Source organism: Nocardia sp. NPDC050406, assembly GCF_044459025.1.
In the GTDB taxonomy this organism is placed as follows: Bacteria; Actinomycetota; Actinomycetes; order Mycobacteriales; family Mycobacteriaceae; genus Nocardia.
On the sequence record NZ_JBITIM010000002.1, the window covers coordinates 1,543,429 to 1,599,019 of the forward strand.

Sequence of the window (55,591 nt, forward strand, 5' to 3'; positions counted from 1 at the left end):
ACCCTGGTTGCAGGATCCGCGCCTGGTGAAGGAGTCGAAACCCAAGTCCATCAATACATTCGATCCCACACGTCCGCGTGACAACGGACCAATCTGGTGGCGACACACGTGGACTGAGCGGGTGCCCGCGCTCAGCGCCGCCGAGGCGCTGCAATGGTTGCTGACCCACTACTGGTATGGATCTGGTGGTACCGGTGGCACTCGTCGAGTGGGTGATATCAACAGCCAGCACATGTCGGCTGGCCCACTACGCGGCACGGTGAGCTTCTATCCTTTGGGGCGCAATCTATTTCAGACGATTATCGCCGGGATTCCCTCACCTTCGACAGCTCCTGGTGCAGGCATTGATTTTGCCCCTTGGGAGGCGCAGGAGTGTCCGGACCCACTCAGTGCACCCGACGAGGCGACCTGGCCCGCAGGGCTGTTGACCGGGCAATCGCGTCACGCGATGCTACTGGTCCCCGACAGCTCGGGGACGAGCGTTCATAGTTGTTATCTGACCTGGGCATACAAGACGCGTCATCCTCCGCTCGCGGATCCGTACACGATCCAAGACCGACGAAACGACGTGTGGCAGCCGCGCTTAGCGGATGCTGCGCGTGCGGTCTGGCGCGACGTGGATGCGCTGCTCGCAGACCAAGTCGATCGCCATCGCCCGCAAGTGTGGACCGATACCCAGAGCATGCCCGACTCGTGGCAAGCCGACCTGCGAGTGCGGGTGTACGGGTGGGAGCAGGATCGTAAAAGCACCGACCGAATGATGTTCACTGCCACCACCCCCCAGCTGTTGCAATGGGCGTACGAGAACGATCCGGAGGCTGCCGTCGGTGCCGCTGGACTGCACGCTGCCGCTGAGGACATGCATGGCGTGATGTGCACGGCATTGCGTACCGCGTATCGCAATCTGGGCGGCGGCTCGTCGCGGAAGCCCGCCCGAGATGCTCCGTGGATCGCACTCGCCGACGCGTTGTATTGGCCAGCGGCCGAAAAGCTATTCTGGGAGTTGCTGCCGCAGCGAGGTTTCGACCGGAGCTATCGCAGCTTTCTCCCTCTGGCAATAGACGCCGTGGATGCCGCCACGCGACACGTCGCCCACCACCCTCAGGTCGCGCGCGAAACAGCAAATGCAGTCCGGCACCTGCGCCGGTTCGCCGCAAAGAAGAACCCACCGAAAGAAGGACGCGACTGATGCCCAATGAGGCCGACGCTCGGTTCGTCGGATACATCACCGAGTTGGCGCAGGACGCCGGTATTCGCGCGGCCCTTCGTTCTGGGCTGGGCCGTCCTGTGAACCGATCCGACAGGATGCACGCCTATCTCGCGCGGTGGACCGACAGCGACAAGCCTCACCAGGAAGCGGTGCGCTACACCGTGGCCGCATTGATCGCACACAATCCGATCGAAGTGGTTTCGGCCTCCAGGAGCGGTACCGGAAACATCGGGGCAAGCATTGCTCGCTACGGTGCCCTCGCCGCCAGAACGCGGGAGGCGTCGGTTCATCTGCTCACCCGTCAGCCTGCCAGTCAGCTCTGCCGAATGCTGACCCGTGTCATTGTGCCGCTCCGAACCGCCGACGTGGCCGTCGATTTCGTTGTGCTGCTCGACGACGCATCTCGATGGCCGTGGCGACGCACCGAGATCGCGCGTCGCTGGCTACAGGCTTACTACCGCATCGACGCTATCGAAACAGACGACGGCATCGCTTGAGTACCGCGCGAATATGCCTGCGTCGCTGGGCGATACGTGGTTCGGCCCGAACGACTCGAAATTGAGGAAGGAATCGCGTGTTTCTCGACATTCATGCCCTGCACACATTGCCGTACTCCAACGTCAACCGCGACGGGCTCGGCAGCCCCAAGAGCTGCATATATGGTGGCGCACAACGGATTCGAGTATCGAGCCAAAGCTGGAAACGAGCTGCCCGGCTCGCGGTGGAAAACCAAATCGGTGCGCCGACTCTGCGGACCCGGCAGATCGCGGTTCGGCTGAGCGAGAAGCTTCGGGAACAGTCGTGGGGTGCCGACGATGCTCGGCGTGCTGGCCGCGCAGTCGTCCACGCCTATGGATTATCCCCGGAGGACGACAACGACATCACCAACGTACTGCTCTGGTTGCCCGCGAACGTTCTTACCGACCTTGCTGACGTCGCCAACGAACATCGAGAACTGATAACAAAGCTCCCGCTTCCGGTCCTCGGCGAGGACGGGAAGGCAAAGAAACTGACCAAAGGACAAAAAGCCGCGCGGGACACAGCGATCGCCGATGCAGTGTTAGAGCTGCGTGAGCCAGTCACCGCAATCCTGAACGGCAGCAACCCGACCATCGCGCTGCTCGGCCGGATGCTGGCCGACGCCCCAGACCACACCGTCGATGGTGCAACGCAAGTGGCCCACGCCTTCACTGTGCACGAAGCAGCACCGGACTTCGACTACTTCACTGCTGTCGATGATCTCGCGCCGAACTCCGGCGCGGGCCATCTAGCCACCGCGGAGTTCGCGGCGGGGACGTTCTACCGCTACTGCACCATCAATATCACTCAGTTCTACGGCCAGGTCGGTGATCTCGAGACAGCGTTAGCCGTCGTCAGCGCGTGGGCCCGAACTTTCTTAACCGTGGTGCCGTCGGGCAAACAGAACTCGACTGCCGCACGTACCGTCCCCGATCTCGCCTATCTGGCGATACGTGAAGCTCCGCTGTCCTTGGCCGGTGGCTTCGAACGCCCTATCGTGACCAGCAGCAACGGATACGTCGACCAAGCAGTCGAGACCCTGAACAAATACACCCAGCGTTTGCATCAGTTTCTCAGCGACAGCGGGAAATGGTCCGGCCACGCAGGAACGACCACGGCGCAGACCCCCGCACTGGGCACCACGTTCTCCTCATTGAATGACCTGATCAAGCAGTCGGCTGAAAAATCGCGCGAAAGCATGCTTTTCGAGGCGAAGTCATGAGCGGGCTCCTCCTGCATCTGTCGGGGCCACTGCAGTCGTGGGGTACCCGATCCCACTGGAACTTTCGTGACACCCTGATCTATCCGACGCGATCCGGTTTGGTCGGTCTGGTGGCTGCCGCGATGGGGCACCCGCGACACGAACCGCTGACTCGATACACGAGTTTGGAGTTCACGATCAGAATCGACCGCCCAGGCCAGGTGCTCGTCGACTACCACACGGTGGGCGGCGGCCGCCCCCGCGAGCAGACACCGGCGCGCGCAGGCGGAGGGCATCGCGCTGAAGGCGCGGGCACCATCGTGTCACACCGTCACTACCTCACAGACGCCGCGTTCACCGTCGCGATCACCAGCCCCGACGAGGAACTGATCACCGACATCGAAAGCGCGCTCAGTGCACCGACGTTCGGGCCGCATCTGGGTCGTCGCTCCTGCCCGCCAGCGGGTCCGCTTGTCCTGGGGCGCGTCGATGATCCGGCCACCGACCTCTGTCGAAGCGTGCCGATCGCGCGCGAGAGACCGCGAGACACGGACTCGGTACTCGTCGAGATCGTGGCAGAGAATCCGCGAGGCACCGACGAGGCGGCGCGCTCACACACCAATACAACACAGCCAATCAGCTTCGGAGAATCGCGCGCCTACCACCCCCACACCACTTGGCACACAAGGCATTCGATGCCAGCCGCGCTGTGTTCAGGGATCGGATCGACCTACCTGGACGCGCTCATCGACTTCCAAGCGACCGCATCGTGACCACAGTGCTGCCACCACCCACGCGGACACACCGGGACACCAACTGCACTCGGGGAGAGCATCGTTGACTTCCTTCACGCCCATCGTGACGCTGACCAAGATCGTCGCGAACCCAGCGGATTCACGCGTGCGCCACGACCTCCGCGACGTGCAGAGAATGCATCAAGTCCTGATGTCCTTAGCGTGCCCGCCAGATTTCGGACCGTCCAGCCGATCCGCGGCCGGTCTGCTCTACCGCATCGAACATACTGCGGTCGGCGTGCATATCTTGATGCAGTCTGCCACCCAGCCAGACCCCGCGCGGCTGAGTCCGGGATACGGCATGGCGGGTTCTCGTGACCTGACACCCCTGCTAGACCAACTCGAGACCGACGTGGTTGTCCGCTACCGCATCGTCGTCAACCCAACCAAGAGCAGCCACCAAGGGGCTGACCAGCGAGGCAAACGACAGGGCCTGGCGGGAGACGAGGCGATGGCATGGTGGGCTCGCAGAGCCAACCAATGCGGACTTGCGCTCCGTGACACGCAAATGAGCGGCGGTGGCACTATCACTGGCTTCCGTCGTGGGCAGCAACAGAGATCACGCATCGCGATCGCCACAGCTAAGTTCGAGGGTGTAGCTTCTGTCAAAGATGCAGCCGCAGTACGGGATTCGATTCTCACCGGTATCGGGCGCGGACGAGCCTACGGCTGTGGGCTGCTCTCCGTTGCGGTGTTGAGGTGAGAAGAAGTCCGGCTACGGCGAGACCGTCCGCAGGCTCCCTGAAATGCCCCGCCGAGTACCGAATCTATCGCGATCATAGTGCGCGACAACAATATTCCGATCTGGGACTGCTCATTTCTTCCGCCGACGAGGGGCTGCAGGGTTGTTGGGAATGGAGTCTGACTCGATTCCATCCGCATCGGCGGCTGGCCGTGATTGCCGCCAACCACAGTCGAATGCGTCCGTGCGACCTCCGGGTGCCACCCCCGACGGGTCAAGTCTGTTCCAGCGCGACCTGCCCAGCCAGGCTGTGCGGCAAGGCTTTCCGGTTCACCGGGGATGTCGTAGATCCAAACCCTTGTCGTGCATCCGCTCGGCCAGATCAGAAACTTGGCACGCGAACGCGGGAGACAACTTCCCGATGTCATGAACCCCGGCCAGCCACCGCAACAAGACCCGTCCATCCGGAACCCCGCGAGGCAGCTCGGCCGAAATCAGCTGCTTCGTGCTTTCCGGCAACCCACCGGTCCCATACCAGTCCCGCTACCGCGGCAGAATCCGCGAGATGTTGTACGAGCGACAGACTTCCACCATCGCGATCGCTCTTGGCCCACGCGGATAACGTTGCAGCAGAGATCATTTAACCACCGATGTGAATTGAACACTCGCCGAGACCAGGCGGCCGCCAGCATATCGGTGCCTACCGACAAGCAGTAGAAGGCAGCTTGAAGTGCACGTTCGATCGAACAATTGAGACCTGAACCTGTGGGGCCCTGGTGCGATGTGCCGCAGCGGAGCGTTGCACGAGCAGGTGCTACCGCACCTGCTTGGCCTAGTCATGCCTGCGGGCGCGAGGCGACTTGGGGCTACTGTACGAATGTGCCTGTCTTCATTCGCGTTTCGCATCTGGCCTCTTCGACGTGGGCACCCGGGGGTGTCGATAGAGGCGGTGCTCGCACGCTCATCCTGCGGGGGACGACCCGTCCGACTGCACCAGGATCGACATGTGGCGGTCAGGGTTCGGTGGCCAAATACCCCACGACGCCATCACGCGCGGGGGACAGGAGTGAATGAAAACCTGTGCATCTGCGTGAAAACGTGCAGGTGAAGAAGTAGGCTCCCCGCGCGTGCGGGGATGAACCCTACTACCGCGCCAACTACGGCAACGACCTCACAGGCTCCCCGCGCGTGCGGGGATGAACCCCGACCCGACTTCACCGCGGCTGAGGCGAAAAAAGGCTCCCCGCGCGTGCGGGGATGAACCAGTTCCGCGATCTCGGCGGCGCGTTCGCGCAGAGGCTCCCCGCGCGTGCGGGGATGAACCCGCGGGCACCGTGGTCGGGCGCGGATGCGGCAGAGGCTCCCCGCGCGTGCGGGGATGAACCCGCGAGTGGGTCGTGGTCTGGTGGACCGAGACCAGGCTCCCCGCGCGTGCGGGGATGAACCCCCCTCGTCGGAACTGCGGCGCACCGTGCCTACAGGCTCCCCGCGCGTGCGGGGGATGACCCACCATCGCGCGAGCGGCCAGTACATCATCCGACGCTCCCCGCGCGTGCGGGGATGAGGAATCAAATGCTCGTCTCCCCGGGGGGCGTAGGGGCGTCGCGCGTTAGTCCTGCGTTTCAGGTCTCCGGTTGGTTCTGCTGGGGCTCAGTGGCTACCTGTCCTGGTTGTTCGCGATGGGCTTCCCGAGGAATGGCCGATCTTAACCGCGTCGCGTCCGCAAGGACGCGACTGACGGTGGAGCGGCTGCGGTGAACGTGGTCGGCGATTTGTGTGGCGTTCCAGCCGTCGTCGAAGTGTCGGGTGAGGATCAGGGCCACTTCGTCGGGGTGGCGGCCTGCGGTGTCGCGGGCGCAGATGCTTGCCGCCAGTTTCGACCATTGGGCAGTGGAAGGCACGGTCGTATCGGATCGGTGTTTCGTGCGCACGGGTTTGTCGAGGTTCGTCGCGAGTGTTGGTGGGACGACGGGACTTTCGGCATCAATACCGTGCACTTCGGGATCGGCGGGTACGGGATCTACCTCGGCGTGCGCACGGTGGTGGTACCGGGTGGTCGCCAGCAGCGCTGCGGTCGCCTGTGCCATCGAGCCTTCGATGATGAGGGGACACAGCCATGCCTCGTCGGTTGCGACGCCAGCGGTGAGTGCGAGGGAGCGCAGCGCCGTGAATGACAGGCGGAACGCGCCGACTGCGATCAGCAGGGTCATGGTGATCGCGAGGACGTGGGTGGTGCGCGCGTGAGAGGCGGCGTTCGAGACGTTGAGGAGCGCGGGACCTAGTGTTGGTCAGTGTGGGTCGCCGTCGCCGACGAGCGATCGGTGAGGTGTCCTGAACCTGAGATTTAACTAGGGCTGCCTCAAGTTTCTGCAGGTCAGCCCGGTTCGAATAAGACCCCGCTAGGTCCACAATTGAAAATGCAGTTCAGGTACCACGTTCCGTGGGGCAGTTTCTATCCGGAACTAATTCCGTGGGGCAAACGTGGGGCACGAACCGTCAGCCCAGCAGTTGCCGCACATAGGGGCACCCAGCGCGCACGAGGCGGCCCGCATACGTGTGTCGGAGTTCGTGGGGGACGTACATTGCCCAAGCGGCGTCTGTCGGAATCCTCCGGCTCGAAGCGGCCACAATATTGCGCGGCCGAAAATCGCTGCGCCGACAAGGTCGCGGAAGCAATCGCTCGGCGTTTCTGGTGAGATGTGCCCGACCGCTTGTTGGAAAGGTGCACGATGCGATTCTGGAAGGCGCGGTCGGTGCGACCGGGACTGTTCGGGCAGGATGTACCTTCGTTCGTGAAGCGCGTGAGTGGTCTTGAACTGCTCGAGCTCGGCGAGGCAGCTCGCTCCCAGGGCTTCGCCGCCTGTGGCAGACCCGTGTGGACCAAAGCTTCTCTGGCGGAGATGGTTTCGGTTCTGTTGATCCCGATCTGCCGCAAGACCAATGACACGGGTCGGTTGCGGGCGTGGCGGTGTTATGCCGGAGTGACCTTGGACGGGCAGGGAACGTTCAGTTTCACCATCGACATCTCTCCTGGGGATTTCGACAGTTTGCCCACGGTGAACGACCCCTGGGATGTGGCCGAGGCGCTGCTGTATCACTCGCCCCACCTGCCGATCGAGGAATGAGCGCACACGAGGGCGACCACAACCCCGCGAACTGCCAGGCCCCACGGTATCGCTGTCACGCGTTGAGGGCCCGGGTGGGCGTCGGTGCAGTCGGTTTGGTCGGAAGCTTCGCGGAATGCTCTGTGGCGCAGTGCTTCTCGTAGCGGGTGTGTTCATGACTTTTGTCATCGTTCGGGTATGAGGAACTCGGTGTGGATCGGTGACTGGGCTTACTACTGACGTCGCGCCGGATTGGCGAGGGTAGGAGGCATGAACAGGACTTATCGAAATATCCGGGCTGGCGAATCGCTGGTGGGTGGGGATGTCATTACCGCGCGGGGGCTGCGGCGGACGTATGGGCGGGGTGACGCGGCGTTCGAGGCGGTGAAGGGGGTGGATCTGCGGGTTGCGGAGGGGGAGGTTTTCGCCTTGTTGGGGACTAATGGGGCGGGGAAGACTTCTACGTTGGACATGTTGGAGGGGTTGGTTGCTCCTTCCGGCGGGGTGGTGGAGGTGTTTGGGCTTGATCCGGTGGGGGATCGGGGGCAGGTGCGGGCGCAGGTGGGGATTATGTTGCAGGCCGGGGGATTACCGGCGGAACTGACTGTGCGGGAGACGTTGGAGATGTGGCGGGGGACTTGTAGTAATCCCACTACTGCCGATGTTGTTCTCGCGCAGGTTGATTTGGTTGATCGGGGGGATGTTCGGGTTGGGGCGTTGTCGGGTGGGGAGCAGCGGCGGGTGGATTTGGCTTGTGCTCTGTTGGGGCAGCCTCGCCTTCTGTTCTTGGATGAGCCGACTACGGGGTTGGATCCGGAAAGTCGTCGGGGGACTTGGCAATTGCTGGCTGAGCTCAAGGCATCCGGGGTAACGATGGTGCTGACTACGCACTATCTGGATGAGGCGGAGGCGCTGGCGGATCGGATCGCGATCATGCACAAGGGGGAGATCGCGCGGGAGGGGACGTTGCGGGAGATTGTCGATGGGCATCCTGCGCGGATTGTGTTCGACCACCCTGGGTTGCCGTTGCCGCCGCTGCGCGGTGCGCGGGTCGATGCGCGGGCCCGGGTCACGGTGAGTACCTATGACCTCCAAGGGCATTTGGTCGAATTGCTCGGTTGGGCGGGGGATCACGGGGTGCGGTTGGGGGGTCTCGAGGCTCGTGCCGCCTCGCTCGAGGCTGTGTTCCTGGAGATCGCCAATGAATCGACGACGCCTGAATTGATTGGAGCAGCACGATGATCGGCACCATGACCACGACGGGCTTTCGCCGTCGTCCGCTCGCGGCGCTCGCGAAGGCGGAGTATCTCCAGTTCCGGCGGAACAAGACGCTGGTGTGGATGGCGTTGTTCTTTCCGGTCGGAATTTCGCTGGCCATGTACTCCATCGCGACGAGGGAAGAGGAACCCACGACGGCCACGGCGGCGATGACATTCGAGCTGATCGCTTTGGTCGCATTGCTTTTCGTGCAGTACTACTCGGTGCTGTCCATGGTCACGACGCGCCGTAGCGAGGGCGTGTTGAAGCGATTGCGTACCGGGGAGGCCGCCGATTGGCAGATCCAGACTGCGCCGACGGTGCCGGGCGCACTCGTGACCATCGCCTCCACGGTCGTGGTGGCCGCGGTGGTCTACGGGACGGGCACGCCCGCGCCGGTGAACCCGCTCGCCATCGTGCTCGCGATCCTCGGCGGGATCGTGCTGTTCTCACTGTTGGCCCTGGCGACCAGCGCCGTGACGAAGAACGCCGAGGCCGCGCAGATCACCTCGCTGCCGGTCATGACGGTCGCGATGCTCGGTCTCGCGTCCATCCGCAAGATCCTCCCGGATCGCTTGGCCGAGCTGGCCGACTGGACGCCGTTCGCCGCCATCTCCGACCTCGTCTCCCTCGGCGCGTCCGGCAGGCTGGCGAAGTCGAGCGCCACCGATGCGGCGCTCGACTTCGCGGGCACCTGCGGCCAACTCGGTCGCCCGTTTGCCACACTGGCGATATGGACAGTCCTGGCGTTCGCGCTGACCCGCAAGGCCTTCCGCTGGGACGACCGCGGTTGAGCGGCGTGACGTCGTGGTGGCACGGGCTGTCGGGCAGCGCCAAGTTCAGGCTCTACAGCCGTGCCACCCTCGATATGGCTCTTGTCGTGGTGGTCGCCGCAATGGCGATCACCACAGGCGGATGGTGGTCGATCGCGCTCGTGGTCGCCGGTATCGCGGCCGTCGGCGCGGTGGAGGCGCGGCCCGAGTTCGCCTTGTCGTCGCGGCCCGAGCCGCGGGAGTGGGTGCTGCCCGCCGCGACAGTGACCCTGACCGGAGTGTGGCTCGCCGCCGTCGTCGTCGGCAGGCTGGCCGGGAGCGAGTCGACCGTCGCGCAAGCGCGCCTGACCGGCACCTATGTGGCGGTACTCGCCATGTTCTCCATCGTGGCCTTCCTTCCGCACAGATGGTGGACGGTCCTCGGCCTGAGCCTCGCCACCGGACTCGCGTTCTGGAAGTCACCCGCATCCGGTCTGATCACCGCCACGGTGACCTTCGTCTTCGGCGGTTTCGTCGTCGGCACGACGCTGCTGACCCTCTGGGGCCTTCGAGTCGTCGAAGAACTGGACCGTGCGAAGGCGATCGAGGCGGACCTCCAGGTGGCCGAGGAGCGGCTGCGCTTCGCGCGGGATCTGCACGATATCGTCGGCCGCGGCTTCTCGGCGATCGCGGTGAAAAGCGAACTCGCGGCGGCGCTTTCACGATCCGGCGACACCGATCGCGCGGTCACAGAGATGGACGAGGTCAAAACCCTCGCCGTCGAATCGATGAGCCGGATGCGCGAACTGGTGCGCGGCTACCGCGGCATCGATCTTCGGGGCGAGGTGGCGGGTGCGCGGTCGCTGCTGTCGGCGGTGGACTGTCGGCTCGTCGTCGAGGGCGATCCCGCGCATATCCCGGCGCGGTATCACGAGGTCGCCGCCTGGGTCGTGCGTGAGGGCACGACAAATATCGTCGAGCACTCGTCGGCGACGTCGGCGGTGCTCGCGCTCGGGGGTGCGGGCATGTCCCTGCGCAATGACCGCCCGCACGGCCCGCCGGGCGAGCGCTCGGGGCTGCGCGGCCTCGCCGAACGGCTCGCACCGCTCGGGGCGACGCTCGCCACCACCGCGTCGGACGATGAGTTCGTGCTCGAAATCCACTGGGAGAAAAAATGATTCCGGTATTTCTGGCCGACGATGAAACACTCGTGCGCGCCGCGTTGGCGACCATGCTCGGACTCGAAGCCGATATCGAGGTCGTCGACCATGTGGGCTCCGGCGAGGAGCTCATCGCCGCGTGGCGTCGCCGCGACGGCGATCCGGTCGCGGTGGCCGTCATCGATCTGCAGATGCCCGGCATGGACGGCATCGAGACCGCCGTCGAACTGCAGCGCCTCACCCCGGGCGCGGGCACCTTGATCGTCACCAGCCACGGCAGACCCGGCTACCTCAAACGAGCCCTCGCCGCCGGTGTGCGCGGATTCCTGCCCAAGACGACCTCGGCGGCGACCCTGGCCGAGGTGATCCGCACCGTCCACCGCGGCGGCCGATACGTCGACCCCGAATTGGCCGCGGAAGCCATCAGCGCGGGCGACACCCTCCTGACGGCCCGCGAGGCCGACGTCCTCGAGTACGCCATCGACGGCGCGCCGGTCGAGGACATCGCCCGCCGCGCGCACCTCTCACCCGGCACCACGCGGAACTACCTGTCCTCGGCCATGGCCAAGCTCGGTGTCTCCAACCGCTACGAGGCCGCACTCAAGGCCCGCGAAAAGGGCTGGATCTGACCGTCGCCCCCGAAACAACGGGCTGTCGCCATGATCGACCCTGTGGTTACGGTCCAGGCACCAGCCACATGGACGGTGTGGTGTCGATCGAGAGCGAGTGCACATGCGAATTCGAGCAGCGGTTGTCGCGGCCTTGGCGGCCGGAACGGTTCTGATCACCCCGGTCGCGGCGCAGGCCGTGCCCGCACCGGCCCGTGACGTCTCCACCTCGTCGGCCGAGTGTGCGATGGGTCTGCTCGCAGGTTTGATCGCGGCGCTGACGACCGGTTCGTCGGCTGCGGTGGGGTGTCCGACCTCGGCCTGATCGCGAGAGGTTCGGAAACCCAGGGCGGGCCTGGGTTTCCGTGTCGGCTTCGGCGTGCCATCGGTTGATGGGCGATACATTGGAGACGGCCCCGTCGAGCGAGTTCGGGCTGGTTCGGCGATGTTTCCGGTATCGGACCATGGACGAGAGGGCTCGGTCATGTGGGTGGTGCGGTCGGTCGGCAGGTTCGTAGCGCTGGGTGTCGTGGTGGCGCTTTTCTTGGTTGTCGGGTGTGCCGGTGGGGGCGGGGATTCGGGGTTTCGGTTTCAGGTGCGGGAGGGGGCCAATCTCAATTACTTTCTGCGGGACGGGGAGAGTGCGGCGCATGTGGTGCTGAGGTCGGGGCGGGATCTTCGGGTTGTCGTGGCGTTTCCGGCGGGCAACAGCGGGGTGGGGGTGTGGTTCGAACCGATTGCGGCGGCGGGGGAGTGGGAGCTCGAGTCGGCTCCGAAGGCCAAGGCGGATACGGATTCTCGGGGGCGGGTGCGGCATGGGGTGGAGTTCGAGGCGTCTGTGGCGGCGCCGGGGCTGAAGGTTCGGCAGGCTGTGCTGTCGAATGTGCGGGTGTTGCGCGACTACAACCAGAAGGGGGTCGTACCGGCTGAAGTTGTTGTCGGGCCGACGCTTTCGGGAGACGTCATTACTTGGGATCGGGATCGGCTCGACGGTGGGCCGGGGTATCGCTTGAGTTTGGAGGTCGTGCACGGTACCGCGGCGTCCGGTCAGGAGATCACGGCGGGGGATGACGGCCGGATCAGGTTGCGGATGACGGCTACGACCGGGGATACACCGCTCGAACCTTTGGCGGGGGATGCGTTGTTGAACGGGTCCGAGGCCGAGATCGACAGCGCGAAGAACACTCTCACCTTCTTGAGCTATCGGGAGAAGTTTCTCGGCGGATCGTGGCAGTACAACACTTATTTCGGGCGGGACACCCTGATCTCGACGATGATGCTGATGCCCGTGCTGGCCCCGGATGCCACGGAGGCCGCGTTGCGGGCTGTGCTGACACGGTTGGGGCCGGAAGGGGCCGTGGCGCATGAGGAGTCGTTGTCGGAGTTCGCGATGCTCACTCGAAAACAGGAGAACGCGGCAATGACCGATGCGCCGATTCTCGACTACAACATGGTGGACGAAAACTATTTGCTCGCACCGGTTGTCGCCGCCTATCTGCTCGACGACCCAACAGGTGCGGAACGCGCGGCCGGGTACTTGCAAGGCGACAATGGGCACGCGCTGGTTCGCAATCTGCGGTTGGTGGTGTCGAGTGCGGCGGCATTCGCCGACGATCCGCGATTCGGCAATTTGATCGCGCTGCAAGCGGGTAAGGATTCAGGGCAGTGGCGCGACAGTGATATCGGGATCGCTGGCGGTCGCTATCCCTACGACGTCAACGCGATCCTGGTCCCCGCCGCACTCGAGGCGACCGCTCGTCTCCTCGACAGCGGCGTACTCGCGCCGTTCCTCGATGACACCGCGCGCCTGGAGCTATCGCCCGCCGCCGCCCGAGCGAAGGTCTGGCGCGCAGAGGCGCCACGCCTGTTCACGGTGACCATCGACCCGCAGCAAGCCCAACAGGCGATCGACACCTACGCCACCAGCATCGGCGTCCCCACACAGCAGGTCGGCCCGAATCCGCCGACCTTCCCGGCTGTTTCGCTCGCCGAGGACGGGAAGCCGATACCGATACTCCACTCCGACGATGTCTTCGATCTACTGTTCGGCACTCCGACACCCGATGACCTGAATGCGAAGGTGGCCAACCTGGTTCGGCCCTTCCCGCTCGGCTTGATTACAGGCGCGGGAATGGTCGTCGCCAACCCCGCCTTCGCACCGCCGGAGCTTCAGGCCCAGTTCACCACGCACGACTACCACGGCACAGTGGTGTGGTCCTGGGTCCAAGCGGCCTTCGCCAGCGGCCTGGAACGCCAACTGCGGCGCAGCGACCTACCGTCGCCGGTACGGGACCGTCTTGTGGCAGCGCAGGATTCACTGTGGGCGGCGATCGACGCCACACGGAATATGCAGAGCTCCGAACTCTGGGGTTGGCGATTCGACAACAGCTTCCAGGCCACCCCGTTCGGCGCGAACACCGCCGACGTCACTGAATCCAATGCGGCACAACTGTGGAGCAGTGTGTACCTCGCCGTGCGCCGACCCGTCCGGTGACGTCAATAGTCCAGCGCGTGCTCCGGCTGGCAGACGTCCAAGGGTGACGGTAGGTACCTGGCGATGGCGTCGAGGAGTGGGGCGATGTCGTCGGCGGTGGGGGGTGGGGCGCAGAGGGTGGGGACGATGTCGCCGAGGCGGGTGCGGTAGCGGATGTGGGGGAGAGGGCCCGGCTGTAGGTCTGTGACACCTTCGAAGGTGGGGCCGAGGCCGACGGGGCTTTGTAGGAGAAGTGGTGCCGCGCCACGGGTTTCGGCGATGGTGCGGACGGCGCGGTCGAAGTCGGCGGCGGGGTGGTCGAGGGCGGTGACGAGGCAGAGGCGGGCTACCTGGTGGTCGTCGGCTATGCGCAGGACCGTCTCGAGTCGGGACGTGCGTGCGGCGGCGTTCACCACGGCGATCAGCCCGTCGGCCACCCGGATGGAGCGTTCCAGGTGTGCGATGGGGGCATGGGTCGACAGCTCGACGACGCGGATGGTGTGCTCGACACTGTCGGCGATACAGTGCACCGTGGTCTCCGCGCCGGAGGTCGTGGTGCCGAAGCAGCGCCGCAGGCGGCGGATCACGGGCGTCGTGTCGTCGGGGTGGCCGATGAGGGTGACATTGCGGATCGACTGCGGGTCAATGGCTTTGGTGCCCATTGTGCTGTGGTACTCCAGATCGACGCGAGGAGGTCGGGGCGTCCTCAGTCCGCCCTCACCGTACCTCCGGCGGCGGATCGGCGGATCGGAATTCGGCCACAAAATAGAACGTGTTCCTATACGGTCGGGCTGTGCAGAAAGAACAACGCCCGGCGGTGGCCGACTGGTTCACCGCGGAGGACGGCGCGGTGCGTCTGAAGGGAAGCCGCTGCAGTGCTTGCGGCACACCGTATTTCCCCCGGAACACCCTCGCCTGTCGCAATCCGCGGTGCGCGGCGCCGAAGGATGGGTCCGAGCTCGACGAGTACCTGTTCTCCACGCGTGGCCGTATCTGGTCGTACGCCGATGCCCGCTACAAACCGCCCGCGCCCTACGTCTCGGGTGATCCGTTCGAGCCGTATGTCGTCGCGGCCGTCGAGCTCGAGGTCGAGCAGATGGTGATTCTCGGGCAGGTCGTGCGCGAGTTCACCGTCGAGGACCTGGCCGTCGGCATGCCGGTCGAATTGACCGTGGGCACGCTGTACGAGGACGAGGACGCCGAGCACACGGTGTGGATGTGGAGGCCGGTCAATGACTGACGATCGCGATATCGCCGTCCTCGGTGCGGGTATGCACCAATGGGGCAAGTGGGGCCGCAATTTCGTGGAGTACGGCCTGGTCGCGGCGCGCGCGGCGCTGGCCGACGCGGGGGTGAACCATCTCGACGTCGGTTACATCGCGGGCGCGGACACCATCCGCAACGGCTATCCCGGATTCGTCGCGGGCGCGACCTTCGCCCAGGCGCTGGGCTGGTCGGGTGCGCGGATCTCGAGCAGCTACGCCGCCTGCGCCTCCGGCGCTCAGGCCATCGCCAATGCCCGCGCGCAGATTCTGGCGGGCCTGTGCGACGTGGCGCTGGTGGTCGGCGCGGACGCCACCCCGAAGGGCTTCTTCCAGCCGGTCGGCGGAGACCGCCGCGACGATCCGGACTGGCTGCGCTTCCATCTGCTCGGCGCGACGAATCCCATCTACTTCGCGCTCTACGCCCGCCGCCGGATGGCGATCCACGGCGCGACCCTCGAGGATTTCGCCGCGGTCAAGGTGAAGAACGCCCGGCACGGCCTGAACAACCCCTATGCCCGCTACCGCAAGGAGGTGTCGGCCGAGGAGGTCGCCGCCTCGGCGATCGTCTCGGATCCCTTGCGGCTGCTCGATATCTGCGCCACCAGCGACGGCGGCGCGGCCCTGGTCCTCACGTCGATGGAGTACGCGCGCCGCCGCGGCATCACCGACCCGGTCCGCATCCGCGCCCTCTCCACGGTCACCCCGACCTTCCCGAAAACCGTTCTCGACCTACCGGATTTCGCGACCGACTCCGCCGTCGCCGTCGAGCCCCCACCGCACACCTTCCGCTCCGCCATCGCCCACGCCGCCTACGAGGAAGCCGGACTCGGCCCCGCCGACCTCTCCTTCGCCGAGGTCTACGACCTCTCCACCGCCCTGGAACTGGACTGGTACGAGGACATCGGCCTCTGTGAAACAGGCGGCGCGGAAGAGCTGTTGCGCAGCGGCGCAACAACATTGGGCGGCCGCATCCCGGTGAACCCCAGTGGTGGCCTGGCCTGCTTCGGCGAGGCCATCCCGGCCCAGGCCATCGCCCAGATCTGCGAACTCACCTGGCAGCTGCGCGGCCAAGCCGACGGCCGCCAGGTCGAGAACGCCAGCGCGGGCATAGCCGTGAACCAGGGCCTCTTCGGCCACGGCTCGGCCATCATCGCCACCCGCTGAACTCGGCCCGTCACACTCGCGCCGCGACGCGAGTGTGACGGGCCAGCAGGTAGGCGGCCACTGCGGCGGGGAGGTTCATGAGGACGCCGTAGACCGCGCCGGGGACCGCCATGGTGTCGTTGTGCAGGACCGAGGCGGCCACGGCGATGGCGATGGCTCCGTTGTGGATGCCGATCTCCATGGCCGAGGCGATGGCCTGGTCGGTGTCGACGTTCAGCAGCTTCGGGGCGAAATAGCCTACGGTCAGGCTGATTACGGCGAAGAGCAGGCAGATCGAGGCCAGGGTGCCGATGTTCTCGGTCAGCGTGTCGAAGTTCTTGGCCACGGCGGCGGTCACCACCAGGACCAGGACGACGATCGAGAGGATCTTCACCTTGCCGCGCATGCGTTCGGACCAGGCGGGGAAGCGCCGGTGGAGGTACATGCCGAGGGCGACGGGGATCAACACGATCGCGAAGACCTGGGCGAACTTGTCCGGACGCAGGCCGATGGACTCCGAATCCTCCAGGAACAGGGCGAACGACAGCGCCACCACCAGGGGCATCGTGAAGACCGCCAACACCGAATTCACCGCTGTCAGAGTGATATTGAGCGCGACATTGCCGCCAGCGATATGGCTGAACAGATTGGCCGACGGCCCACCGGGGGAGGCCGCGAGCAGCATCATGCCCGCCGCCAGCGCACCGTCGAGTCCGAACAGGTAGATGAGCCCGAGGCAGACGCCCGGGAGCACGAGCATCTGGCACACCAGCGCGATCACCGCCGCCTTGGGATAGCGCAGCACTCGCGCGAAGTCGTCGACGGTCAAGGTCAGGCCGAGCCCGAGCATGATCAAAGCCAGGGCGATCGGCAGCAGCACCGCGAAAACCGTTGAACCCATGTGGATCTCCTCTCACCGTCCCCCGTAGCACCGGGTGACGACGTTAGCCACCGGTACCGACGAACGCGAGCCGGGCGAGCGGACCGCCCGATGGATCCCTGACAATCGCAGCGTGTCGCCGATACTCGGCGGCGCTGTTCCATTACTGTGCGCGAAATGCGTCGAGTGCTGCTCGTCCTGTCCGCCGCGATTCTCTTCGCCGGTTCCGTCGAAACTTCCGCCACCGCCGATCCCGGCAATTGGCAGCGGGCGTTGGACGATATTGTCGCGAGGGGAGCGGCGGGCGTACAGGCGCATGTGCACACACCCGCCGGGATTTGGGAAGGTTCGGCCGGGGTCGTCGAATTGGGGCGGCCCGATCCGATTCCCGCGGGTGCGCGGTTTCGGATCGGGAGTATTACCAAGACCATTACCGCCACGGCGCTGTTGCAGCTGGTAGGCGAGGGGCGGATCGGGCTGGATGATTCCGTGGCGGGGTGGCTGCCCGAATTCGGGATCGATCCTCGAATCACCGTGCGAATGGTGCTCGGGCAGACGAGTGGGCTGCTCGACTATCTCAATGGCGGCGGGGGATATCCGCCGATGGTGGGGGATACGCTCGCCGATATTCGGCGCACGTGGCAACCGCCGGATTTCGTGCGGTGGGCGGCGGAGAAACCCTTGCAGTTCGCGCCCGGGAGCGGGTGGGCGTACTCGAATACGAATTACATTGTCGCGGGCATGCTCATCGAGAAGGCGTCGTGGCTGCCCTATCACGTGAATGTCTACACCCGCATCACGCTGCCGCTGCTCATGCTCAGCACCGGTGTGCCGCAGACCTTCGACGGCATTCTCGGGCCGCACGCGCACGGCTACTACGACTACGGCGGCGGCCTGATGGATGTCACCGACCAGAACCCCTCGTATGTGTGGGCGGCGGGCGGCATCGTCTCCTCGACTCGGGACCTGCACACCTTCCTCGCGGCCCTGCTGGACGGTCGCCTGCTGCCGCCGCATCTGCTCGCCGAGATGCGCGCCTTCCGGCATGTGCACGGCTCCTACGGGTACGGCCTGGGCCTCTACGAATCCCACCTCGACGCGAACGGCTGCCTCGGGCAGGGGCACAACGGCTATGTCAACGGCTTCGGCTCGCTCGCCCTGCGCAGCCCGGACGGGCGCTACGGCGTCACGCTGTCGATCACCGATGCCACCGGCCACGACTTCACCGCGGCCGTCGACCGGCTCGTCGAGGCCGCCATGTGCGCACCCTGACCCCCGGCCGTCCTCACAAGGGGGTAGCGGGGCTCTGTGATAGTTCGGCCCTGGTTAGCATCGGTCGTACATATCGAGGAAACCCCGAGGACGTGTGTTGACTAACGACCATCTTGACCGCTGGAACGCTCATGAGGCATCCGCGGAGGCGATGATTCCGATCATTGGAAAGCTGTATCGCGAGAAGGGGGTGACAATCCTCCTGCACAGCCGGTCTCTGGTGAACAAGTCGGTGATCAGCATTCTGCGCACGCACCGGTTCGCGCGCCAGATCGAGGGGGAGGAGCTCTCGATCGACGAGACGCTGCCCTTCCTCGAGGTGCTCAGCACATTGGACCTCGGTCCCTGCAAGATCGACCTCGCCCGCTTGGTCACCGGCTTCCGCACCGATGGGCGCGGCCTGTCCGTCTCCGAGTTCACCGCCGCCGCGCTGGCCGATGTCACCGACGGCAACAAGGCCGAGCACGGTCCCCGCGATGTGGTGCTCTACGGCTTCGGCCGGATCGGGCGGCTGGTCGCGCGGCTGCTCATCGAGAAGGTCGGCTCCGGCAACGGCCTCAATCTGCGGGCCGTGGTGGTGCGCAAGGGCGGCGAGGGCGACCTGGCCAAGCGCGCGTCGCTGCTGCGGCGGGATTCGGTGCACGGCAAGTTCAACGGCACCATCAAGGTCGATACCGAGAACTCGACGATCATCGCCAATGGCAATGTCATCAAGTTCATCTACAGCGACGATCCGGCGGCGATCGACTACACCGCGTACGGGATCAACGACGCGATCCTGATCGACAACACCGGTAAATGGCGTGACCGCGCGGGCCTGTCGCAGCATTTGCGCCCCGGTATCGCGAAGGTCGTGCTCACCGCGCCCGGTAAGGGCGATGTCCCGAATATCGTGCACGGCGTCAACCACCGCGATCTGGATCTGTCGGATCGGATCGTGTCGTGCGCCTCGTGTACGACCAATGCCATCGTGCCGCCGCTCAAGGCGATGGACACCGAATTCGGCATTGTCCGCGGTCATGTGGAGACGGTGCATTCGTTCACCAACGACCAGAACCTGCTGGACAACTACCACAAGGCCGACCGGCGGGGTCGCTCCGCGCCGTTCAACCTCGTCCTCACCGAAACCGGCGCCGCCTCGGCGGTCGCCAAGGCGATGCCGGACTTCCAGGCCAAGATCACCGGCAGCTCGATTCGCGTTCCCACCCAGGATGTTTCGATCGCGATCCTGAACTTGCAGCTGCGCCGGGAGACCACCAAGAGCGAGGTGCTCGAGTACCTGCGCCAGGTGTCGCTGGCCGGGCCGTTGAGCCGCAATCTGGACTACACCGCGGCCACCGATGTGGTGTCGAGCGATTTCATCGGTTCGCGCGCGGCGTCGATCGTGGATGCCAATGCGACCATTGTCGATGGCGATACCGCGATCCTGTATCTCTGGTACGACAACGAATTCGGCTATTCGTGCCAGGTGGTGCGCACGGTGCAGTACATCTCGGGTATCGAATACCCAACCTACCCGCTGCTGCGGGACCGCGCCGAGGATGTTCCGGCGCTGGCCGCCGCCGACGCGGGATAAACCGTTTGTCCGAAACCTGGTCGGCCAACTAGTTTTCGCTGATGGTCGACCAGATTTCGGACCGTGAGGCGCGGGCCGGGTGGGGCTGGGCGCGGCATGTGCTGCTGTGGTCGGTCAGTCTCACGACCTTCGCGATCGGGATCGACACCACCGTCATCGGCGTGGCCTTGCCGACGATTCACCGGGAACTCCCGGTGTCGGCCTGGGGGATTTCCAGCGTTGTCGTCGGCTACACGCTCACCTTCGGCGCGCTGATGCTCGCGGCCGGGCATATCGCGGACGTGTATGGGCGCAGGCGCGTATTCCTGTGTGGCGCGGCGCTCTTCGCCGTCTCCTCGCTGGCGTGCGGGCTCGCTCCGACGATTCCGACACTCGTTGTCGCGCGGCTGGTGCAGGGGTGCGCCGCGGCGGTGCTGAATTCGGCGGGGCTGGCGATCCTGGCCCAGTCGTTCGCCGGGCCTCGGCGGCAGACCGCGTTTCGGATCTGGGGTGCGATCATGGGTGCGAGTTTCGCGCTCGGACCGCTGGTCGGGGGTGTCGCCACCGAATACCTCGGGTGGCGTTGGGTTTTCCTGGTCAATGTGCCGATTCTGATGGTGTGCGGGGTCGCGGTTCGGCGGCTCGTGCCCGGTGACGGGCCGCGCCGGGACGGCTCGTTGGATCCCTTCGGGCAGGTGCTCGTCGTCGGCTTGTGCGCGGGGTTGTTCCTCGCGGTGTCGGCGGCCGGGGTGATCGCGATTGTCGGCGGAATCAGCTGTGCGGCAGTGTGTTCGGTGGTCCTGCTGAGTCGCGCGCCGGGGCCGAGGCGGGTGATCGACCGGGGGTATTTCGCGAATGCGGCGATCATCGTGGTGACGGCGGTGCCCGTCGCGTTCTCGCTGTGTTTCTGGTGCCTGCTGATCATCGTTCCGGAACGGCTGGGGGCCAGTGGCGAGGTCGGCCCCGTGCGCGCCGCGTGGAGCGTGCTGCCCTTGACGGCCGGATTGGTGTTCGCGGCTTTCATTCCGATCGCGCAAGCTACACATAGCTTTCGACGTGGATTCGGGATCGGATTCACCGGGCTCGCGATAGGAGCCGCGCTCGCCGCGGTGGTGCCGTCCACGCCCGGTGTGGTGACCGGCATGCTGATCATGGGATTCGCGGCCGGGTACATGAATCCCGACGTGGCGCGCTCGGCCATCACCCTCGCCGTCCCGGAACGCGCTGGTATGGCCGCGGGGCTGACCAGCACCATGCGTCAGATCGGTTTCGGCACAGGAGTTCTCGCATTGGGACGGCTCGGGACCGAGGGTTCCGATGCCGCGCGATCCTTGGCTCCCGTCTTCGCGACGGCCGCGACCATCGCCGCTGTCGCCGCGCTGACCATCCTGTCGGTGCGCACTCTCGGTGGCACGCCCAGCTGCTGAAACGCTCGCCGCGCCGCTCGGTTGCGCCGGTGGCGCGATGCGCGATAACCATTCGTCGCCGAGCTGCTGAAGGGGGGACACGCGGTGGGTAATCCGTTGACACCGGGCGAGCATTTCGCCGGTTACGAGATAGTGCGCAAGCTCGGGGCCGGTGGGATGGGGGCGGTATATCAGGCACGGGACCGCGACCTGCCGCGGTTCGTCGCGCTGAAACTGCTGACCACAGCCGACGGGGACCCTGAGCACCGAATCAGGTTCCGGCGCGAAGCCGATGCCGTCGCGCGGCTGGAGCATCCGAATATCGTCACCGTGTACGCGCGCGGGGAACACGAGAACCAGCTGTGGATCTCGATGACCTTCGTCGACGGCATCGATGTCGCGTCCGCGCTGCGCTTCGGCGCCATCCACCCCGCACGGGCCGTGCGGATCATCGGTGAGACGGCCGCCGCGCTGGACCACGCGCACGAGACCGGAATCCTGCACCGGGACGTGAAGCCCGCGAATATCCTGCTGACCCAGGGGCGGCACGAGCGGGTGCTGCTCACCGACTTCGGGATCGCCAAGCTCGCGGACGAGAGCCGCCAGCTGACGCGCAAGGGCGAGGTACTGGCCAGCTTCCAGTACGCCGCCCCGGAACGGCTGACCGAATCCGACGACGCCGACCACCGAGCCGACGTGTACTCCTTGGGCTGCACGCTGTTCCACATGCTCACCGGGCGACTGCCCTTCCCCGGGGACAGCGTCGCCAAGATCGCCTATGGTCACGCCTACTCGCCGCTACCGCGACCCAGCGCCCACATCGGCGGTCTACCAAGGGGTTTCGACGACGTGGTCGCGCGAGCCCTGGCCAAGCGGCCCGAGCAGCGCTACGCCAGCTGCGTGGAACTCGCGCGGGCGGCGACACAAGCGCTTCGCGAATCCACCCCGGGCGGATTCCGTGCCATCGACCCGAACACCGTATTCCCCAGCGGGAGTGAGCGACTCGGACCCACAGGGCCGCGGGATACCGGTGCGCGGAACACCTCGGCGACCACGCAGGCGGGACAGAAGACGGGGCCGACACCGCGGCAAGGGACCTCGGCGGCCACTGGGCTGTCCTCGCAGCGTGGCACGCCGATGCCTCCGGTGACCACTGGGCCGTCCACACAGCGCGCGATGCCGGGGACGGCTGCGCGGAATACTGGGCCAGCGCCGGTGCCGCCCGTGCGGAATACCGGGCCCGCGCCCCAGCGGGCGAACTCGGTGCCGGTGACGACCATGCGCAACGCCGGACCTTCCTCGCAGCGAACGTCCGCGCCGTCGGTGCCCGGTGCCATGCGACCCGAGGCCTCGGGGGCTCCGGAGACCAAGGTGCTGCCGCAGTCGATCGCGACGACCGGAGCCCGCACCTCACCGCCCGGGGACGTGCCGACGGAGTACAGGAACGAGCCATCGGAGTTCGGGCGCGAGCCCAACGAACCCGGTAGTCGCGGACACCATTCGGGCCGCAAACCCCTACTCGTCGCCGTCGCGCTGGTCGTCGCGGGCTTGGCGGTCACCGCGTACCTGACGACGCGTGGCACCGCCGAGGACAACGGTGCGCAGACCACACTGTCCACGACCATCAGCTCCGAAGTGACGACCACCTCCGTGGCCGTCACCACCACGGTGCAGACCTCCGACACCGTCGTGCAGTCCACGGGGACGCCGGTCACCACCGACCAGGTGGTCGAAACGGTCGCGGTGCCCGATGTCGTCGGCAGCCTGCTCGCCAAGGCGAAGGCGCAGTTGGAGAGCCTCGGGTTCAGCGTCGTCTCGATCGACCGGCAGGACGACCGCGCGAAAGGTACGGTCGTCGCCGTCGATCCCACCCCGGGAACCAAGTATCGGGTCGGTTCGAAGGTCACCGTCTACGTGTCCACCGGTCCCGTCACCGCCACCACCCTCACCATGCCGGACGTCACGGGAATGACCGTCGCACAGGCCGAATCCGCGTTGCGGAACCTGGGCTGGAAGGGTTCCGTGCGGCAATCCACCACCGCCGTCACCGATTCCAGTCGAGTCGGCGTGATCATCAGCCAAACCCCGGCCTCGGGCACCACCCTCGCATTGGACGCGGCGGTGACGCTTCAGGTGGGCAAACTCGTCTCCAGCAGCACACCGGTGACGACCACGACCGCCGTCGCGCACGGATAGCGAGATACCCTGAGCGGCAGCACAGTTCACCGTTTAGGGTGCGCCGTATGGCTCTGCCCGAAGACCACGCCACGCACCCCGAAGGCCGGACCCTGTTGTTGGTCGGCGTCGATCCCACGCTCATAGACCCACGCGTCATGGAGCGGTTCGATGTCAGCGGGACGCGCGTCACCCGCGACGAGATCGACGCCGACCTGGCCGCCGTGGGCTTCACCGTGCACCGTTGCGTCGTCGACCTCGGTGAGACCGCCGAAGCGGTGCTCGAAAAGACTCTCACCGCAAGGGCATTCGATTGCGTGATGTTCGGCGCCGGTCTGCGCCTGGTACCCGAGTACACGCCGCTGTTCGAACGCGTCCTCAATGTCGTGCACCGGCTGGCCCCCTCGGCGGTGCTGTGTTTCAACACCCACCCCGGCGATACCGTGCAGGCCGCCCGCCGCGCCCTGGGCTGAGCGAGGTTCACGCGTCATACTCGAACCCATGGGCACCCTGGAGGATTTCGACAAGCGCCGCTCCACCGCCGACGCGGCGGCGAACCTACTGGAGCGGCTCACCGACCGCCTCGGCGGACGCGCTTCGGTCGCAACGGTTTTCGGTGAACCGATCAGCCGCGAGGGAGTAACCGTGATCCCGGTGGCCCGGGTCGGCTTCGGCTTCGGCGGCGGTACCGGCGCCGACCTCGGGGAGGAGTCGGTCTCGGGCGGCGGGGGCGGCGCTGGCGGCGTCGGCGTCCAACCGCTCGGATACATCGAAATCGCCAATGGCACAACGCGTTACCGAGCGATCCACAGCCATTGGCTCGATATCCTCGTACCGCTGGCCGCCGTCGTCACCGCCGCCGGAGTCGGCGGCATCGCCCGCGCCCTCCTCACCCGCCGCAAGCACTGACTCACGGCCGGTGCGGTTGCGCTCCGCCATCGACCACAATCCGCTGCCCGGTGAGATATCCGGCGGCCGGAGACACCAGAAATGCCACCACATCGGCGATTTCCTCGGGACGGCACACATGCCCGAACGGTGAACTGGCATCCAGATCGCTCGCCTGCCGCGCCGCCCCGCCCGTGAGCGCGGCCGTCAGCCGGTCGCCCATATCGGTCGCGACCAAACCCGGCGCGACGATATTCACGTGAATGCCATGCGCCGCTTCCTCTTTCGCGAGGGTGTGCGCCAACGCCTCCAAGGCCGCCTTGGCCATATTGTAGGGCGCGCCATTGGCCCCGAGCTGATGCGCGGCCACGCTGCTGACCATGACGATATCCCCGCGCGCACACCCGCGCATCGACGGCAGCACCAGACCGGTCAGGTGATGCGGCCCGATGGCATGCACGCCCAACAGCTTCTCCACCTCGGCGACCGGCGTATCGGCCACCGTATTGCCGCGACTGGCGATTCCGGCATTGTGCACCAGAATGTCGATCGCCCCGAGCTCCGCGACCACCTGCTCGACCATGGCCGCGACGGCCTCGTGATCCTGCACCGGGGCACGCACCGCGATCGCCCGGCCGCCCTCGGATTCGATCTGCGCGACAGTATCTTTCGCCGATTGCTCGTCGCGCGACCAATTCACCGCCACCGCCGCGCCGCGGGCCGCGAGCGCGCGTGCGATCGCCCGTCCGATGCCCCGTCCGCCGCCGGTGACCAGCGCGACCCGACCGGCCGCAGAGTTCGCTACATCCATCCCCGGACTCTAGTTCCGGATCCCACTTCGCAGAAGGCCCCGCAGCGCCCCGCCGCCCCCTCCGTACACTGGTCCGTCGATTACCGACAACCGTCTGGAGGACGACTGATGTGCTATCCGGTCACCTGCCGTAGCTGCGGGAAGACGACATGGGACGGCTGCGGCGAGCACGTCGCCGACGTGCGGGCCACGGTCCCCGCGCAGCAGTGGTGCGAGGGCCACGGCGACGACTGACCAGCGCCGTTCACCTGCGGGAGGGGTCGCGCGTTTCCACTCGGCCGACCTGAGACGGTAGAAAAGGGGCAGGCGTCATGGAAGTCTTCCCCGATGCCGCCGCATGGGTTCGTGCGGCCACGCAACTACACCTGTCGAACGGAGCTGTTTCATGGCGACCTCGCAAGCGCGCGCCCAGATCGGCGTTACCGGCCTGGCGGTCATGGGTAGCAATATCGCCCGTAACTTCGCGCGGCACGGCTACACCGTGGCGCTGCACAACCGCAGTATCGGTAAGACCGACGCCCTGCTGGAGGCGCACGGCGGCGACGGCGATTTCGTCCGCACCGAGACCATCGAGGAGTTCGTCGCCGCGCTGGAGAAGCCGCGCCGAGTCCTGATCATGGTGAAGGCGGGCGAGGCCACCGACGCCGTGATCGAGGAGCTCGCCGACGCCATGGAGCCGGGCGACATCATCATCGACGGCGGCAACGCGCTCTACACCGACACCATCCGCCGCGAGGCCGCCATGGCCAAGCGCGGGCTGAACTTCGTCGGCGCGGGCATCTCCGGCGGCGAGGAGGGTGCCCTCAACGGCCCCGCCATCATGCCGGGCGGCCCGAAGGAGTCCTACGAATCGCTCGGCCCGATGCTGGAATCCATTGCGGCACAGGTCGATGGCACCCCGTGCTGCACCCATATCGGCCCCGACGGCTCCGGTCACTTCGTGAAGATGGTGCACAACGGCATCGAGTACGCCGATATGCAGCTCATCGGCGAGGCGTACCACCTGTTCCGCGACGCGCTCGGCTTCGATGCCAAGCAGATCGCGGACGTGTTCACGCAGTGGAACTCCGGCGATCTGGAGAGCTACCTGGTCGAGATCACTGCCGAGGTGCTCAACCAGGTCGACGCCAAGACCGGCAAGCCCCTCGTCGACGTGATCGTGGACGCCGCCGAGCAGAAGGGCACCGGCCGCTGGACGGTCAAGTCGGCGCTCGACCTCGGCGTGCCGGTGACCGGTATCGCCGAGGCGGTGTTCGCCCGCGCCCTGTCCGGCTCGCGCGCCCAGCGCAAGGCCGCCGTCGGCCTCGCCTCCGGCACGCTCGCCGAAAAGCCCACCGACGCGGCGCAATTCACCGAGGACATTCGCCAGGCGCTGTACGCCTCGAAGGTCGTCGCCTACGCCCAGGGCTTCGACCAGATCGCCGCCGGAAGCGCCGAGTACAACTGGGATCTGAATCCCGGTGACATGGCCACCATCTGGCGCGGCGGCTGCATCATTCGCGCCCGCTTCCTCAACCGCATCAAGGACGCCTACGCCGAGAACCCGGAGCTGCCGAGCCTGATTCTGGCCCCGTACTTCCGCGAGGCCATCGAAACCGCCATCGACAGCTGGCGGCGGGTGGTCGCCACCGCGACGCTGCTCGGCATCCCGGTGCCCGCCTTCGCCTCCTCGCTGTCGTACTACGACGCCCTGCGCGCCGAGCGCCTGCCCGCCGCGCTCACGCAGGGCCAGCGCGATTTCTTCGGCGCGCACACCTACGAGCGCGTCGACGCCGAGGGTAAGTTCCACACGCTGTGGAGCGGGGACCGCAGCGAGGTCTCCGCGTAGCCAGGGATCTTCCACCACCACGGACGGGGCCCGTGCCGCATCGGCACGGGCCCCGTCCGTTCGTCTGTGGCGGGGGTCGTGCGCGCCCACGAAGTCAGGGGGAGAGGAATTGGGGGGAGGGGAAATGATCGCGGAATCCTTCCGGCGGGGCCAAGATAATGCTTACACTCACGGCCCAATGAAAGATTTTCGTTTCACATTTTTGGGCGAGGTTGCCATGAAGTCTTGGATCCCGGGTCGGGTCGCGGTGATGCGGGGCGCGGTGGCGGTAGTCGGCGGGTTCGCGCTGTGGGGGGTGGCGGCGTGCGGCAGCGACAATGAACCGGCGCGGTCGGAGCCGACCAGTGCGGTGAGTTCCGTTGCGCCGGTGAGCAGTTCGGTCGCGCCGACCTCGGAGACAGCGGTGCCGCAGCCCGCTGTGCCCGAGCCGACCGTGCCGGAGCCGACCGTCGCACCCGCGCCGGAGCCGACGATCGCACCCGTACCGCAGCCGACCGTCGCGCCAGCCCCGCGGGTGACCCAGGCCCCGGAACCGGCGAAACCCGCGCCGACACTGTCGGATCCGGGCTTCGAACCCCGCGCGGGATACTGAGGTAGCACGGTGGGAAGAGGTATCGGCGCACGGTGGATGTGCGCGCTGGCGGTGGCGGTCGCCGCGTCGGTGACCGGCGCGGGTGTGGGTTCGTCCGCTCCGGCCGAGGGCAAAGAGCTTGTGGTGCTGGGTGATTCGTTCAGCGCCAATGCCTGGGTATTGGAAGCGCAGACGGTGGAGTGCTGGCACGGCGACACCTCGTGGCCGACGCAGTTGAGTCGACTCATGGGCGTGGCCGACACCCCGGACTATCTCGACATGTCCTGTCCGGGCGCGTCGATCGACACCCCGCCGAGCTACACCGCCGCATGGGAGGCGAAGCAGGCCGACAAGGCGGGCGCGTTCGGGCCGCGAACCAAGGTGGTGGCCCTGCAGTTCGGCATGAACGACCGGTGGGGCGCGAACGACACGACCATGTGGTACGCGCTGCAGCAGTGTGTGCTCAATCTGATTCAGGGCTGTGGTAGCGACGCCGCCGAACAGGGGCGCATCACCGACTATCGGGGCGTCACCGGAGCGGCGTACGCCGAGCGGCTGCGCAATGTGGTCGAGTACGTGAAGTACTACGCGCCCAATGCGCGCATCGTGCTGGTCGGGTATCCGGAACTGTTCCGGTCCGGCCAGGATTCGGTGTGCTTCAACGCATTCGGCGTCGTGCGCTTCGTACAGCCGCGTGGACAAGCGGCCATCGAATTCGTGAACCGCCTGGACCAGGCCCAGCGCGAAGCGGCCCAGCTGTTGGGTGTCGACTTCTTCGACTCGCGCGCCGCGACCGCCGGACACGGGCTGTGCTCGGAGCAGCCGTGGATCAACGACTTTCAGGATCCGCGCGATCCGGACGCGATTCCGTTCCATCCGTCGGCGCGCGGGGACGAGGTTGTGGCACAGGGGATTTACGCACAGGTGGGGCGCTAGTGGTCGAGTTGTCCGCGGCGCGACAGTCCACCGAGGCCGGTGTGGACCGAGACGTACCCCAAGATTCGGAAGACCCGCCGCGGGCAGCGCTTACACCCAGCGAGGCCGGAACCCTGGCGGCAGGCGAGACCGGGGCGGAGGAGTCCACGATCGACAAACGCCCCGCGCTGCCGTCGCTCACCGGGGCGCGATGGTGGGCGGCGTTCGCGGTATTCGTCCTGCACGCCTTGGTGTTTCTGCCGGTGTACCCCTTCCAGAAATCCGAGTTGTTTCGCCAAATCCACCAGTGGGTGCCCATGCAGCTCGGGGCGGCCGGTGTCACCTTCTTCTTCGTGCTGTCCGGGTTCATCATCTACTGGTCGTTTCGGCCCGGCATGTCGGTGCGCGGGTTCTATCGGCGGCGAGTGCTCAAGATCTATCCGACGCATCTGCTGGCGGCCGCCGCGTTCATCGTGGTGGCGGGCGTACCGCTGGCCCGGCTGATCGTCTGGGCCCCGAACCTGCTGCTCGTGCACACCTGGGTGCCGAAGTGGACCACCGTGGGCGGGCTGAATGTGCCCGCCTGGTCCCTGGCCTCGGAAATGCTGTTCTACCTGAGCTTTCCCCTGCTGCTCCCACTCGTGCTGCGCATCCCCACCCGGCGGCTGCTGCTGGCCGCCGGACTGCTCGTGCTCGCCATCGCGGCCCTGCACACCGCCTACTACCTCTGGGTGCCGGGACCGAAGGGCATCGCCAACGCCTTCGCGCCCCGGCTCGTTCCAGGCGACGCCTCACCGTTCTTCGAGCTGCACGCCACACAGGCATGGTTCCGCCAGCCCGACATCCCGGTCTCACCGTCCTACTGGCTGAGCTACAACTTCCCGGCGTCACGGCTGCCCGAGTTCTTCCTCGGCGTCCTGGCCGCCCGCATGGTGCTCGAAGGCCGTTGGCGCACCACGCGTCTCGGCTGGCCGCTGCTCGCGCTGGCGCTGGCCTATGCCGCCACCTGGGTGGTGCCGGTGAACTACAAGATGTCGGCCCTGCTGCTCGTACCCATGACCGCCGTCGTGGCGACCATGGCGGCCCGCGACCTGCACGGCATTCGAGGCCTCAACGCCCACCCGCGCATGGTGTGGCTGGGCAATATCTCCTACGCCTTCTACCTCATCCAATTCCCGGTCATGGTCCTCATCACCCGAACCCTCATAGGCGGAAAGCGATTCGGCCTGCTCGGCTGGGCCGGATTCGCGACCCTGAGCCTGGTGCTCTCGGTGCTCGCGGCCGCCGCGCTCTACCACTGGGTCGACGTACCGCTCATGCGACGGTTCTCGGGGCGGCGCGTCAGGTCGGGGTCGCCATGATCGCGTCGCGCACCGACGTTTCCTCGCGGCCCAGGAAGGTCGGATCCGGCTGCGTGACCATCTCCCACACCGCCTTGGTCGCGGCGAGCTGATCGCGCACCCAGCATTTGATCCAGACGCCCTCGTGCGGCTGGCCGCGATCGGCCACGGCATCGACCTGGAGCCCCACCGACCGGCACAGCGAAACCGTGCGCGCGACGCTGAAATCCTGAGTCACCACGATGGCCCGGCGCACACCGAAGATCTGGTAGGCGCGGGTGCAGGACTGATAGGTGTCGAAACCGGCGTAATCCAAGGCGATCTTGTTGGCCGGAACGCCCTTGCCCACGAGGTACCGGCGCATGGCCTCGGGCTCGTCGTAGGTCGGCGTCCCATGGTCGCCGGTCAGCAAGAGCGCCTTGACCTTTCCCGATTCCAGCAGCCGCCGACCGATATCCAGCCGTGCCGCCAGATACGGCGAGGGCTCGCCATTGTCGTAGACCTGCGCGCCGAAGACGATGGCGACCTCCGTGGCGGGCACGGCCGCGGCGTCGTACTCGTGGCCGCGCGCCTGGTAGCGGACCACACCGGCGCAGAGCACGACGGCGAGCATCCCGGTGAGTGTGGCGACCACCGCCACCCGCAGCAGGGCGCGAGGCCGCAACCAGGGGCGCAACCACGCCCATCCGCGAATTGCGGCCCGCGCCAGCATATTCCCCGCGCGGCGGAGCCCACCACGAAGACGAGCCGTCCGGCTCACTGTCCGATTCCCCACACCGACATATTGCGCCGCCGTCAGGAGGGGTTAACACCGACCATGGGCAGCAGTGTCCGGCGGGCGAATTCGCGGGCGGCATCCTCGTTGCCGAGCGGGATGATGCCGTCCGGGGTGAGCGCCAGCGAAAGGGCCAGGCGCGCCATGATCTCCGCGACCAGGTCGGCGTCGAAATCGGTGGTTCGATTGGCGGCCTTGAGCTCGGAGAGCTTGCCCGCCAAATAGATTCGGCCCACCTCGAGGATGGGGCCGCCCTCGGTGGTGAGCCTCGGCAGCACCAGATCCGGTTCGGTGCGCAACAGCCGCTGCAGCAGTTCGTTGCGGGCCAATGCGGTGATGAAGGCGACGAAGGTCTCCACGAGCTGATCGTCACTGGCCTCGAAAGCCTGTACGCGCTTGTCGATTTCGGCGACGAAGTGCTGCGCCTCGCGCACGCTCACCGCCTCGACGAGCTCGTTCTTGGATTCGAAGCGCCGGTACAGGGTGGCCGGGCTGATACCCGCGCGCCGGGCGATCTCGCCCATGCTGGTCCGCTTGATCCCGAAATCCAGGAACGCCGACAGCGCGCTCTCCAGCAGCTGTTCGCCGTCCGCGCGTGGCTTTTCCAGAATGCGCTGCAGGATGGCGGGCACGGAGGGCATCGAGTCTCCAGTCGATCGATGGGTTGACCGCGTCGATGCGGCAAGGCGGGCGTCATTATTTCATCGCCCCGCCCGAATGCGCACAGGCGCGGTCCGGCCACCGCGTGTCGCCGGTCAGCGCACGTTCAGCGCCGCCATCTCCCGCTCGATCGCATTGGCCGCGAAATCGATGCCATTGGAACGTAATTCGTGCACCCGGCGCTGTAGCGCCTCCATGCCACCCGGCTGGGCCGCGATATCGGCCACACTGATCCGCCGTCGGTGCATACCGTCCTGCTCGTACAACACCGTCAAACCTCCTGCTAGCCCCGAGCGCGCACCCGGCAAGCGGCGGCACAGCCCGGGCCGCCGGGAACGCTGCGCCCGATGCTAGCAGCGACTTATATGGTCACTTGTTCAGTGTGTGGAAGATCACCCACCCCCTTCAGTCACCCCTCTTGACCATCGCGGTGCAGGCTCGTGTTGTGCAGGTAGACAGCGGCATTGAGCTTGATGCGCTCCAACTCGGCCTCGCCCAACTCCCGGCGCACCTTGCCCGGCACACCCGCCACCAGCGAGTTCGGCGGAATCTGCGCGCCCTCGGGAATGAGCGCATTGGCCGCGATCAGGCTGCCCGCGCCGATGACCGCGCCATTGAGCACGGTCGCGCCCATGCCGACGAGTACATCGTCGCCGACGGTGCAGCCGTGCAGAATCGCATTGTGCCCCACCGAGACTCCGGCGCCGACGGTGCACGGGAACCCGGGGTCGGCGTGCAGGACACAGCCGTCCTGGATATTGGTGCGCGCACCGACGGTGATGTCGTCCATATCGCCGCGGAGGACGGCGGAGTACCAGACGCTCACCTCTGGGCCGAGTTTCACGCGGCCGATGACGGTGGCGTTCGGTGCGATCCATGCGGTGTCGTCGATGTGGGGGGCGTGTTCGCCTAGGCGGATCTTCATGGGGGTGACGGTAGAGGAGGGGTTGGGTGGTCGCCGGGGGAGGGTTGAGCCTGACCGGTCACAAATCGACTCGGGACGCCGAAATCGCGCCTCCGATCACGATTTGCGACCGCTCAGGCCAATGATCAACCAGCCCGCCCCACCTCGCGCCCCGCCCGAAACGTGGCCCGATGCACCGCCGGAGAAACCCCCAACGTCCGCCGGAAGTGATGCCGCAAATTCACCCCCGTCCCCAACCCCGCCTCCGCAGCGATCCTGTCCATGGTGGCGTCGGTCGACTCCAGCAGCAGCCGCGCGCGGTCCACGCGCTGGTGCAGCAGCCATTGCTGCGGGCTCGACCCCGTGCGCTCCCGGAACCGCCGGGTGAAGGTGCGCCGTGACATGAGCGCGGTCCGCGCCCAGGTGTCGAGGTCGATGGCGTCGTCGAGATGCGTTCTCGCCCAGACCATCGCGTGTTCGATCGGGTCGTCGTCGATCGGTTCGGGAACCGCCACCGGAATGTACTGCGCCTGTGAACCGCTGCGGTGTGGGGCCAGGACGAGGGCGCGGGCGAGTTCGGTGGCGGTGCGGCTGCCGTGGTCGGCGCGCACGATGTGCAGGCAGCAGTCCAGGGCGGCGGCGACTCCGGCGGAGGTGATGACATCGCCGTGGTCGGTCCACAACGTGTCGGCGCGGACGGTGACGGCGGGGTAGGCGCGCTGGAGTTCCGCGGCGGCGGACCAGTGGGTGGTGATCTCGCGTCCGTCCGCCAATCCGCTGTCGGCCACCGCCCACGCGCCGAGGCAGAGTCCGACTATGCGGGCGTCGCGGTCGTGGGCGCGGTGCAGGGCCGCGCGGATCGGCTCGGGCAGGGCGCGGCGGCGGGTCCAGCTGGGGACGACGACCGTGTCCGCGCGGTCGACGGCCTCCAGGCCGTGTCGCACGGCGATATCGAAACCCGCTGGGGTGGACAGGGTTCCGGGCTGTTCGGCGCAGGTCTCCACGCGGTAGGGAGCGTCCTGCTCCCGGCCGGTGCCGATGCGTCCGAAGACGAGCCCGGGGACGGAGAGATGGAAGGGGCTGATGCCGTCGAAGGCCAGAACCGCCACGCGATGCATGGCCCGATATTAGCGCTAGGCGGCCTTCAGGCCACTTCTCGATCTTGTCGCCGCGCGCGAGAGTTACCGGTATGACGAACACGATCGACCGCACCGGCACCGTCGAACTGCTGCACATCGGCGGGCCCACCGTGCGCTTCCGCTACGGCGACCTGACCTGGCTGACCGACCCCACCTTCGATGAGCCGGGCGACTACCCGGGGCCGGTCACCCTGCACAAGTTGACCGGACCCGCCGTGCGCGCCGAGCGGGTCGGGCCGGTGGACGTGGTGCTGCTGTCGCACGATCAGCATGCCGACAACCTGGACAAGTCGGGCCGCGAATTCCTGGCCACCGTGCCGACCACGCTCTCGACCCCGGATGCCGCCACCCGCATGGACGTTCGGGGGCTGGAGAACTGGGAGACGGTGACCATCGGCGCGGTGACCGTCACCGGCGTACCCGCGCTGCACGGGCCGGAGAGCTGCGAACCGGTGACGGGCGTGGTCACCGGATTCGTGCTCCAGGCCGAGGGTCTGCCCACCGTGTACGTGTCCGGCGACAACGCGTCGGTGGAGCGCGTGGAGCGGATCGTCGAGCGGATCGGGCGCATCGATCTGGCGATTCTCAATGTGGGAGCGGCGAATCCGGGCCGCTTCGGCGATACCGATGTGACCCTCAACGGCCGCAGCGCCGTGCGGGCGGCCGCGGCGCTGGGCGAGGCCGTGATCGTGCCGGTGCACGCCGAAGGGTGGGCGCACTTCTCCGAGAGCCTCGAGTACCTGGAGCGCAACTTCGCCTACGCGGGTCGCGCGGGGCAGCTTCGGATTCCGGTCACCGGCGAGGTCATGGCCGTAGCTGCCGGGTAGCCGGTTGCCCACATCGAGACGTGGCGGTGATGGCGGGCGCGGGTCGCGTGGTCCACGATGGCGGTATGAGGATCGGCGTGGTGCGGGAGGTCAAGCAGCAGGAGTATCGGGTGGCGCTCACCCCGGCGGGGGCCGGGGAGCTGGTGCGCCACGGACATGAGGTGATGGTCGAGGCCGACGCGGGGGTGGGATCGGGGTTCACCGATGCGGAGTACACCGAGGTCGGCGTGCGGATACTGCCCGCCGCCGCCGAGGTGTGGCGGACGGCGGAGCTCGTACTGAAGGTGAAAGAGCCTGTGGCCGAGGAGTATTCGCGGCTGCGGGAGGGGCAGGTGCTGTTCGCCTATCTGCATTTGGCGGCCTCGCGCGAGTGCACCGAGGCGATCCTGCGGTCCGGGATCACCGCCATCGCCTACGAGACGGTGCGCGGGGCCGACGGGTCACTGCCGCTGCTGGCGCCGATGAGCGAGGTGGCGGGGAAGCTGGGCGCGCAGGTCGGCGCGTATCACCTCATGTCGCCGCAGGGCGGGGCCGGGGTGCTGCTCGGCGGCGTGCCGGGGGTGCGGCGGGCCGATGTGGTGGTGCTCGGCGGCGGGGTGGCGGGGAGCAATGCGGCGTTGGTGGCCGTCGGTATGGGGGCGCGGGTCACGGTGCTCGATACGAATCTGCAGCGGTTGCGCGAGTTGGATGTTCGGTTCGCGGGGCGTATCACCACCCTCGGATCGAATACGGCCGAGGTCGAGAAGGCCGTCGAGGCGGCGGATCTGGTGATCGGCTCGGTGCTGGTGCCGGGGGCGCGCGCACCGAAGTTGGTGCCCGACACATTGGTCGAGCGGATGCGGCCCGGTTCCGTGCTGGTCGATATCGCCATCGACCAGGGCGGGTGTTTCGAGAGCTCACATCCCACCACGCACGCGAATCCCACGTTCCGGGTGGGGGATTCGCTGTTCTACTGCGTGGCGAATATGCCCGGCGCGGTGCCGCACACCTCCACCTCCGCGCTCACCAATGCGACCTTGCCCTATATCAAGGCCATTGCCGAGAAGGGGTGGCGCGCGGCCTGCGATGCCGATCCCGGTCTGGCACAGGGGCTTACGGCCGACGCTGGAAAGCTGTATTCGGTGGAGGTGGCGCAGGCGCACGGCCTGGCGTCGTTCGGCGGAGCCTCGGCCCGGCAATAGGGCACGCCCCGGACCCGTGAGGCTCCGGGGCGTGTGGGGCGAAACCTATTCGCCCAGTGGCCATTCCGGTCCGGCATCGAGCGGCAGGTTCTGCAACTTGTCGGGGTTGCGGACCACATTGATATTGGTGATGCGGCCGTCGTCGACGGTGAAGGAGAACACGCCGGTGTTCTTGCCGTCGAAGATGATCAGGCCGGGCAGGCCGTTGACCAGTACCCGGCGGCCCCACGCGCCGCCGACCTCGCCCGCCATGCGCAGGAACGACAGGAAGGTCTCGGCCACCGTCTGCGCGCCGTGCAGCGGTTCCAGGAAGGCCATGACCTTGCCGCCGCCGTCGGCGGTGAAGGTGACGTCCTTGTCGAGCATGCCGAGCAGCGCGCTCAGATCACCGGAACGCCACGCCACCGAGAACGCCGATACCACCTTGGCATGTTCGTCGCGGCTGGCCGGGAAGCGCGGGGTGCCCTCCTGCACGTGCTTGCGCGCGCGAGAGGCCAACTGCCGCACCGCCGCCGGGGTGCGGCCCACCACATCGGCCACCTCGGGTCCGGTCATACCGAACACTTCCTGCAGGACGAAGGCGGTGCGCTCGGCGGGGGAGAGGGATTCCAGCACCACCAGCAGGGCGGTGGTGACGCGGTCGTCCTGGGAGATGCGGTCGGCGGGATCGTCCTCCCACGCGCTCACCTCCGGCTCCGGAAGCCATTCGCCCACGTACTGTTCGCGACGGGCACGCGCGGAACCGAGATGGTCCAGTGCGAGCCGCCCGGTGACGGTGGTCAGCCACGCCCGCAGATTCTCGATCTCCGCGCCCTCGGGCCGGGTCTCGTAGAAGCGTTGCAGGCGCAGCCACGCCTCCTGCACCACATCGTCGGCATCGCTGAGGCTGCCGAGCGTGCTGTAGGCGACCCGCCGCAGATACGCCCGATGCTCCTCGAATTCCCGGGCCAGGTCGGCCGGGTCGGGTGCGCTGGTCTGGTTCGCCACTGTCTCGCCGTTCGTTCGGGCCGCCTCGCGCGGCGACATCTGCTCTCTCCAGGACGACGAAACAGGGCGAACGGGTGTGACATTCCCGCCCTCAGCCGCCGATGCGCCCGAACCCCACCAGTTCGCCCTGGTCGAAGAGGAACAGCGACGGCGTGATCGGGGCATTGCCGTATGAATCGTCGAGATAGGTGTACATGACCAGTTTGATCATGGTCTGTACCTGGTCGGCGGTCAGGTCCTGCGGAAACGCCATCAGGCAGGTCCGCCGCGGCACCGCGATCTGAATGGAGTCGGTCCCCAACAGCCGCTGCGCCTCCAGCACGGTCGCCGGATCGAGCACCTTCTCCGCCGCGAAATCATGGCCCGACGCGGTGGCGAACGGCAGCCCACCGGCCTCCGCCACCTCGAACGGATACCGCTGCCGGGCCAGATTCCCGAACGCTAAGCGCCGCAACCCCTCTGGATCCCCGGCCTCCGGCGACCCCTGAGTAATGATCTCGAAATTGCCGTCGCCGTCACGCGCGTAGGCCACCACCAGCGCGTCCTCCCCGAACCCGAACCGATCGTGCACCACCAGATCCCGGTGCTCCCAATCGGCGGGCTTCAACAGCGGAAAAATATCATTCACCGCCGCAGGCTATGCGGGAAATCCACGGCCCACCAACCGGATTCGGTCTGGAGCGACGGGAGGGGCGATCCAGCGGTGTGGATGGTAGCGGGCTCCCTATCCTCAGCGACGGCGCAGAGCGAAGGTCGCGGCGATGAGGGCGGTGGCGAGTTGGACGGCTTCGGAGAGGGTTACCGCGCGGCGCAGGTCGGGGACGCGGGGGGCTGGGCCGTCGCCGAGGGTGGGGCGCATTTCGGTGCCGTGGCGGTAGTGGGTGCGGCCGCCCAGGCGGATGCCGAGGGCCCCGGCCATGGTGGATTCGGCTACTCCGGCATTCGGGCTGGGGTGGTTGGCGGCATCGCGGCGCCAGGCGCGCCAGGCGTCGGCGGGGCGGCCGCCGACCAGCGGGGCCAGGGCGGTGGTGATCGCGCCGGAGAGGCGGGCGGGGGCGAGGTTGGCGACGTCGTCGGTGCGGGCCGCGGCCCAGCCGAAGTGGCGGTAGCGGTCGTTGCGGTAGCCCACCATGGCGTCGAGGGTATTGATGGCGCGGTAGGCCAGCAGCCCGGGCACGCCCGCCACCGCACCCCAGAACAGCGGTGCCACGGTGGCGTCGGAGGTGTTCTCGGCAATGGATTCCAGTGCGGCGCGGGCCAACCCGTCGGCGTCGAGAACCTCCGGGTCGCGGCCGCACAGCGAGGGCAGCAGTTCCCGCGCGCCCGCGATATCACCGGATTCCAGCCGATCGGCCATCTCGCGACCGGTGCGGGCGAGACTGCGCCCGCCCAACACCGTCCAGGTGGTGAGCGCGGTGAGGGCTACCTCGCCGGTCGCGTGGCGTACGACCCGCTGCGCCGCGATGCCCATCCCGGTGACCGCGCCGACCAGGACGACCTCGTGCAGCACCCCGGCGGCGCGGCTGTCACGGTAGGTCGTCTTCTCCAGCATTATTGCGGCGGAACCGAATCCGGCCACCGGATGCCAGCGGCGGGGGTCGCCGAACGCGCGGTCCAGCGCGAAACCTATGAGCAATCCCGCCGCGGTCGACGTCCCGGTACGCACTCGGGGGAGGGTAGCCGACCGCGACGGGCCGACCCGTCCGGCCCTGGGGCACAGTGTCTCGCGTAGGACTGTCCGTCGTTCGCCCCCGCTGGAAGGGTCGCTCCGAGGTAGCTGGAGTGTGCGGATCAGGACTGGTTCTTCAGGAAGGACAGCTCGTTGGCGCTGCCCGCGACCACCACGTCGAGCTTTCCGTCGCGGTTGTAGTCGGCCAGTGCGGGGGTCTGGGGCTGGGAGGTGACGCTGTGCTCGCCCGCGCGGGTGATGCTGCCGTCGCCGTTGCCGCTGAAGACCACGAGTTTCGAGTTGAGGACCGCCGACATGACGGCGTCGAGTTTTCCGTCGCGGTCGAAATCGCCGACGGCGATGCTGGTGGGGCCGAGACCGGAGACGGGCAGGCGGTTGGTCTTCTCGAAATCGCCGCGGCCGTCGGAGACCAGGACGGTGGTGGAGAAGGAGAAGGAATCGGCGGTGATGACATCGTCGATACCGTCGCCGTCGAAGTCACCGGCGCGAATATCCTCGGTGATCAGCCCCGAGGTGCTGGCCCCGCGCGATTCGAAGCTGCCGTTGCCGCGATTGGTGAATACGTGCACCTGTTGCAGCACATCGTTGTTGATCGCGAGATCGGGTTTTCCGTCGCCATTGAAATTGCCGACGGTGAAGGCGGCGGCGACGCCCGGAATGATCGCCGAATCCCCGCCGTCGAGATCGCCGTTGCCCTTGCCGATCCAGGTCTTCACGCCCGCGGGAACCAGGCTGAGCACATCGTTGGTGCCGTCACCGTTCACATCGGCGATGATCACCTCCTGTTGCGCCCCTTCGAGAGTCGCGAAGGTCTTGGGGCTGGCGAAGGTGCCGTCGCCCTTGTTGATGAAGGTGGCGATGAAGGTCCACGCCTGCGCGACCACATCGGGTCGACCATCGCCATTGAGGTCACCGGCGGCGACCGCGCCGTACCCATTGCCCGGCGTGCCGACGCGTGTGCCCGGCGCGAAGGTGCCATCGCCCTTGCCGGTCATGAGCACCGGACCGGGTCCGCCGAAATCGGCGCTCACCACATCGGCATTGCCATCCCCGTTGAAATCGGCGGTCACCACCCCGATCGGAGAGGGGCCCGGACCCCAGGACGGGAAATCGCCGCCGGTGGGGGAGTTGACGGCCGGGGCGAAATCGATGGTCCCGGCGAAGGCGGTGCCCGTGGCGAACAGGCAGCAGGCGGAGGCGGCCGCGACGAGAACGGTGGTGTGGCGCATAGGGGTTCCTGGGGTAGAGCGAGTGTTGGAGCGTCGCGGACTCTATGGCGTGGGTCACAGGGGGTTGGAGGTAATGGTGGGAATTTGTGGAATTGGCGGGTTGTCGGGCTGGAGGAGGGCAACGCGCCCAATTTGGCCTGAGCGGTCGAAAATCGCGTATGGGTGGCGGAATTCTGGGGGAAGGAGCGAATTTCGACCGCTGAGGCCAAAACGCCCCATCACCAACACCGCCCCCGCCCTCTCCCACCCCCGTAGGCTCTCCCCATGCACCCCACCGAAACACGGTGCGCCGCAAGGTCTCACGATTGGGGAAGCGCGATGACGCTGAAAGACCGATTGCAGGAAATTCCCGAACTCGACGGTGCCGTCTACGGGACACCACACGAAACCAAGGACGGCTCGATCGTCATCACGGTCACCCGCCCGGGCGGCCTGTTCCGCACGGGCCCACGCCCCATGGGCGTGTTCGTCATCCACGAGGGAAAGGTGACCTTCGAGCCCGTCTGCGACACCACCCGCCTGGGCCTGATGGGCGAACTGATCGGCCTCGTCGCGGTGGCCTTCGTCACGGGCGCGATCCTGCGCCGCCCGCCATGGCCCGAACTCTCGTTCCACCGCACCGTGGACTGCTGACCGGTCGCACCTCCGCCTAGCCGCGTCAGCCGGTTGCGGGTCGGGCTGGTCATGTCAGCCGGTCGGGTCCGGGCGTAGCCAGTTGTGCCAGCCGGTCAGGGGTTAGGTCGCCTGGTGGTGATCGTCGCTGCGCTCGGAGCCAGCCAGTCGGGGGTTGGGTGCTCCTCGTGTTATCGATCGATGCTGGTCCTGGCTAGCCGTGCCAGCTGCTGCGTTGGGTCCGCTTGATGTCATCCGTCGGCGCTGACCTGGCTAGCTGCACCCACTGGGTGACGGTTGCGTCCGGCGTCAGCCAGTGCGCCGGTTCGGCGAGCTGTGTGGTCCGCCTAGACCGCGCATCGCATTCGATGCCGCCCGCGACCCTCGGGCGGGTGGGTGAAATCGTCGTGCCCGTTATCCCAGAAGTGGGGGACGGTATCGCGCCTGCTGCCCGGCGCAACTCCCGCCGGGTAGTGGTCTCAGCGCCCCCGGCCGTAGCGGTCCGCCAGCCGAGCCTCGGTGGTCTGGGCGGGGGTCTCCCGCTCGACGACCGGTGCTTCGGTTGCCGCGGCTTCTCCGGTCGCACCGGCCGCGCTCTCCCGTCGCCGGGCGCGCAGTTCCGCCCATACGAAATACCCGAGCCCGAGCGGGGCCATGATGCCGAAGGCGAGCCATTGCAGGCCGTAGGACAGGTATGGTCCGGCGTCGAGTTGGGGTAGGGGCACCGGGGTGAAGGCTCCCGGTTGGTCGGCGGCGAGCTGGAGGTAGCCGCCGCGGCCGTCGGTGGGGATCGAGGTCAGGGGTAGGCCGAGGACCGTCGCCTCCTGCCCGGTGTCGATGGAATACACCTGGCGGTAGCCGTTTTCGGTCATGGGCGGTTTATCGGCCGCGATGCCCTCCGAGCCGCGTACGCGCGCTTCGAGATGTTGCGGGCCGGTCGGCGGGTCGGGGATCTGCGGCGGGCGGGTGCCGTCGACGGCGGCGATCATGCCTCGGTCCACGAGCAGGATACGGCCGTCGTCGAGGCGGAAGGCGGCGAGGACGCCGAAGGCCGGTGCGCCGTCGAGATGCCGCAGCCGCACCAGCAGGGTGGAGTCGGGGACGTAGCTGCCATTGGCGGTGACGTGCCGCCATTCGGTATCCGTCGCGGGGGTGCCGTTCAGCATGGTGGTGACATCCACCGGAGCGGCGTCCACGGAGTCGGCGATCTGCTGATTGCGGTGCGAGGTGCTGGTGTTCTTGCCGAGCTGCCAGGGTGCGAGCACCGTGAAGCACATATAGGCGAAACCGGCCACCACCACCGCAAGAATCAGCCAGCTGGGTCGCAGCAGGAAACTGATCCGCCGCAGCACGTTCATGCCGTCTCCTTCACCCTCGACCCCGGGCGGGTTCGCCGAGCTGTTCGCGCACCCAGTCGAGCAGCCCGGGCATCGCCGCCTCGATCTGGGTGCGGACCAGTTCGAAGTCGCTGTGGTCGCCGTAGTACGGATCGGGCACGTCGCGCCCGGTGGCGTCCGGGTCGAAGGCGCGCAACAGCTGTCGCCGATCCGAGGGCACACCCATGCGCGCCAAGGCCCGCTCGTGCGAGGTGTCCAGGGCCACCAGCAGATCCGCGTCGCGGTGATCGTCCCCGATCACGGCGGCCACATGCCCGACCGGATACCCGTGCCGCCGCAACTCCTCGGTGGTGCGCGGATCGGCGTCGTCCCCGACATGCCAGCTGCCGGTACCGGCACTGCTCACCCGCACCCGGTCCGCCAGACCCGCGCGTTCCAGATGCGCCGCGAAGATCTTCTCGGCCATCGGCGACCGACAGATATTGCCGGTGCAGATGAAGGTCACATGCAGCTCGCCCACGACAGCCATTCTGTCGGGTCCACCTACTGCCCTGCCACGTAGGGTGTGTGGCTGTGCCGAAGGACACCGCGCGCCACCGCGAACCCGAGACCGCCGCGACCCGAGAACCAGTCGCGGCGGGGGTCGACGTGCAGGCCGCGATCGCCGTCGACCACGCGAAATTGCGGCACCACGGCGACGTCGAGGTGCGCCCCGGAATGCTCGATTTCGCGGTGAATGTGCAGGGCAACGGCCCGCCGGAGTGGTTGCGGGAGCGGCTGTCCGCCCGGTTGAGCGAACTAGGTCGATATCCGGACGCGGGCGAGGAAGCGGCCGCCCGGGCGGCGGTGGCGGCTCGACACGGACGGCGCGCGGACGAAGTACTGCTGTTGGCTGGAGCCGCCGAGGGTTTCGCCATGCTGCCCCGACTGGGCTCGCGGCTGGCAGCGCTGATCCACCCCTCGTTCACGGAACCCGAGCTGGCGCTGCGGGAAGCCGGTGTCCCGGTCGTGCGCGTGCTGCTGGAACCGCCCTACACGCTCGACTCGCGGGTGACATGGGATCCGGCGCAGCCATCCGCGCACCACGCGACCCCTCCCCGAGACGAGAAGTCTGGGCTGGAAGGTGTGCGGTCGCACGCACCCGTGGATCCTGCCGCGAAGCGGGATGCACTCGGTGCGGCCGCCGAGACTTCGCTTCCGCTACTGGCAGCGGAGAAGTTCGCTGGCGCGCGTGGTGGGGAGGCTGATGGTGCCGTCGAGACTTCGGGATCGTCGCTGACGCCAGTGGAATTCGCTGTCACGCCTGGTGGGGCCGCCGAGACTTCGCTTCCGCTGCTGGCCGCAGAGGAGTTGGCTGGCGCGCCGGACGGGGAGGCTGGGGCGGCTGCCGGGATTTCGCTTTCGCCGCTGGCAGCGGGGGAGTTGGCTGGTGGGTGGGAAGGGGCGGTTGGTGCGGGTGGCGAGCTCGCGGCCTTGCCGTTGCCCGCTGACGGGATGACCGGCGAGCGGGTGTGGGGGGCGTCCGTGGTGCCGGAGGAGGCCGATTTGGTGGTGATCGGGAATCCGACGAATCCGACGTCGGTGCTGCACTCGGCCGAGATGATTCTGCGGTTGCGGCGGCCGGGGCGGGTGTTGGTGGTGGACGAGGCGTTCATGGACGCGGTGGCGGGGGAGTCGGAGAGCTTGTCTCGCATGGCTTTTCCGGATGTGCTGGTGTTGCGGAGTCTCACGAAGACTTGGGCGTTGGCGGGGTTGCGGTGTGGGTACTTTCTCGGTGCGCCGGAGGTATTGGCGCGGTTGAATCACGGGCGGCCGCATTGGCCTTTGGGCACACTGCAATTGGAGGCCGTCGCGGCTACCGCTGAACCGCGGGCCGTCGCCGAGGCGCGGGGCAAAGCGGAGTCCATCGCCGACGATCGGGCCGCCATGATCCCTCGACTGCGGGAACTGGGTATCGAGGTGCGCGAACCCGCCGCGGGGCCATTCGTGCTGATTCGTGTACCCGACGCCGAGTTGCTGCGGAAACGGTTGGCGGACAAGGGGATCGCCGTGCGCCGGGGTGATACCTTTCCGGGGCTGGACGCCGGGCACCTGCGCTTGGCCGTCCGACCGGCCGCGGAGGTCGACCGTCTGGTCGCCGCCATCCGGGAGGTCGGCCTGTGAACCCTCGGCGGGAGAATCGGATCGGCGGCCCGCGACCGGCGGGCGAGCTGTGGAGCACAACGACTCTGAATGGAGGTTTGTGGTGACGGCGGTGCGGTTGGCGGATCTCATCGGAGTGCTGGATGCGGCGTATCCGCCACGGCTGGCCGAGTCCTGGGATTCGGTCGGGCTGGTCTGCGGCGACCCGGATGACACGGTCGCGAAGGTGATGTTCGCCGTCGACGCCACGGCCGCTGTGGTGGACGAGGCGATCGAGTGGGGCGCGCAGGCGCTGGTGGTGCACCATCCGCTGCTGCTGCGCGGTGTCGACACCGTGGCGGCGGATACCCCGAAAGGCGCTCTGCTGCACCGGCTCATCCGTTCCGGGTGCGCGCTGTTCACGGCGCACACCAATGCGGACTCCGCCGATCCCGGAGTGTCGGATGCGTTGGCGCACACCATCGGATTGACCGTCACCGGCCCGCTCGACCCGAAACCCCTTGGCGCGGTGGACGAATGGGTCGTGATGGTGCCGCGCGCACATACCGAACAGGTGCGCACGGCGCTGTTCGCGGCGGGAGCCGGTGCGACCGGCAAGTATCGCGACGCGAGCTGGTCGGTGCCCGGGATCGGACAGTTCCGGCCCGTGCAGGGGTCCGCGCCCGCGCTCGGCACCGTGAACGAGCTGCACATTGTCGAAGAGGACCGCCTCGAGATGATCGCCGCGCCCGCCGCGCGCCCAGCGCTGCTCGACGCCCTGCGCGCGGCCCACCCGTACGAGGAACCGGCCTTCCACGTCACCGAGCGCGCCAAGCTCCCCTCCGGACTCGGTATCGGCCGAGTCGGTGAGCTCGCCACACCGAAAACGTTGCGGGAGTTCACCGCTCGTGTGCGCGCCACCCTCCCCGCCACCACCTGGGGCGTGCGCGCCGCCGGAGATCCCGAGCGCGTCATCCGCACCGTCGCCGTCTGCGGCGGAGCGGGCGACTCCTTCCTCGGAACCGTCGCCCGCCTCGGCGTCGACGCCTACGTCACCGCCGACCTGCGCCATCACCCCGCCGACGAGCACCTGCGCGCGGGCGGCCCGGCACTGATCGACGCCGCCCACTGGGCCACCGAATTCCCTTGGTGCGCACAGGCGCAAGGCGTCGTCCGCGCCGCCTTGCCCGAGGTGGCGACCCGAGTGTCCACGATTCGCACCGACCCGTGGACCCTCGGTGCCGCCGATTGCTGAGACTCTCTGCGGGACAGGCTATTCCGCGACCACCGTCGGCTCGTGCGTGACCGGGAAGTTCACCGAATTGGCGATGAAGCACTTGCTGTGGGCCTCCTTGTGCAGGCCCACGGCGGTGTCGATCTTGGCCGGATCGGTAATGGTGATGTGCGGCCGCAGCGTGACCGTCTGGAACCGCTCGTCATCCATGACACCCACGGCGCTGTCCCGGTATGACGTGACCACCACCCCGGCGCTCGCGCACAGATGCAGATACCAGAGCATGTGGCAATCCGACAGCGACGCGACCAGCAACTGCTCCGGATTCCAGCGCGACTCGTCGCCGCGGAATTTCGGGTCGGCGGTGGCGAGAATGGGCGGTCGCCCCGCCGTGAGCAGCTCGTGATCGCGGCTGTAGGACCGGTAATCGGTGGTCTGCCCCGACCACACCACTTCCACTTCGTACCTGTGCTCGCTCATACCGCGAGTGTGTCCGATCGACGCGCCCCGTGCCCAGTCCGATTCCACACCGCTGACCGGCGCGGTGACCGGGGTCACGGTCGCGCGTTCGCATCCGCGCAGCTAGAACCCCGGTTGGCGAAAGCGGGGGTCGCGGCGGAGTACGGTAGGGAGTCTTGAACTGTCCATAGCGTCCAGGAGAGCCTCCGCGTTGAATGTCGAACCATCGATCCAAGCCAAGCTGCTCGATCTCGCCGCGGTCGACGCCGAGCTGACCCGGATCGAGCACCGCCGCAAGGTGCTGCCCGAGGAGCAGGAGGTGCGGCAGCTCGAGGCGGAGCGCACGGCGCGCAAGGACGCGGCGGTGAAGGTCGAGATCCTCATCGACGACCTGGACCGCGATATCCGCAAACTCGAGGGCGAGATCGACGCCGTGCGCAAGCGCGAGGAGCGCGACCGCGGGCTGCTCACCGGCGGATCCATCGGCGCGAAGCAGCTATCGGAGCTACAGCACGAGCTGGGCAGCCTGGAGCGCCGCCGCAAGGTGCTCGAGGACGACCTCATCGAGGTCATGGAGCGCCGCGAGGCCGCCGACGCCGACCACGATCACGCCGGTGCCAATCTCGATCACGCCGAAACGCAGCTCGCCGAGGCGCAGCGCCGCCGTGACGAGGCACTCAAAGACCTCGATGTCGCTCAGCAGCGCTGCGATTCCGACCGCGCCGCCCTGGCTGGTCGCTTTCCGAGCGAACTGCTCGCCACCTACGAGAAGCAGCGCGGCGCCAATGGCGTCGGCGCGGCCCTGCTCCAGGCCCGCCGCTGCGGAGCCTGCCGCATCGAGATCGACCGCGGCGAGATCGCGCGCATTGCCAAAACCGCCCCCGACGTCGTGGTCCGCTGCCCCGAATGCGGCGCGATCATGGTGCGCACCAAGCAATCCGGGCTGTGAGCGGACGCACCGAATACACCGGCGTGGCCCGGCACTCGTCGGTCCATGCGACGGAAATCCACTGCCGCACAGGTGGATTCGGTGCGGTACCTATCGGAATTCAGGGGCGGCCGAAGTGTCCGGCCAGTGCGAAGGGTGAGCTGCGGTGAAAGTGATCATCGAGGCCGACGGCGGATCGCGGGGTAACCCGGGTCCGGCCGGTTACGGCGCGGTCGTCTGGGATGCGGCGCACGGGCGAGTACTCGCCGAACGGCGTGAGTTCCTCGGCGTCACCACCAACAATGTCGCCGAATACCGTGGCCTCATAGCGGGTTTGGAAGCCGCCGCCGAACTCGGCGCGACCGAGGTCGACGCCCGCATGGACTCTAAACTCGTGGTCGAGCAGCTCTCCGGCCGGTGGAAGATCAAACATGCCGCCATGATCCCGCTCGCCGAGCGAGCCCGGCAGCTGATCGCGGGCTTCGACCGCGTGAGCTTCACCTGGATCCCCCGCGCGGAGAACTCCCACGCCGACCGACTGGCCAACGAGGCCATGGACGACGGCGACCTCGTGAGCGAGGTCCGCACCGCCCTGGCCGACTCGCCCGACGATGATGAAAACCCCTCGCGTGCAAAGGGCTCCGCCGCGGTTGGTGTCGGCGCGGCCGGATCGGATCCGACCGAGCACAGTGCCGCCGAGCCGGGCACGGGGTTCGGCCGAGCCGAGTCCGGTGCCGTTGGCGGAGCTCAGGTCGGCGCGGCGGAAGGGGGTCCGGCCGGTACCGCTGCGCCGGGCGAGGTGACAACCGCTGCCGCCGAATCCGATTCGTCGGGGGCCACCGCGGAGACGCACGGCGGCGCGGATCGACCTGCGCAGGCGGCTCCCGGGTGGACCGGGGCGGTCGGGCGACCGACTCGGCTGCTGTTGCTGCGGCACGGGCAGACGGAACTCTCCGTGCTGCGGCGGTATTCGGGGCGGGGCAATCCGCCGTTGACCGCGCTGGGGCGGGAGCAGGCGGCGCGGGCCGCGAAAATGCTTGCGGGCAAGGGGGAGATCGCGGCGATCGTGTCGTCGCCCCTGGGGCGGGCGCGCGAGACCGCGGAGGCGGCCGGACAAGCCCTGGGTATTCCGGTGCGAATCATGGACGGGCTCATCGAGACCGACTTCGGCGACTGGGAAGGCCTCACCTTCCTGGAAGCGCGCGAACGCGACCCCGAACTGCACTCCCGCTGGCTCGGCGACCCGTCGCTCCCGGCCCCCGGCGGCGAAAGCTTCGACCAAGTCCGCGAACGCATCGAATCGGTCCGCCGCGACCTCGTAGCCCGCTACCCAGGCGCGAATGTCCTTGTCGTAAGCCACGTAACCCCCATCAAAACCCTTCTCCAACTAGCCCTGGGCGTAGGCCCCTCCCTCCTCTACCGCCTCCACCTCGACCTAGCCGCCCTCTCCATCGCCGAGTTCTTCCCCGACGGCGGCTCCTCCGTCCGCCTCGTCAACGACACCTCGTACCTCTAACCCAGTCTGGACGAACGCTCACCAGGTACTGGTGGCGGCAACATGCGAGAGGCCGCCGCCACCAGTACCTGGTCGACGAGTTGGAACCTTCGGAGTGCGGCCGCCCACCCAAACCTGGGCGTGCGATCAGGGGGAATGCGTGGCGGCGTTGTGCGAGTGGTCACCGCCACGAGTTCCCCCTCGTGGGCTTGGGGCGCGTGCCGGGGGTGGGAGCGTTTGTGGGTTGGTGGGGCGGGTAATTCGGCGGCGTCGGAGGTGACGTTATGGCTGAGGCCGCGGTGGGGAGTGGGTCGCCGGTGGGGCCCACGGATTTGAGTCGGCGCTCGTGGTGGGCGGTGTTGAAGCGCACCGTGGGGGAGTTCCGGGACGACAATGTGCTGGATTGGGCTGCGGCGCTTACTTATTACAGCGTGCTGTCGATCTTTCCGGGGCTGCTCGTGCTCACCTCGGGGTTGGCGTTGATGGGGCCGGAGCCGACGCGGTCGTTGATCGACACCGTGCGACAGATCGGGCCGGGGAGTGGGACCGATCTGGTGGTGGGGGCCATCGAGGAGTTGCAGGGGTCGCGGCCTGTGGCGGGTCCGCTCGCCATTGTCGGTGTGCTGGTGGCGTTGTGGACGGCGTCCGGATATATCGGGGCGTTCATGCGGGCGGTCAACTCGCTGTACGAGATGCGGGAGGGGCGGCCGCTGTGGAAATTGCTGCCGGTGCGGCTCGGGTTGACGGCGCTCATGATGATGCTGCTCGCCATCGCGGTCACGGGGGTGGTGGTGACCGGCGCGGTCGCGGACCGGGTCGGCGGCTGGCTCGGGTTGGGGGACGCGGCGGTCACGGTGTGGGGTATCGCCAAGTGGCCGGTGCTGGCGATCCTGATCAGCCTGGTGTTCGCGCTGTTGTATTGGGCCGCACCGAATGCCAGGCAGCCCGGCTTCCGGTGGCTGAGTCCGGGCAGTGTGCTGGCGGTCGTGGTGTGGGTGATCGCCTCGGCCGGATTCACCGTCTACGTCAGCAATTTCAGCTCCTACAACAAGACCTACGGCTCACTGGCGGGCGTGGTGGTGTTCCTGGTGTGGCTGTGGATCACCAATATCGCGGTGCTGTTGGGAGCGGAATTCAATGCCGAGCTGACGCGGGAACGCAGCATCGAACAGGGCCTGCCGCCGCACGAGGAGCCGTTCCTGCCGCCGCGCGACGAACCCGACGACGGCCCAAGGATTTTCGCGGGTGGGGACCATACCGAAGAGGAAAGGAAGACCGATGAACAGACGCAGAAGTGACCAGAGCACCATTCAGGAAATCGCCGATACCGCGCGCCGCCGGGCCGACGAGGCCCGCCAGGTAGCGCAGGAGAAGGCGGAGGAGGCGCGCCACCTGGTCCAGGAGAAGGCCGAACGCACAAAGCATCTCGCGCAGACCAAGGCCGATCGGGCTCGGCATCGCACCGAGCGCAAAGCCGAGGCGGCGCGCGGCGAGGCCAAGGCGCGCGCCCGCCATCTCGCCGAGCGCGCGGACGCCAAGTCCTCGGAGAAGCTGCTGGAGGGCGCGGATTCCGCCCAACGGCGGCCCGTCCCGCTGGCGCTGTTCGCGGCGGTTGCGGCGTTCGTCATCATCCTGTGGCGACTGCGGAGGCAAGCCTGATATGAAAAAGCTCCCCTACCAACCCCTCTCGCTGAGTGTCAGCGTCCTGGGCGGGCTGGCCGCCAACGCCGCCTTCCGCCGCATCTGGCAGGCCGCCACCGGCGAGGAGGAGGCTCCCACGGCGACCGCCAAGGACTACACCTGGCGCGAGGTCCTGGTGGCCGCCGCCATCCAAGGCGCGATCTTCGGCCTGGTGAAGGCCGCCCTCGACCGCGCCAGCGCGACCGGATACGAATCCCTCACCGGCACTTGGCCCGACGAGCGCTAGCCAGTCCGCCGGTCAGGGCACCTCGCTCGCTCAATGGTTGTCGGTTGAGTGCCATTGGCGCGTCGTGGCCGCGGTCGGTGTGCCGTTGAGGCCGAGGAGTTGTCGGCCGCTGGGGACGTTGGCATGCGGAGTCCCTTTGGTGGTCCGGGCCGCGGGGCGCGTCGGAGGCCGCGGGCGGGGTGACACCGCCCCCGCCGTCCGCTATGGACGCAGGACGGCGGTGAGGAATTCCGTCTGGTCGTAGACGGCCTTCTCGAACCAGTCGTCGAAGTAGATGTCGAAGTGGCCGATCGGATACTGCTTGACCACCGCGTGTTTGGTGCGGGCGGCGGCCTTGAGGGTCGGCGCGGGCGGGGCGACCGAGTCGTTGTCGCAGACGGCGTAGAGGACGGGGACCTTGATGTCCTTGACCCGCTTGGCGGGTGCGTCGAAGAGGGCCGAGAGACCTACGCGGGCGGCCACTTTCGAGCGGTAGACGGTGCTCTCCTCGGCGAGGCGGCCGAAGCCCGCGGGGACGTCGGCGGCGCTCATGAGGGCCGCGGAGTGTTTGCGGCCCGCCAGGCGAACCCCGATGGGCTTGCGGCGAATCGGGCCGATGAGCAGATCGGTGACGGCGACCGTGCCGGTCTTGGTGAGGCTGATCGGGCCCTTCGCCATGGCCGAGGCCCAGCCGCTGGTGAACGGGCACTGCGCCACCACACCCGCGAGGTAATCGTCCTCCGGCGCGACCGACAGCACGTGACCCCCGCCGAAGGAACTGCCCCACAGCGCGATTCGGGTGGCGTCGAAGCCGCGCAGGGTGCGGGCGTAGGCGATGGCCGAACGCCAGTCGGCGCGTTGGCGCGCGATATTGATCAGCTGGCGCGGTGCGCCCTCGGACGCCCCGAAATGCCGGTAGTCGAAGGCCAGCACGCCCATTCCGGCGGCGGCGAAGCGACGCGCATAGCGATCCAACCCCATCTCCCGATCCGCGCCCAGCCCGTGCCCCATGACGACCAGCGGACGCGGTTTCGGCGGCCCATCCGGGAGATACAGCCATGCGGCACACCGCTGGCCTTCCGAATCGAACCCCACCTCGACACGCTCCATGGCGCATTACCGTACCCTGGTGGCGCGGACGAGTCGGTCGGGCGGTCGCGGCGAAGGGAACGGACACGGTTGTGTCGCCGCCCTGCGCCGAGGAAAGTCCGGACTCCACAGAGCAGGGCGGTTGCTAACGGCAACCCGGGGTGACCCGCGGGACAGTGCCACAGAAAAGAAACCGCCCACACAGCAGTGTGGGTAAGGGTGAAACGGTGCGGTAAGAGCGCACCAGCGCGCCGGGTGACCGGCACGGCTAGGTAAACCCCGCCCGGAGCAAGGTCGAAGGTCGGACTCTCGGCGAGAGTGCGACTGCGCAGGCGTTCGAGGGCTGCTCGCCCGAGCCTGCGGGTGGACTGCTCGAGGCACCCGGCAACGGTGTGTCCAGATGGATGACCGCCCCCTGGTCTCGACCAGGGACAGGATCCGGCTTACAGACCGACTCGTCCGCCCCGAACGGTCAGCCCTACTCTCAGGGGCTTCGTCCCCGAACCCCCCACCTCGGAAACGCGCCCCTCCGACCTCGAGCGGGCAGCCGCCGAACCGCCCTCATCGCCGTGCAGCTTGGTCCCGCGATGAATCCGGGGCTCGATGCCCAGGAGAGACGATCGGGGTCCACGGCCGCTGGACGTTCCGGGGTCGTCGCTGCCGCACTGGCGCAGGGGAAATCGCTGTTTCGCGGGGGTGGTCGGCGCGGTGGCACGGTGCGATGATGGAGGTGATCGCGGGCGGATGCCTGTGGTGGGACGCGGTATTCGCGGAGTTCGTCATGAGCGTTTTGATTCTGTTGCTCACTTGTCTCGTCGGGGTGGCCGTGGTGGCCGGGCTGGCGGTGAACTATTCGGTTCGGGTGGTGACGCAGTACGAGCGGGGGATTGTTTTTCGGTTCGGGCGGGTGCGGGCGGTGCGGGAGCCCGGGTTGCGGATGCTGGTGCCGGGGATGGATCGGATGCGGAAGGTTTCCATGCAGGTGGTGACCATGCCGGTTCCGGCGCAGGAGGGGATCACTCGCGACAATGTGACCGTTCGAGTCGACGCGGTGGTGTATTTCCGGGTGATCGATCCGCTGCGGGCCGTGGTCGAGGTGCAGGATTATCTGTTCGCGGTGGCGCAGGTGGCGCAGACTTCGCTGCGGTCGATTATCGGTAAGAGCGATCTCGACGATCTGCTGTCCAATCGCGAACAGCTCAACAAGGGCCTGGAATTGATGATCGACAATCCGGCGCTGGGATGGGGCGTGCATATCGATCGGGTGGAGATCAAGGATGTGGCACTGCCCGATCAGATGAAGCGCTCCATGTCGCGGCAGGCCGAGGCCGAGCGGGAGCGGCGGGCCCGGGTGATCTCCGCCGACGGCGAATTGCAGGCTTCCTACAAGCTGACCGAGGCGGCCGCGCGCATGTCCCAGGCCCCGGCGGCCCTACAGCTGCGGCTGCTGGAGACCGTCGTTCAGGTTGCGGCGGAGAAGAATTCGACCCTGGTTCTGCCCTTCCCGGTCGAACTGCTGCGCTTCCTGGAGAGCGGCACCGTGAAAGCGGAAGCGCGGCAGCCTGACCCGAGCCCCGCACGCGCAGACGACGACACCATCGACCACCTCCCCGCCACGACTCCGCCCTCCGACACCACGCCGAGAAACGGCGCGACCGACGACAAGCAGTGAGGAACAAGTCGATGTCGGTATTCATCCCGCTGGTGGCGATCCTGGCGCTGTTCGGCCTCGCCTACCTGTTGCGATTCCTGACCCTCGCCCTCCCGGACGGCATCCGGGGAAGAAATAGCGATTAGGTATTGATTCCGCCGATCCGCGCACTCCCGCGATCGGCCCGCGGACACCTGCGGCGACCCTCCGAAGAGAGGCGTCGCCGCAGGTCGAGCCGCTATTCCGGTCAGTACGGCCGAATGGCGAGCAAATGCGCCCAGTAGCTTGCCTGGTCGGGTCCGAGCAACGGCATCAGGTGATCGAACAGGATCATCGACATGCGGTAAGGGACTCCTCGAATCGCTTTGTGGCGGTTTCACGTCCGCCCCATTCCCGCGGCTGGCGAACGCGACGGCAACCCTACAGCGCGGCCGCGCCGAGACCATGGCACCCTGGACCCGGCGCGGCACGGCGTGTCTACCGGTCGTTATGAACAGAACTAGCCGGGAACGTGACTGATCTCATAAAGTGTTGCGCGTTGGAAAGTTCCATTGCGCGGGTAGCAATGGGCACAGGGCATCAACAAACGTCGGAAAGCAGGTTTCGTCTATATGCGAATTGCTCGCAAGCTGGTCACCGGTGCGCTGATCGCCGGTGCGGCTGGTGTACTGGCCATGATGGGTTCCGGCTCCGCCTCCGCGGTGGCCGTCACCCCGCTGCCGGGTGGGGTGCAGGTCGACCTCAGCCCGGCTGACACCCAGTGGGTGGCCAGCAATCACTTCGGGCAGACCCTCGCCGGTCTGCCGCACCCGTCTGCCGCCTCGTTCGGGCAGGCACTGGATTCCGCGGCGCAGCTGTCGACGCAGTATCCGCAAGGGCGCGTCGTCTTCACCGTATTCGGTCCGTTCGATCAGTTGAACGGCACCATGTTGGCCCTGCAGTAGGGTCTGCCTCCCCGGTGGAACTACATCAGAGGATCGTGTCGGCACCGGTCGATTTCGGTGCCGTCCGAACCGAATTCGGGCTGGCCTCGGCCTATCCCGCCGAGGCCGTCTCGGAGGCCCGCGACGCGGTGGACGCGTTCGCGGGTACTCGGATCGATCGCACCGACATTCCCCTCGTCACGATCGATCCCCCCGGCGCCATGGATCTCGACCAGGCGCTGTATCTCGAGAAGACCCCCACGGGCTTCCTGCTCCAGTACGCCATCGCCGATGTCGCGGCCGTCGTCGCGCCCGATGGCGCACTTACCCGCGAATCCCTGGTGCGCGGTCAAACCTTCTACCTGCCCGACGGCACGGTGCCGCTGCATCCGGCGGTGCTGTCGGAGGACCGGTCCAGTCTGCTGCCCGAGGTGGATCGCCCCGCCGCGCTGTGGACCATCGAATGCGACGACAAAGCCGAGCCCGTCCGATATTCGGTGACGCGCGCCCTGGTGCGCTCCCGCGCCCGGCTCGACTACGCCACCGTCCAGGCCGCCGCCGACGCGGACCGCCTGCCACCCGCCATCGCCGCGCTGCCCGAATTCGGCCGCCTGCGCATCGACGCCGGAATCGAGCGCGGAGCCATCTCGCTGCGCCTGCCCTCGCAGAGCGTGATCCGCGTCGACAACACCGACGACCACTGGCAGCTGGTGATCGAACCGCGCACCGCCGCCGACGACTGGAACGAACAGGTCTCGCTGCTCACCGGTATGTGCGCGGCCCGAATCATGTTGGACGGCACCGGATCCGAACGACTCGGCCTGCTGCGCACCATTCCGCCGCCGCAGGCCAGCGCGGTGGAGTCCATGCGCCGCACCGCCGCCGCGGTCGGCGTGGCCTGGCCGCCGGACGAATCGGTGGGCCGCATGCTCGCCGGACTCGACGCGAACACCCCCGCCGCCCTGGTCCTCATGTCCGAGGCCACCGGCCTGCTGCGCGGCGCGTCCTACACCGTCCTCGACAGTCAGGACCCGGAAACCTTGCGGCACAGCGCCATCGGCGCGCACTACGCTCATGTCACCGCCCCGCTGCGCCGCCTCTCCGACCGCTACGCCACCGAGATCTGCCTGGCGCACTGCGCCGGAACCGGCGTGCCCACCTGGGTGCGCGAGGGCCTCGACGCGGCGGCGGAATCCATGCGCCGCAGCGACGCCGTGGCGGGCAAACTCGAACGCGCCTGTATCGACCTCACCGAGTCGACCCTCCTGAAATCCAGGGTCGGAACGGATTTCGACGCGGTGGTGCTGCGCGAGGCCAATGGCACCCGCCCCGCCGAGATCTTCGTCGCGGACCCGCCGGTGCTGTCCAAGTGCACGGGCGGACCGCCGGAAGGCACACGCGTGAGTGTGCGCCTCACCGACGCGGATCCAGCCACCCGCACGGTGCTGTTCGAGTATCGGGCCGACCGCTGAGGCCGCGCGATCAGCTGGCGATGGCCGCGCTCGAGGCCGAGCGGATCGCCGCGGTGACGGTCTCCGGATCCTCGACCATGAGCAGATGACCGCAGTCCGGTAAGACGATGCGGCGCACCGGGTTCAGGGTCTCGTTGAGACGCGCACCGGCCTGCGCCGAGAGAATCCGATTCCGCGCGCCCCAGATCGTGGTGATGGGCGGGAAATTCGGCCCCGGACGGAAGTCGTCGAGCGCGGCGAGTCGATGCAGGTCGCGGGAGATGGCCGCGGCGGGCAGCAGACGGCGCGGTTCGGCCCAGCGCCGTTCGAAGTCGGTGAAGCTGTCGCGGGTCATCTCGCGCCCGCGCGGGCCGAGCTGCTCGCGAATCAGCCAACCGGCCGCCACATCGGGCAGGCGAATCCCGCTGGCCACCCGGTCGAGCGGGAGGCGCTGGGCCAACCGTTGGGTCCGACCGGTCGGTGTGGGCCGCAAGGTCGCCGAGGTCAACGGATTGCACAGCACGAGCGCACGCACTCCGCGCGGCTCCCGCTGCGCGTACAGCAGCGACAACGCGCTGCCGAAACAGTTCCCCACCAGCGTGACGCCATCGAGCCCGTGAGCGGTGACGAACTCGCCCACCATCCGCACGTAGTTGTCGACCGTGTAGCCGCTGGCGGGAATGTCGGAGCCGCCGTACCCCATCAAATCGAGTGCGTACACGCTGTGCGTGGCCGCCAGCGCGCGCATCTGCTCCCGCCAAATACGCCGCTCACCACCGATATTGTGCAGGAACAAGATCGGATCGCCCGTTCCGGCATGGTCGTAGGCGACGGATACGCCGTGGTAATCGAACACCGGCATCGGGCGCTCTCCTCATTGAGTAGCGGTGCGGCTTCAGCCGGGGAGATACCCCGGCCTCGGTCATGCAATCCATGCTAGCTGGTACCGCACGTCACACAAGGTTGATTCGAGAGCGCCCGATGCGCTGGTCAGCGCGAGGTTTCGGATATCACCGCCCCACCGCGCAGCCATATCTTCAATTCGGCCATGCCGGTATCGCGGTCCACGACGGGCCGGTATTCGAGATCGCGCCGCGCGGCCCCGATGTCGTAGGTTCCCGTCCGGGTCAGCACGGCCACCGAATACCGCGACAGCGGCGGTGACCAGCGTGCGGCCAGATACG

At 67.4% G+C, this 55,591-nt stretch carries 58 protein-coding genes, 1 other RNA gene and 1 pseudogene (2 of these 60 running past the window's edge); 39 read left to right on the forward strand and 21 right to left on the reverse strand.

Features of this window, described 5'->3' with window-relative positions:
* The 5 genes from casA to cas6e all read left to right on the forward strand — a co-directional run.
* Positions 1–1,189 carry the 3' portion of a type I-E CRISPR-associated protein Cse1/CasA gene (casA, locus tag ACIBH2_RS20320; RefSeq protein WP_397119523.1) on the forward strand. It extends 350 nt beyond the left edge of the window, so 1,189 of the gene's 1,539 nt are visible here — the last part of the coding sequence; its start codon lies beyond the left edge, outside the window; it ends in the stop codon at positions 1,187–1,189.
* Complete coding sequence (casB, locus tag ACIBH2_RS20325; RefSeq protein ID WP_397119525.1) at positions 1,189–1,707, forward strand: type I-E CRISPR-associated protein Cse2/CasB; 519 nt, start codon at positions 1,189–1,191, stop codon at positions 1,705–1,707. The genes casA and casB overlap by 1 nt, the downstream gene beginning before the upstream one ends.
* Before the next feature lie 77 nt (positions 1,708–1,784).
* The gene (gene cas7e, locus ACIBH2_RS20330; RefSeq protein ID WP_397119527.1) at positions 1,785–2,951 is read left to right on the forward strand and encodes a type I-E CRISPR-associated protein Cas7/Cse4/CasC; all 1,167 of its coding nucleotides are present in this window, start codon (positions 1,785–1,787) and stop codon (positions 2,949–2,951) included.
* Positions 2,948–3,703, forward strand: coding sequence for a type I-E CRISPR-associated protein Cas5/CasD (cas5e, locus tag ACIBH2_RS20335; protein ID WP_397119529.1), 756 nt, complete (start codon positions 2,948–2,950; stop codon positions 3,701–3,703). Before cas7e ends, cas5e begins: the two co-directional genes overlap by 4 nt.
* Before the next feature lie 64 nt (positions 3,704–3,767).
* Positions 3,768–4,427 (forward strand): type I-E CRISPR-associated protein Cas6/Cse3/CasE, encoded by a 660-nt coding sequence (gene cas6e, locus ACIBH2_RS20340; RefSeq protein ID WP_397119531.1) that lies wholly within the window; start codon positions 3,768–3,770, stop codon positions 4,425–4,427.
* Between the two features lie 309 nt (positions 4,428–4,736).
* Here the strand turns inward: cas6e and ACIBH2_RS20345 are convergent, their stop codons facing one another.
* The 3 genes from ACIBH2_RS20345 to ACIBH2_RS20355 form a co-directional block, all read right to left on the reverse strand.
* On the reverse strand, positions 4,737–4,904 hold the full coding sequence (locus tag ACIBH2_RS20345) for an HD domain-containing protein (RefSeq protein ID WP_397120923.1): 168 nt from the start codon (positions 4,902–4,904) through the stop codon (positions 4,737–4,739).
* Positions 4,831–5,046: an HD domain-containing protein gene (locus ACIBH2_RS20350; RefSeq protein ID WP_397119533.1), complete on the reverse strand. Its 216-nt coding sequence runs from the start codon at positions 5,044–5,046 to the stop codon at positions 4,831–4,833. The genes ACIBH2_RS20345 and ACIBH2_RS20350 overlap by 74 nt, the downstream gene beginning before the upstream one ends.
* A gap of 982 nt (positions 5,047–6,028) precedes the next feature.
* Positions 6,029–6,616 carry a DUF2637 domain-containing protein gene (locus ACIBH2_RS20355; RefSeq protein ID WP_397119535.1) on the reverse strand — a complete coding sequence of 196 codons (588 nt, stop codon included), beginning with the start codon at positions 6,614–6,616 and terminating at the stop codon, positions 6,029–6,031.
* A gap of 519 nt (positions 6,617–7,135) precedes the next feature.
* Between ACIBH2_RS20355 and ACIBH2_RS20360 the strand changes: the two genes are divergently transcribed.
* From ACIBH2_RS20360 to ACIBH2_RS20390, 7 genes are all read left to right on the forward strand, one after another.
* Positions 7,136–7,531 carry a hypothetical protein gene (locus ACIBH2_RS20360; protein ID WP_397119537.1) on the forward strand — a complete coding sequence of 132 codons (396 nt, stop codon included), beginning with the start codon at positions 7,136–7,138 and terminating at the stop codon, positions 7,529–7,531.
* A 249-nt stretch (positions 7,532–7,780) separates the two neighbouring features.
* Positions 7,781–8,752 (forward strand): ABC transporter ATP-binding protein, encoded by a 972-nt coding sequence (locus ACIBH2_RS20365; protein ID WP_397119539.1) that lies wholly within the window; start codon positions 7,781–7,783, stop codon positions 8,750–8,752.
* Entirely contained in the window at positions 8,749–9,561 is an 813-nt protein-coding gene (locus ACIBH2_RS20370) for an ABC transporter permease (RefSeq protein ID WP_397119541.1), read from the forward strand. Before ACIBH2_RS20365 ends, ACIBH2_RS20370 begins: the two co-directional genes overlap by 4 nt.
* Positions 9,562–9,566: 5 nt before the next feature.
* Complete coding sequence (locus ACIBH2_RS20375) at positions 9,567–10,697, forward strand: sensor histidine kinase (protein ID WP_397119543.1); 1,131 nt, start codon at positions 9,567–9,569, stop codon at positions 10,695–10,697.
* The gene (locus tag ACIBH2_RS20380; RefSeq protein ID WP_397119545.1) at positions 10,694–11,308 is read left to right on the forward strand and encodes a DNA-binding response regulator; all 615 of its coding nucleotides are present in this window, start codon (positions 10,694–10,696) and stop codon (positions 11,306–11,308) included. The genes ACIBH2_RS20375 and ACIBH2_RS20380 overlap by 4 nt, the downstream gene beginning before the upstream one ends.
* 103 nt (positions 11,309–11,411) lie before the next feature.
* Complete coding sequence (locus ACIBH2_RS20385) at positions 11,412–11,612, forward strand: hypothetical protein (RefSeq protein WP_397119547.1); 201 nt, start codon at positions 11,412–11,414, stop codon at positions 11,610–11,612.
* Positions 11,613–11,975: 363 nt separating this feature from the next.
* Positions 11,976–13,781: a hypothetical protein gene (locus tag ACIBH2_RS20390; RefSeq protein ID WP_397119549.1), complete on the forward strand. Its 1,806-nt coding sequence runs from the start codon at positions 11,976–11,978 to the stop codon at positions 13,779–13,781.
* A 2-nt stretch (positions 13,782–13,783) separates the two neighbouring features.
* On the opposite strand, the gene ACIBH2_RS20395 is transcribed toward ACIBH2_RS20390, so the two are convergent.
* Positions 13,784–14,422 (reverse strand): GTP-binding protein, encoded by a 639-nt coding sequence (locus ACIBH2_RS20395; protein ID WP_397119551.1) that lies wholly within the window; start codon positions 14,420–14,422, stop codon positions 13,784–13,786.
* A gap of 155 nt (positions 14,423–14,577) precedes the next feature.
* Here ACIBH2_RS20395 and ACIBH2_RS20400 point away from each other — a divergent pair, with 155 nt between their 5' ends.
* The gene (locus ACIBH2_RS20400; RefSeq protein WP_397120925.1) at positions 14,578–15,000 is read left to right on the forward strand and encodes a Zn-ribbon domain-containing OB-fold protein; all 423 of its coding nucleotides are present in this window, start codon (positions 14,578–14,580) and stop codon (positions 14,998–15,000) included.
* Positions 14,993–16,189 (forward strand): lipid-transfer protein, encoded by a 1,197-nt coding sequence (locus ACIBH2_RS20405; RefSeq protein ID WP_397119553.1) that lies wholly within the window; start codon positions 14,993–14,995, stop codon positions 16,187–16,189. The genes ACIBH2_RS20400 and ACIBH2_RS20405 overlap by 8 nt, the downstream gene beginning before the upstream one ends.
* A gap of 10 nt (positions 16,190–16,199) precedes the next feature.
* On the opposite strand, the gene ACIBH2_RS20410 is transcribed toward ACIBH2_RS20405, so the two are convergent.
* Positions 16,200–17,069, reverse strand: a complete 870-nt coding sequence (locus ACIBH2_RS20410; protein WP_397119555.1) for a bile acid:sodium symporter family protein — start codon at positions 17,067–17,069, stop codon at positions 16,200–16,202.
* 156 nt (positions 17,070–17,225) lie between these two features.
* On the opposite strand from ACIBH2_RS20410, the gene ACIBH2_RS20415 reads away from it, so the two are divergent.
* From ACIBH2_RS20415 to ACIBH2_RS20440, 6 genes are all read left to right on the forward strand, one after another.
* Positions 17,226–18,320, forward strand: coding sequence for a serine hydrolase domain-containing protein (locus ACIBH2_RS20415; protein ID WP_397119557.1), 1,095 nt, complete (start codon positions 17,226–17,228; stop codon positions 18,318–18,320).
* A gap of 97 nt (positions 18,321–18,417) precedes the next feature.
* Positions 18,418–19,896 carry a glyceraldehyde-3-phosphate dehydrogenase gene (locus ACIBH2_RS20420; RefSeq protein WP_397119559.1) on the forward strand — a complete coding sequence of 493 codons (1,479 nt, stop codon included), beginning with the start codon at positions 18,418–18,420 and terminating at the stop codon, positions 19,894–19,896.
* A 41-nt stretch (positions 19,897–19,937) separates the two neighbouring features.
* Positions 19,938–21,302: an MFS transporter gene (locus tag ACIBH2_RS20425; protein WP_397119561.1), complete on the forward strand. Its 1,365-nt coding sequence runs from the start codon at positions 19,938–19,940 to the stop codon at positions 21,300–21,302.
* Positions 21,303–21,386: 84 nt separating this feature from the next.
* The gene (locus ACIBH2_RS20430; RefSeq protein ID WP_397119563.1) at positions 21,387–23,477 is read left to right on the forward strand and encodes a protein kinase; all 2,091 of its coding nucleotides are present in this window, start codon (positions 21,387–21,389) and stop codon (positions 23,475–23,477) included.
* Positions 23,478–23,524: 47 nt separating this feature from the next.
* A complete protein-coding gene (locus ACIBH2_RS20435; RefSeq protein WP_397119565.1) occupies positions 23,525–23,929 on the forward strand; it encodes a hypothetical protein in 405 nt (134 codons plus the stop codon).
* Positions 23,930–23,957: 28 nt separating this feature from the next.
* A complete protein-coding gene (locus ACIBH2_RS20440; protein WP_397119567.1) occupies positions 23,958–24,365 on the forward strand; it encodes a spore germination protein GerW family protein in 408 nt (135 codons plus the stop codon).
* A 1-nt stretch (position 24,366) separates the two neighbouring features.
* On the opposite strand, the gene ACIBH2_RS20445 is transcribed toward ACIBH2_RS20440, so the two are convergent.
* Complete coding sequence (locus tag ACIBH2_RS20445; RefSeq protein WP_397119569.1) at positions 24,367–25,155, reverse strand: SDR family NAD(P)-dependent oxidoreductase; 789 nt, start codon at positions 25,153–25,155, stop codon at positions 24,367–24,369.
* A gap of 108 nt (positions 25,156–25,263) precedes the next feature.
* Here ACIBH2_RS20445 and ACIBH2_RS20450 point away from each other — a divergent pair, with 108 nt between their 5' ends.
* From ACIBH2_RS20450 to ACIBH2_RS20470, 5 genes are all read left to right on the forward strand, one after another.
* Positions 25,264–25,389 (forward strand): hypothetical protein, encoded by a 126-nt coding sequence (locus ACIBH2_RS20450; RefSeq protein ID WP_397119571.1) that lies wholly within the window; start codon positions 25,264–25,266, stop codon positions 25,387–25,389.
* Positions 25,390–25,540: 151 nt separating this feature from the next.
* On the forward strand, positions 25,541–26,983 hold the full coding sequence (gndA, locus tag ACIBH2_RS20455; RefSeq protein ID WP_397119573.1) for an NADP-dependent phosphogluconate dehydrogenase: 1,443 nt from the start codon (positions 25,541–25,543) through the stop codon (positions 26,981–26,983).
* Between the two features lie 217 nt (positions 26,984–27,200).
* Complete coding sequence (locus tag ACIBH2_RS20460) at positions 27,201–27,575, forward strand: hypothetical protein (protein WP_397119575.1); 375 nt, start codon at positions 27,201–27,203, stop codon at positions 27,573–27,575.
* A gap of 9 nt (positions 27,576–27,584) precedes the next feature.
* On the forward strand, positions 27,585–28,490 hold the full coding sequence (locus ACIBH2_RS20465) for an SGNH/GDSL hydrolase family protein (RefSeq protein WP_397119577.1): 906 nt from the start codon (positions 27,585–27,587) through the stop codon (positions 28,488–28,490).
* Positions 28,490–29,830 (forward strand): acyltransferase family protein, encoded by a 1,341-nt coding sequence (locus ACIBH2_RS20470; protein WP_397119579.1) that lies wholly within the window; start codon positions 28,490–28,492, stop codon positions 29,828–29,830. Before ACIBH2_RS20465 ends, ACIBH2_RS20470 begins: the two co-directional genes overlap by 1 nt.
* Here ACIBH2_RS20470 and ACIBH2_RS20475 read toward each other — a convergent pair.
* The 5 genes from ACIBH2_RS20475 to ACIBH2_RS20495 form a co-directional block, all read right to left on the reverse strand.
* On the reverse strand, positions 29,811–30,473 hold the full coding sequence (locus ACIBH2_RS20475) for a vancomycin high temperature exclusion protein (protein ID WP_397119581.1): 663 nt from the start codon (positions 30,471–30,473) through the stop codon (positions 29,811–29,813). The two genes, ACIBH2_RS20470 and ACIBH2_RS20475, sit on opposite strands and share 20 nt — an antisense overlap.
* A 131-nt stretch (positions 30,474–30,604) precedes the next feature.
* Positions 30,605–31,225, reverse strand: coding sequence for a TetR/AcrR family transcriptional regulator (locus ACIBH2_RS20480; protein WP_397119583.1), 621 nt, complete (start codon positions 31,223–31,225; stop codon positions 30,605–30,607).
* Between the two features lie 114 nt (positions 31,226–31,339).
* A complete protein-coding gene (locus ACIBH2_RS20485; protein WP_397119585.1) occupies positions 31,340–31,513 on the reverse strand; it encodes a hypothetical protein in 174 nt (57 codons plus the stop codon).
* A gap of 140 nt (positions 31,514–31,653) precedes the next feature.
* Positions 31,654–32,169 carry a gamma carbonic anhydrase family protein gene (locus tag ACIBH2_RS20490; RefSeq protein ID WP_397119587.1) on the reverse strand — a complete coding sequence of 172 codons (516 nt, stop codon included), beginning with the start codon at positions 32,167–32,169 and terminating at the stop codon, positions 31,654–31,656.
* Positions 32,170–32,294: 125 nt separating this feature from the next.
* Positions 32,295–33,266: a GlxA family transcriptional regulator gene (locus tag ACIBH2_RS20495; RefSeq protein WP_397119589.1), complete on the reverse strand. Its 972-nt coding sequence runs from the start codon at positions 33,264–33,266 to the stop codon at positions 32,295–32,297.
* Between the two features lie 71 nt (positions 33,267–33,337).
* Between ACIBH2_RS20495 and ACIBH2_RS20500 the strand changes: the two genes are divergently transcribed.
* Positions 33,338–34,114, forward strand: a complete 777-nt coding sequence (locus ACIBH2_RS20500; protein ID WP_397119591.1) for an MBL fold metallo-hydrolase — start codon at positions 33,338–33,340, stop codon at positions 34,112–34,114.
* 65 nt (positions 34,115–34,179) lie between these two features.
* On the forward strand, positions 34,180–35,295 hold the full coding sequence (ald, locus tag ACIBH2_RS20505; protein WP_397119593.1) for an alanine dehydrogenase: 1,116 nt from the start codon (positions 34,180–34,182) through the stop codon (positions 35,293–35,295).
* A gap of 45 nt (positions 35,296–35,340) precedes the next feature.
* On the opposite strand, the gene sigJ is transcribed toward ald, so the two are convergent.
* From sigJ to ACIBH2_RS20525, 4 genes are all read right to left on the reverse strand, one after another.
* Positions 35,341–36,282 carry an RNA polymerase sigma factor SigJ gene (gene sigJ, locus ACIBH2_RS20510; RefSeq protein WP_397119595.1) on the reverse strand — a complete coding sequence of 314 codons (942 nt, stop codon included), beginning with the start codon at positions 36,280–36,282 and terminating at the stop codon, positions 35,341–35,343.
* A gap of 91 nt (positions 36,283–36,373) precedes the next feature.
* Entirely contained in the window at positions 36,374–36,910 is a 537-nt protein-coding gene (locus ACIBH2_RS20515) for a hypothetical protein (RefSeq protein WP_397119597.1), read from the reverse strand.
* A 102-nt stretch (positions 36,911–37,012) separates the two neighbouring features.
* Entirely contained in the window at positions 37,013–37,948 is a 936-nt protein-coding gene (locus ACIBH2_RS20520; RefSeq protein ID WP_397119599.1) for a cobalamin biosynthesis protein, read from the reverse strand.
* Between the two features lie 125 nt (positions 37,949–38,073).
* On the reverse strand, positions 38,074–39,201 hold the full coding sequence (locus tag ACIBH2_RS20525; protein ID WP_397119601.1) for an FG-GAP repeat domain-containing protein: 1,128 nt from the start codon (positions 39,199–39,201) through the stop codon (positions 38,074–38,076).
* Positions 39,202–39,519: 318 nt separating this feature from the next.
* Here ACIBH2_RS20525 and ACIBH2_RS20530 point away from each other — a divergent pair, with 318 nt between their 5' ends.
* Entirely contained in the window at positions 39,520–39,834 is a 315-nt protein-coding gene (locus ACIBH2_RS20530; protein WP_397119603.1) for a hypothetical protein, read from the forward strand.
* A gap of 458 nt (positions 39,835–40,292) precedes the next feature.
* Here the strand turns inward: ACIBH2_RS20530 and ACIBH2_RS20535 are convergent, their stop codons facing one another.
* Together ACIBH2_RS20535 and ACIBH2_RS20540 are read right to left on the reverse strand one after the other, a co-directional pair.
* Positions 40,293–41,162 carry an SURF1 family protein gene (locus ACIBH2_RS20535; protein WP_397120927.1) on the reverse strand — a complete coding sequence of 290 codons (870 nt, stop codon included), beginning with the start codon at positions 41,160–41,162 and terminating at the stop codon, positions 40,293–40,295.
* Between the two features lie 19 nt (positions 41,163–41,181).
* The gene (locus ACIBH2_RS20540) at positions 41,182–41,679 is read right to left on the reverse strand and encodes a low molecular weight protein-tyrosine-phosphatase (protein ID WP_397119605.1); all 498 of its coding nucleotides are present in this window, start codon (positions 41,677–41,679) and stop codon (positions 41,182–41,184) included.
* A 992-nt stretch (positions 41,680–42,671) separates the two neighbouring features.
* Between ACIBH2_RS20540 and ACIBH2_RS20545 the strand changes: the two are divergent.
* Together ACIBH2_RS20545 and ACIBH2_RS20550 are read left to right on the forward strand one after the other, a co-directional pair.
* Positions 42,672–43,313, forward strand: a pseudogene (locus ACIBH2_RS20545) (aminotransferase class I/II-fold pyridoxal phosphate-dependent enzyme); the annotation flags it as partial.
* Positions 43,314–43,395: 82 nt separating this feature from the next.
* Positions 43,396–44,526 carry a Nif3-like dinuclear metal center hexameric protein gene (locus ACIBH2_RS20550; protein WP_397119607.1) on the forward strand — a complete coding sequence of 377 codons (1,131 nt, stop codon included), beginning with the start codon at positions 43,396–43,398 and terminating at the stop codon, positions 44,524–44,526.
* An 18-nt stretch (positions 44,527–44,544) separates the two neighbouring features.
* On the opposite strand, the gene ACIBH2_RS20555 is transcribed toward ACIBH2_RS20550, so the two are convergent.
* Entirely contained in the window at positions 44,545–44,985 is a 441-nt protein-coding gene (locus ACIBH2_RS20555; RefSeq protein WP_397119609.1) for an OsmC family protein, read from the reverse strand.
* A 190-nt stretch (positions 44,986–45,175) separates the two neighbouring features.
* On the opposite strand from ACIBH2_RS20555, the gene ACIBH2_RS20560 reads away from it, so the two are divergent.
* From ACIBH2_RS20560 to ACIBH2_RS20580, 5 genes are all read left to right on the forward strand, one after another.
* A complete protein-coding gene (locus ACIBH2_RS20560) occupies positions 45,176–45,913 on the forward strand; it encodes a zinc ribbon domain-containing protein (RefSeq protein WP_397119611.1) in 738 nt (245 codons plus the stop codon).
* Between the two features lie 145 nt (positions 45,914–46,058).
* Positions 46,059–47,408, forward strand: coding sequence for a bifunctional RNase H/acid phosphatase (locus ACIBH2_RS20565; protein WP_397119613.1), 1,350 nt, complete (start codon positions 46,059–46,061; stop codon positions 47,406–47,408).
* A 263-nt stretch (positions 47,409–47,671) separates the two neighbouring features.
* Entirely contained in the window at positions 47,672–48,685 is a 1,014-nt protein-coding gene (locus ACIBH2_RS20570; protein ID WP_397119615.1) for a YihY/virulence factor BrkB family protein, read from the forward strand.
* A complete protein-coding gene (locus tag ACIBH2_RS20575) occupies positions 48,666–49,046 on the forward strand; it encodes a hypothetical protein (RefSeq protein WP_397119617.1) in 381 nt (126 codons plus the stop codon). Before ACIBH2_RS20570 ends, ACIBH2_RS20575 begins: the two co-directional genes overlap by 20 nt.
* 1 nt (position 49,047) lies before the next feature.
* On the forward strand, positions 49,048–49,314 hold the full coding sequence (locus ACIBH2_RS20580; RefSeq protein WP_397119619.1) for a DUF4235 domain-containing protein: 267 nt from the start codon (positions 49,048–49,050) through the stop codon (positions 49,312–49,314).
* 201 nt (positions 49,315–49,515) lie between these two features.
* On the opposite strand, the gene ACIBH2_RS20585 is transcribed toward ACIBH2_RS20580, so the two are convergent.
* Positions 49,516–50,403, reverse strand: a complete 888-nt coding sequence (locus ACIBH2_RS20585) for an alpha/beta hydrolase (RefSeq protein WP_397119621.1) — start codon at positions 50,401–50,403, stop codon at positions 49,516–49,518.
* A 29-nt stretch (positions 50,404–50,432) separates the two neighbouring features.
* Here ACIBH2_RS20585 and rnpB point away from each other — a divergent pair.
* The 4 genes from rnpB to ACIBH2_RS20605 all read left to right on the forward strand — a co-directional run bounded on the left by rnpB (position 50,433) and on the right by ACIBH2_RS20605 (position 54,428).
* Positions 50,433–50,844: RNase P RNA component class A (gene rnpB, locus ACIBH2_RS20590), an RNA gene on the forward strand.
* A gap of 319 nt (positions 50,845–51,163) precedes the next feature.
* Entirely contained in the window at positions 51,164–52,054 is an 891-nt protein-coding gene (locus tag ACIBH2_RS20595) for a slipin family protein (RefSeq protein WP_397120929.1), read from the forward strand.
* Positions 52,055–52,644: 590 nt separating this feature from the next.
* Positions 52,645–52,977, forward strand: coding sequence for a hypothetical protein (locus ACIBH2_RS20600; RefSeq protein ID WP_397119623.1), 333 nt, complete (start codon positions 52,645–52,647; stop codon positions 52,975–52,977).
* Between the two features lie 14 nt (positions 52,978–52,991).
* Positions 52,992–54,428, forward strand: coding sequence for an RNB domain-containing ribonuclease (locus tag ACIBH2_RS20605; protein WP_397119625.1), 1,437 nt, complete (start codon positions 52,992–52,994; stop codon positions 54,426–54,428).
* 10 nt (positions 54,429–54,438) lie between these two features.
* Here the strand turns inward: ACIBH2_RS20605 and ACIBH2_RS20610 are convergent, their stop codons facing one another.
* Positions 54,439–55,269 carry an alpha/beta fold hydrolase gene (locus ACIBH2_RS20610; protein WP_397119627.1) on the reverse strand — a complete coding sequence of 277 codons (831 nt, stop codon included), beginning with the start codon at positions 55,267–55,269 and terminating at the stop codon, positions 54,439–54,441.
* 128 nt (positions 55,270–55,397) lie between these two features.
* Positions 55,398–55,591, reverse strand: the 3' portion of a protein-coding gene (locus ACIBH2_RS20615) for an NAD-dependent epimerase/dehydratase family protein (protein WP_397119629.1). It continues 841 nt past the right edge of the window; the window shows 194 of its 1,035 coding nt (coding positions 842–1,035); its start codon lies off the right edge, out of view — the gene reads right to left on this strand; the stop codon is at positions 55,398–55,400.

Excerpts from the sequence above, each read along its gene's own strand:
- casB (WP_397119525.1), top strand. The coding sequence starts at position 1,189 with ATGCCCAATGAGGCCGACGCTCGGTTCGTCGGATACATCACCGAGTTG.
- cas5e (WP_397119529.1), top strand. The coding sequence starts at position 2,948 with ATGAGCGGGCTCCTCCTGCATCTGTCGGGGCCACTGCAGTCGTGGGGT.
- ACIBH2_RS20350 (WP_397119533.1), bottom strand. The coding sequence starts at position 5,046 with ATGATCTCTGCTGCAACGTTATCCGCGTGGGCCAAGAGCGATCGCGAT.
- ACIBH2_RS20355 (WP_397119535.1), bottom strand. The coding sequence starts at position 6,616 with ATGACCCTGCTGATCGCAGTCGGCGCGTTCCGCCTGTCATTCACGGCG.
- ACIBH2_RS20360 (WP_397119537.1), top strand. The coding sequence starts at position 7,136 with ATGCGATTCTGGAAGGCGCGGTCGGTGCGACCGGGACTGTTCGGGCAG.
- ACIBH2_RS20365 (WP_397119539.1), top strand. The coding sequence starts at position 7,781 with ATGAACAGGACTTATCGAAATATCCGGGCTGGCGAATCGCTGGTGGGT.
- ACIBH2_RS20370 (WP_397119541.1), top strand. The coding sequence starts at position 8,749 with ATGATCGGCACCATGACCACGACGGGCTTTCGCCGTCGTCCGCTCGCG.
- ACIBH2_RS20380 (WP_397119545.1), top strand. The coding sequence starts at position 10,694 with ATGATTCCGGTATTTCTGGCCGACGATGAAACACTCGTGCGCGCCGCG.
- ACIBH2_RS20385 (WP_397119547.1), top strand. The coding sequence starts at position 11,412 with ATGCGAATTCGAGCAGCGGTTGTCGCGGCCTTGGCGGCCGGAACGGTT.
- ACIBH2_RS20395 (WP_397119551.1), bottom strand. The coding sequence starts at position 14,422 with ATGGGCACCAAAGCCATTGACCCGCAGTCGATCCGCAATGTCACCCTC.
- ACIBH2_RS20405 (WP_397119553.1), top strand. The coding sequence starts at position 14,993 with ATGACTGACGATCGCGATATCGCCGTCCTCGGTGCGGGTATGCACCAA.
- ACIBH2_RS20410 (WP_397119555.1), bottom strand. The coding sequence starts at position 17,069 with ATGGGTTCAACGGTTTTCGCGGTGCTGCTGCCGATCGCCCTGGCTTTG.
- ACIBH2_RS20415 (WP_397119557.1), top strand. The coding sequence starts at position 17,226 with ATGCGTCGAGTGCTGCTCGTCCTGTCCGCCGCGATTCTCTTCGCCGGT.
- ACIBH2_RS20425 (WP_397119561.1), top strand. The coding sequence starts at position 19,938 with ATGGTCGACCAGATTTCGGACCGTGAGGCGCGGGCCGGGTGGGGCTGG.
- ACIBH2_RS20435 (WP_397119565.1), top strand. The coding sequence starts at position 23,525 with ATGGCTCTGCCCGAAGACCACGCCACGCACCCCGAAGGCCGGACCCTG.
- ACIBH2_RS20440 (WP_397119567.1), top strand. The coding sequence starts at position 23,958 with ATGGGCACCCTGGAGGATTTCGACAAGCGCCGCTCCACCGCCGACGCG.
- ACIBH2_RS20445 (WP_397119569.1), bottom strand. The coding sequence starts at position 25,155 with ATGGATGTAGCGAACTCTGCGGCCGGTCGGGTCGCGCTGGTCACCGGC.
- ACIBH2_RS20450 (WP_397119571.1), top strand. The coding sequence starts at position 25,264 with ATGTGCTATCCGGTCACCTGCCGTAGCTGCGGGAAGACGACATGGGAC.
- gndA (WP_397119573.1), top strand. The coding sequence starts at position 25,541 with ATGGCGACCTCGCAAGCGCGCGCCCAGATCGGCGTTACCGGCCTGGCG.
- ACIBH2_RS20460 (WP_397119575.1), top strand. The coding sequence starts at position 27,201 with ATGAAGTCTTGGATCCCGGGTCGGGTCGCGGTGATGCGGGGCGCGGTG.
- ACIBH2_RS20480 (WP_397119583.1), bottom strand. The coding sequence starts at position 31,225 with ATGCCCTCCGTGCCCGCCATCCTGCAGCGCATTCTGGAAAAGCCACGC.
- ACIBH2_RS20490 (WP_397119587.1), bottom strand. The coding sequence starts at position 32,169 with ATGAAGATCCGCCTAGGCGAACACGCCCCCCACATCGACGACACCGCA.
- ACIBH2_RS20495 (WP_397119589.1), bottom strand. The coding sequence starts at position 33,266 with ATGCATCGCGTGGCGGTTCTGGCCTTCGACGGCATCAGCCCCTTCCAT.
- ACIBH2_RS20500 (WP_397119591.1), top strand. The coding sequence starts at position 33,338 with ATGACGAACACGATCGACCGCACCGGCACCGTCGAACTGCTGCACATC.
- ald (WP_397119593.1), top strand. The coding sequence starts at position 34,180 with ATGAGGATCGGCGTGGTGCGGGAGGTCAAGCAGCAGGAGTATCGGGTG.
- ACIBH2_RS20525 (WP_397119601.1), bottom strand. The coding sequence starts at position 39,201 with ATGCGCCACACCACCGTTCTCGTCGCGGCCGCCTCCGCCTGCTGCCTG.
- ACIBH2_RS20530 (WP_397119603.1), top strand. The coding sequence starts at position 39,520 with ATGACGCTGAAAGACCGATTGCAGGAAATTCCCGAACTCGACGGTGCC.
- ACIBH2_RS20540 (WP_397119605.1), bottom strand. The coding sequence starts at position 41,679 with ATGGCTGTCGTGGGCGAGCTGCATGTGACCTTCATCTGCACCGGCAAT.
- ACIBH2_RS20555 (WP_397119609.1), bottom strand. The coding sequence starts at position 44,985 with ATGAGCGAGCACAGGTACGAAGTGGAAGTGGTGTGGTCGGGGCAGACC.
- ACIBH2_RS20570 (WP_397119615.1), top strand. The coding sequence starts at position 47,672 with ATGGCTGAGGCCGCGGTGGGGAGTGGGTCGCCGGTGGGGCCCACGGAT.
- ACIBH2_RS20575 (WP_397119617.1), top strand. The coding sequence starts at position 48,666 with ATGAACAGACGCAGAAGTGACCAGAGCACCATTCAGGAAATCGCCGAT.
- ACIBH2_RS20580 (WP_397119619.1), top strand. The coding sequence starts at position 49,048 with ATGAAAAAGCTCCCCTACCAACCCCTCTCGCTGAGTGTCAGCGTCCTG.
- ACIBH2_RS20585 (WP_397119621.1), bottom strand. The coding sequence starts at position 50,403 with ATGGAGCGTGTCGAGGTGGGGTTCGATTCGGAAGGCCAGCGGTGTGCC.
- ACIBH2_RS20595 (WP_397120929.1), top strand. The coding sequence starts at position 51,164 with ATGAGCGTTTTGATTCTGTTGCTCACTTGTCTCGTCGGGGTGGCCGTG.
- ACIBH2_RS20600 (WP_397119623.1), top strand. The coding sequence starts at position 52,645 with ATGCGAATTGCTCGCAAGCTGGTCACCGGTGCGCTGATCGCCGGTGCG.
- ACIBH2_RS20610 (WP_397119627.1), bottom strand. The coding sequence starts at position 55,269 with ATGCCGGTGTTCGATTACCACGGCGTATCCGTCGCCTACGACCATGCC.